The organism is Streptomyces sp. NPDC058646 (assembly GCF_042716875.1).
GTDB lineage: Bacteria > Actinomycetota > Actinomycetes > Streptomycetales > Streptomycetaceae > Streptomyces.
Window position 1 is genome coordinate 226,131 of sequence record NZ_JBHXRK010000003.1, and the last position, 56,030, is coordinate 282,160.

The 56,030-nt window shown below is 73.2% G+C and carries 48 protein-coding genes (2 of these 48 cut by a window edge); 21 read left to right on the forward strand and 27 right to left on the reverse strand.

The window, feature by feature from the left end:
• The 5 genes from ACFWUZ_RS06100 to ACFWUZ_RS06120 all read right to left on the reverse strand — a co-directional run.
• Positions 1 to 663, reverse strand: partial view of an ATP-binding protein gene (locus tag ACFWUZ_RS06100; protein ID WP_384367793.1) — the 5' portion only. 624 nt of this gene lie to the left of the window's left edge; 663 of the gene's 1,287 nt are visible here — the first part of the coding sequence; its start codon is at positions 661 to 663; the stop codon falls past the left edge of the window.
• Positions 663 to 1,364: a hypothetical protein gene (locus ACFWUZ_RS06105; protein WP_384367796.1), complete on the reverse strand. Its 702-nt coding sequence runs from the start codon at positions 1,362 to 1,364 to the stop codon at positions 663 to 665. Before ACFWUZ_RS06105 ends, ACFWUZ_RS06100 begins: the two co-directional genes overlap by 1 nt.
• 227 nt (positions 1,365 to 1,591) lie before the next feature.
• On the reverse strand, positions 1,592 to 1,795 hold the full coding sequence (locus ACFWUZ_RS06110) for a hypothetical protein (protein WP_384367799.1): 204 nt from the start codon (positions 1,793 to 1,795) through the stop codon (positions 1,592 to 1,594).
• 126 nt (positions 1,796 to 1,921) lie between these two features.
• Positions 1,922 to 3,817: an MFS transporter gene (locus ACFWUZ_RS06115; RefSeq protein WP_384367802.1), complete on the reverse strand. Its 1,896-nt coding sequence runs from the start codon at positions 3,815 to 3,817 to the stop codon at positions 1,922 to 1,924.
• A 108-nt stretch (positions 3,818 to 3,925) separates the two neighbouring features.
• Positions 3,926 to 6,514: a hypothetical protein gene (locus ACFWUZ_RS06120; RefSeq protein WP_384367805.1), complete on the reverse strand. Its 2,589-nt coding sequence runs from the start codon at positions 6,512 to 6,514 to the stop codon at positions 3,926 to 3,928.
• 307 nt (positions 6,515 to 6,821) lie between these two features.
• On the opposite strand from ACFWUZ_RS06120, the gene ACFWUZ_RS06125 reads away from it, so the two are divergent.
• From ACFWUZ_RS06125 to ACFWUZ_RS06135, 3 genes are all read left to right on the forward strand, one after another.
• Positions 6,822 to 7,556, forward strand: a complete 735-nt coding sequence (locus ACFWUZ_RS06125) for a GPP34 family phosphoprotein (RefSeq protein WP_384367808.1) — start codon at positions 6,822 to 6,824, stop codon at positions 7,554 to 7,556.
• Between the two features lie 302 nt (positions 7,557 to 7,858).
• Entirely contained in the window at positions 7,859 to 8,743 is an 885-nt protein-coding gene (locus tag ACFWUZ_RS06130) for a helix-turn-helix domain-containing protein (protein WP_384367811.1), read from the forward strand.
• Between the two features lie 202 nt (positions 8,744 to 8,945).
• A complete protein-coding gene (locus ACFWUZ_RS06135) occupies positions 8,946 to 9,155 on the forward strand; it encodes a DUF397 domain-containing protein (RefSeq protein ID WP_384367814.1) in 210 nt (69 codons plus the stop codon).
• 168 nt (positions 9,156 to 9,323) lie between these two features.
• Here ACFWUZ_RS06135 and ACFWUZ_RS06140 read toward each other — a convergent pair whose 3' ends face one another.
• Positions 9,324 to 10,292: a hypothetical protein gene (locus ACFWUZ_RS06140; protein WP_384367816.1), complete on the reverse strand. Its 969-nt coding sequence runs from the start codon at positions 10,290 to 10,292 to the stop codon at positions 9,324 to 9,326.
• Positions 10,293 to 10,390: 98 nt separating this feature from the next.
• Here ACFWUZ_RS06140 and ACFWUZ_RS06145 point away from each other — a divergent pair, with 98 nt between their 5' ends.
• The 6 genes from ACFWUZ_RS06145 to ACFWUZ_RS06170 all read left to right on the forward strand — a co-directional run bounded on the left by ACFWUZ_RS06145 (position 10,391) and on the right by ACFWUZ_RS06170 (position 19,778).
• On the forward strand, positions 10,391 to 11,620 hold the full coding sequence (locus ACFWUZ_RS06145; RefSeq protein ID WP_384367819.1) for a PLP-dependent aminotransferase family protein: 1,230 nt from the start codon (positions 10,391 to 10,393) through the stop codon (positions 11,618 to 11,620).
• A gap of 1,477 nt (positions 11,621 to 13,097) precedes the next feature.
• Complete coding sequence (locus tag ACFWUZ_RS06150; RefSeq protein ID WP_384367822.1) at positions 13,098 to 13,880, forward strand: SDR family oxidoreductase; 783 nt, start codon at positions 13,098 to 13,100, stop codon at positions 13,878 to 13,880.
• Positions 13,881 to 13,920: 40 nt separating this feature from the next.
• Positions 13,921 to 16,497, forward strand: coding sequence for a bifunctional FO biosynthesis protein CofGH (locus ACFWUZ_RS06155; RefSeq protein WP_384367825.1), 2,577 nt, complete (start codon positions 13,921 to 13,923; stop codon positions 16,495 to 16,497).
• 504 nt (positions 16,498 to 17,001) lie between these two features.
• Entirely contained in the window at positions 17,002 to 18,114 is a 1,113-nt protein-coding gene (locus ACFWUZ_RS06160) for an ADP-ribosylglycohydrolase family protein (RefSeq protein ID WP_384368085.1), read from the forward strand.
• Between the two features lie 104 nt (positions 18,115 to 18,218).
• The gene (locus tag ACFWUZ_RS06165; protein ID WP_384367828.1) at positions 18,219 to 19,079 is read left to right on the forward strand and encodes a TIGR03619 family F420-dependent LLM class oxidoreductase; all 861 of its coding nucleotides are present in this window, start codon (positions 18,219 to 18,221) and stop codon (positions 19,077 to 19,079) included.
• 66 nt (positions 19,080 to 19,145) lie between these two features.
• Positions 19,146 to 19,778, forward strand: coding sequence for a hypothetical protein (locus ACFWUZ_RS06170; RefSeq protein WP_384367831.1), 633 nt, complete (start codon positions 19,146 to 19,148; stop codon positions 19,776 to 19,778).
• 105 nt (positions 19,779 to 19,883) lie between these two features.
• On the opposite strand, the gene ACFWUZ_RS06175 is transcribed toward ACFWUZ_RS06170, so the two are convergent.
• Together ACFWUZ_RS06175 and ACFWUZ_RS06180 are read right to left on the reverse strand one after the other, a co-directional pair.
• On the reverse strand, positions 19,884 to 20,162 hold the full coding sequence (locus ACFWUZ_RS06175) for a hypothetical protein (protein ID WP_384367834.1): 279 nt from the start codon (positions 20,160 to 20,162) through the stop codon (positions 19,884 to 19,886).
• 132 nt (positions 20,163 to 20,294) lie between these two features.
• Positions 20,295 to 21,854 (reverse strand): APC family permease, encoded by a 1,560-nt coding sequence (locus ACFWUZ_RS06180; protein WP_384367837.1) that lies wholly within the window; start codon positions 21,852 to 21,854, stop codon positions 20,295 to 20,297.
• Positions 21,855 to 22,188: 334 nt separating this feature from the next.
• Here ACFWUZ_RS06180 and ACFWUZ_RS06185 point away from each other — a divergent pair, with 334 nt between their 5' ends.
• Entirely contained in the window at positions 22,189 to 22,899 is a 711-nt protein-coding gene (locus tag ACFWUZ_RS06185; protein WP_384367840.1) for a hypothetical protein, read from the forward strand.
• A gap of 130 nt (positions 22,900 to 23,029) precedes the next feature.
• Positions 23,030 to 24,118: a DNA alkylation repair protein gene (locus ACFWUZ_RS06190; protein ID WP_384367843.1), complete on the forward strand. Its 1,089-nt coding sequence runs from the start codon at positions 23,030 to 23,032 to the stop codon at positions 24,116 to 24,118.
• A 177-nt stretch (positions 24,119 to 24,295) separates the two neighbouring features.
• On the opposite strand, the gene ACFWUZ_RS06195 is transcribed toward ACFWUZ_RS06190, so the two are convergent.
• The 6 genes from ACFWUZ_RS06195 to ACFWUZ_RS06220 all read right to left on the reverse strand — a co-directional run bounded on the left by ACFWUZ_RS06195 (position 24,296) and on the right by ACFWUZ_RS06220 (position 31,897).
• Positions 24,296 to 25,756, reverse strand: a complete 1,461-nt coding sequence (locus ACFWUZ_RS06195; protein WP_384367846.1) for an aldehyde dehydrogenase family protein — start codon at positions 25,754 to 25,756, stop codon at positions 24,296 to 24,298.
• Positions 25,753 to 27,660, reverse strand: coding sequence for an amidohydrolase family protein (locus ACFWUZ_RS06200; protein WP_384368088.1), 1,908 nt, complete (start codon positions 27,658 to 27,660; stop codon positions 25,753 to 25,755). The genes ACFWUZ_RS06195 and ACFWUZ_RS06200 overlap by 4 nt, the downstream gene beginning before the upstream one ends.
• Positions 27,657 to 28,778 (reverse strand): LLM class flavin-dependent oxidoreductase, encoded by a 1,122-nt coding sequence (locus tag ACFWUZ_RS06205; RefSeq protein WP_384367849.1) that lies wholly within the window; start codon positions 28,776 to 28,778, stop codon positions 27,657 to 27,659. Before ACFWUZ_RS06205 ends, ACFWUZ_RS06200 begins: the two co-directional genes overlap by 4 nt.
• Positions 28,779 to 28,897: 119 nt before the next feature.
• A complete protein-coding gene (locus tag ACFWUZ_RS06210; protein ID WP_384367852.1) occupies positions 28,898 to 29,683 on the reverse strand; it encodes an SDR family NAD(P)-dependent oxidoreductase in 786 nt (261 codons plus the stop codon).
• A gap of 9 nt (positions 29,684 to 29,692) precedes the next feature.
• The gene (locus ACFWUZ_RS06215; protein ID WP_384367855.1) at positions 29,693 to 30,640 is read right to left on the reverse strand and encodes a TIGR03619 family F420-dependent LLM class oxidoreductase; all 948 of its coding nucleotides are present in this window, start codon (positions 30,638 to 30,640) and stop codon (positions 29,693 to 29,695) included.
• A gap of 432 nt (positions 30,641 to 31,072) precedes the next feature.
• Positions 31,073 to 31,897 carry a hypothetical protein gene (locus ACFWUZ_RS06220; RefSeq protein WP_384367858.1) on the reverse strand — a complete coding sequence of 275 codons (825 nt, stop codon included), beginning with the start codon at positions 31,895 to 31,897 and terminating at the stop codon, positions 31,073 to 31,075.
• A gap of 443 nt (positions 31,898 to 32,340) precedes the next feature.
• Here ACFWUZ_RS06220 and ACFWUZ_RS06225 point away from each other — a divergent pair, with 443 nt between their 5' ends.
• Positions 32,341 to 32,784 (forward strand): NUDIX hydrolase, encoded by a 444-nt coding sequence (locus ACFWUZ_RS06225; protein WP_384367861.1) that lies wholly within the window; start codon positions 32,341 to 32,343, stop codon positions 32,782 to 32,784.
• Here the strand turns inward: ACFWUZ_RS06225 and ACFWUZ_RS06230 are convergent.
• The 4 genes from ACFWUZ_RS06230 to ACFWUZ_RS06245 all read right to left on the reverse strand — a co-directional run bounded on the left by ACFWUZ_RS06230 (position 32,781) and on the right by ACFWUZ_RS06245 (position 35,889).
• Entirely contained in the window at positions 32,781 to 33,713 is a 933-nt protein-coding gene (locus ACFWUZ_RS06230; protein WP_384367864.1) for a trypsin-like serine peptidase, read from the reverse strand. The two genes, ACFWUZ_RS06225 and ACFWUZ_RS06230, sit on opposite strands and share 4 nt — an antisense overlap.
• A 111-nt stretch (positions 33,714 to 33,824) precedes the next feature.
• Positions 33,825 to 34,241: a PIN domain nuclease gene (locus ACFWUZ_RS06235; protein WP_384367867.1), complete on the reverse strand. Its 417-nt coding sequence runs from the start codon at positions 34,239 to 34,241 to the stop codon at positions 33,825 to 33,827.
• Positions 34,238 to 34,498 (reverse strand): type II toxin-antitoxin system VapB family antitoxin, encoded by a 261-nt coding sequence (locus ACFWUZ_RS06240; RefSeq protein ID WP_384367870.1) that lies wholly within the window; start codon positions 34,496 to 34,498, stop codon positions 34,238 to 34,240. The genes ACFWUZ_RS06235 and ACFWUZ_RS06240 overlap by 4 nt, the downstream gene beginning before the upstream one ends.
• 161 nt (positions 34,499 to 34,659) lie before the next feature.
• Positions 34,660 to 35,889, reverse strand: coding sequence for an amidohydrolase family protein (locus tag ACFWUZ_RS06245; protein WP_384367873.1), 1,230 nt, complete (start codon positions 35,887 to 35,889; stop codon positions 34,660 to 34,662).
• Positions 35,890 to 36,021: 132 nt separating this feature from the next.
• Here ACFWUZ_RS06245 and ACFWUZ_RS06250 point away from each other — a divergent pair, with 132 nt between their 5' ends.
• The 3 genes from ACFWUZ_RS06250 to ACFWUZ_RS06260 all read left to right on the forward strand — a co-directional run bounded on the left by ACFWUZ_RS06250 (position 36,022) and on the right by ACFWUZ_RS06260 (position 40,404).
• Positions 36,022 to 39,102, forward strand: coding sequence for a BTAD domain-containing putative transcriptional regulator (locus tag ACFWUZ_RS06250; protein ID WP_384367876.1), 3,081 nt, complete (start codon positions 36,022 to 36,024; stop codon positions 39,100 to 39,102).
• A 171-nt stretch (positions 39,103 to 39,273) separates the two neighbouring features.
• Entirely contained in the window at positions 39,274 to 39,465 is a 192-nt protein-coding gene (locus tag ACFWUZ_RS06255; protein ID WP_384367879.1) for a hypothetical protein, read from the forward strand.
• Between the two features lie 180 nt (positions 39,466 to 39,645).
• Positions 39,646 to 40,404, forward strand: coding sequence for a class I SAM-dependent methyltransferase (locus ACFWUZ_RS06260; protein ID WP_384367882.1), 759 nt, complete (start codon positions 39,646 to 39,648; stop codon positions 40,402 to 40,404).
• Between the two features lie 15 nt (positions 40,405 to 40,419).
• Here ACFWUZ_RS06260 and ACFWUZ_RS06265 read toward each other — a convergent pair whose 3' ends face one another.
• On the reverse strand, positions 40,420 to 42,168 hold the full coding sequence (locus tag ACFWUZ_RS06265; protein WP_384367885.1) for a FadD3 family acyl-CoA ligase: 1,749 nt from the start codon (positions 42,166 to 42,168) through the stop codon (positions 40,420 to 40,422).
• A 92-nt stretch (positions 42,169 to 42,260) separates the two neighbouring features.
• Between ACFWUZ_RS06265 and ACFWUZ_RS06270 the strand changes: the two genes are divergently transcribed.
• From ACFWUZ_RS06270 to ACFWUZ_RS06280, 3 genes are read left to right on the forward strand one after another with little or no spacing between them, the layout of a single operon-like run.
• Entirely contained in the window at positions 42,261 to 43,412 is a 1,152-nt protein-coding gene (locus ACFWUZ_RS06270; protein ID WP_384367888.1) for a lipid-transfer protein, read from the forward strand.
• A gap of 14 nt (positions 43,413 to 43,426) precedes the next feature.
• Positions 43,427 to 43,873, forward strand: coding sequence for a Zn-ribbon domain-containing OB-fold protein (locus ACFWUZ_RS06275; RefSeq protein WP_384367891.1), 447 nt, complete (start codon positions 43,427 to 43,429; stop codon positions 43,871 to 43,873).
• Entirely contained in the window at positions 43,870 to 44,646 is a 777-nt protein-coding gene (locus tag ACFWUZ_RS06280; RefSeq protein WP_384367894.1) for an enoyl-CoA hydratase/isomerase family protein, read from the forward strand. The genes ACFWUZ_RS06275 and ACFWUZ_RS06280 overlap by 4 nt, the downstream gene beginning before the upstream one ends.
• A 189-nt stretch (positions 44,647 to 44,835) precedes the next feature.
• Here the strand turns inward: ACFWUZ_RS06280 and ACFWUZ_RS06285 are convergent, their stop codons facing one another.
• From ACFWUZ_RS06285 to ACFWUZ_RS06300, 4 genes are all read right to left on the reverse strand, one after another.
• Positions 44,836 to 45,324 carry a hypothetical protein gene (locus ACFWUZ_RS06285; protein ID WP_384367897.1) on the reverse strand — a complete coding sequence of 163 codons (489 nt, stop codon included), beginning with the start codon at positions 45,322 to 45,324 and terminating at the stop codon, positions 44,836 to 44,838.
• A gap of 391 nt (positions 45,325 to 45,715) precedes the next feature.
• A complete protein-coding gene (locus tag ACFWUZ_RS06290) occupies positions 45,716 to 46,210 on the reverse strand; it encodes a peptidylprolyl isomerase (protein WP_384367900.1) in 495 nt (164 codons plus the stop codon).
• Positions 46,211 to 46,266: 56 nt separating this feature from the next.
• Positions 46,267 to 48,681: a PQQ-binding-like beta-propeller repeat protein gene (locus tag ACFWUZ_RS06295; protein WP_384367903.1), complete on the reverse strand. Its 2,415-nt coding sequence runs from the start codon at positions 48,679 to 48,681 to the stop codon at positions 46,267 to 46,269.
• 158 nt (positions 48,682 to 48,839) lie between these two features.
• Positions 48,840 to 49,634: a VOC family protein gene (locus tag ACFWUZ_RS06300; RefSeq protein WP_384367906.1), complete on the reverse strand. Its 795-nt coding sequence runs from the start codon at positions 49,632 to 49,634 to the stop codon at positions 48,840 to 48,842.
• Between the two features lie 296 nt (positions 49,635 to 49,930).
• Between ACFWUZ_RS06300 and ACFWUZ_RS06305 the strand changes: the two genes are divergently transcribed.
• The gene (locus ACFWUZ_RS06305; RefSeq protein WP_384367909.1) at positions 49,931 to 50,578 is read left to right on the forward strand and encodes a TetR family transcriptional regulator; all 648 of its coding nucleotides are present in this window, start codon (positions 49,931 to 49,933) and stop codon (positions 50,576 to 50,578) included.
• Between the two features lie 110 nt (positions 50,579 to 50,688).
• Here the strand turns inward: ACFWUZ_RS06305 and ACFWUZ_RS06310 are convergent, their stop codons facing one another.
• Both ACFWUZ_RS06310 and ACFWUZ_RS06315 read right to left on the reverse strand, forming a co-directional pair.
• On the reverse strand, positions 50,689 to 51,174 hold the full coding sequence (locus ACFWUZ_RS06310; RefSeq protein ID WP_384367911.1) for a nitroreductase family deazaflavin-dependent oxidoreductase: 486 nt from the start codon (positions 51,172 to 51,174) through the stop codon (positions 50,689 to 50,691).
• The gene (locus ACFWUZ_RS06315; protein ID WP_384367914.1) at positions 51,174 to 52,367 is read right to left on the reverse strand and encodes an acyl-CoA dehydrogenase family protein; all 1,194 of its coding nucleotides are present in this window, start codon (positions 52,365 to 52,367) and stop codon (positions 51,174 to 51,176) included. Before ACFWUZ_RS06315 ends, ACFWUZ_RS06310 begins: the two co-directional genes overlap by 1 nt.
• Positions 52,368 to 52,544: 177 nt before the next feature.
• Between ACFWUZ_RS06315 and ACFWUZ_RS06320 the strand changes: the two genes are divergently transcribed.
• Positions 52,545 to 53,780, forward strand: coding sequence for an acetyl-CoA acetyltransferase (locus ACFWUZ_RS06320; protein WP_384367917.1), 1,236 nt, complete (start codon positions 52,545 to 52,547; stop codon positions 53,778 to 53,780).
• A 15-nt stretch (positions 53,781 to 53,795) separates the two neighbouring features.
• On the opposite strand, the gene ACFWUZ_RS06325 is transcribed toward ACFWUZ_RS06320, so the two are convergent.
• Positions 53,796 to 54,377 (reverse strand): hypothetical protein, encoded by a 582-nt coding sequence (locus tag ACFWUZ_RS06325; protein ID WP_384367920.1) that lies wholly within the window; start codon positions 54,375 to 54,377, stop codon positions 53,796 to 53,798.
• 24 nt (positions 54,378 to 54,401) lie between these two features.
• Between ACFWUZ_RS06325 and ACFWUZ_RS06330 the strand changes: the two genes are divergently transcribed.
• Positions 54,402 to 55,103, forward strand: a complete 702-nt coding sequence (locus ACFWUZ_RS06330) for a pyridoxal 5'-phosphate synthase (RefSeq protein ID WP_384367924.1) — start codon at positions 54,402 to 54,404, stop codon at positions 55,101 to 55,103.
• Positions 55,104 to 55,244: 141 nt separating this feature from the next.
• On the opposite strand, the gene ACFWUZ_RS06335 is transcribed toward ACFWUZ_RS06330, so the two are convergent.
• On the reverse strand, positions 55,245 to 56,030 hold the end of the coding sequence (locus tag ACFWUZ_RS06335) for a hypothetical protein (RefSeq protein WP_384367927.1). It continues 936 nt past the right edge of the window; the window shows 786 of its 1,722 coding nt (coding positions 937–1,722); its start codon lies off the right edge, out of view; it ends in the stop codon at positions 55,245 to 55,247.

The following is a 56,030-nucleotide window of genomic DNA, read 5'->3' on the forward strand; positions in this document are numbered from 1 at the left end:
TTCGTGGGCGACGTCCGCCGTGAACCGCTGTTCCGATTCGAGCTTGCACTGGAGCGTCGAGGCCATCGTGTCCAGGGCCTCGGAGACCGCCGCCACCTCGTCCTTGCTCCGCGAGGCGTCGTTCACCCGCGCGTCCAGGTCTCCCCCGCTGATCCGGCGGGCCACCTGAGCGGTCAGGTGCAGCCTGCGGGTGATGCGGGTGACGCCGAAGGCTCCGATGAGGAGGGTGCCGCCGATGGCCAGCACCGAGGAGCCCAGGATGGCGCGGTCCAGGTCGGCGATGATCCGCTCGCTGGCGGTGAAGTCGACCGAGGCGGCTATCGCGGTGTCGGCGTCGGCGGGACCCGCCGCCCACATCGCGGAACGGCCCCGGTGCTCGCCGACGGCCGTGGCGCGTCTGCCGCTCACCGCCAGCGCGCGCAGCTCCGGCGGCAGGCCGACGGGGTCGATGCCCTCGCCGCGCGGCAGGCGCGCGCCGGTCTCGTACGCCTTGACGGCCCGGTCCAGCTTGGCCAGCGCCTTCTCCCGCGCGGTGCCGACGGTCTGCTGGGTCATGGCGCTGTGCACGAGGCCGCCGAGGAGCGCGGCGAGCCCGCAGCACATGAGGGTGATGAAGACGGCCGTCTTCCAGGTCAGCGTCGCCGTCCAGGCGGGCAGGAGCATCAGCGCGGCTCCGAGGGGCGGCGGACGGTCTCCATCAGCCGGGGCACCATGGCCTGCTGCTCGGGGAACCACGTCCACACGTCGCGGCTCTCGGTCCCCGGGAAACTGGTGGTGGACTGGATGATCAGATCCCGTTCCGTCAGCTGCACGTCGATGACGCGAGCGGTCGTTTCCATGATCCTGAGCAGCTTGCCGTCGTCGGCGGTGTAGACGCGGAGGTTCAGGCGGTGCCCGGGCAGCTCCACACCGACGATCAGCTCATCCCGGCCGTTGCCGGTCAGGTCACGGTAGTGCGCGGGCCTCAGCGAGCATCCCGCGGCCTCGGGGTCCTCGCACCCGCGCAACGCCGCACCCAGCTCGCCCCCGTCGCCGGGCCGCGCGGCGCCCGACCGCAGGTCGGCCCTGAGCACGTCCACCGGCCGGACGTCCCGCAGCGCGCCCCCGCGCACGTCGATGCCCGCGACCCCGGCGGGCCCGTCGGGCCGCCGCTCCTCGTCCGGCTCGGGCGGGGCCGGGGGCCGCTCGGGCCACAGCCGGTGCGGGCCCTGGGCGCGGGCCGCGGGGCGGCCCTGGTCCGCTGCCTGGAGGCTGCCGACGGCGTCACAGCCGGCCAGCGGGAGGGCCGCGGCGGGGATCAGCAGCAGGAGCAGGAGGGCGGGCAGGAGGGCGGGCAGGCGCCCGGCTGCCTTCTTGGACTTCACGCGGTCATTCCACCAGGTCGGCGCAGAAGATCACATTATTCGTGGGGTGGGTTACCAGGACCGTGCGTGGGCGTGGGCCGTCCGTCGACGGTGTGAGGGTCGTCCGGCCGCTCCCCCGCGAAGACGTCGGGACCCGGCCCGCGGGCACCCCCGCCGCGGGCGGACGAAAGCCCTCCCGGCGTGAGCCGGAAGGGCCGGTACCACCGCGGACCCGCCTCCCGGCAGGGTCAGCTGAGGCCTCTGCTGCGCTCGCCGATCCGGTCGCCCTGCGGAGTGCCGGCCCGCTTGAGCGCGGCCTTGGTGTGCGCCCCGCCCTTGACCTTGGTCCGTACGGGACCCTCGAAGCCGTGACCCTGCGTGCGCGGCGGCTGGATCGGCTCCTGCGCCTTCGCGATGACCGCCCGGACGTCCTGCTTCTGCTCTTTGCTCATCCCGTCGTCAACTCCCTCGGGAAGCACCCAATCGGACTACTGGGATCGTATGCATATATAGGGAACAACGCACCCGGACCGGAGCGTAAAGAATTCCCGATCAAGGCCGGGGATCAAGGCCGGGGATCACGGGCGGGGAGGAACCGGCCGCACCGGGGGACCGAGCACCTGGTGGACCAGCTCCTCCGGGCAGGGCGTCCCCCGCGGCAGCTGGTACTTCGCCGCCACCCGGTACTCACCCGGCGCCGGTGCCAGCAGTTCCGTCCACACGTCGCCCGCCGCGTCCGGAACGGCCTTGAACAAGCACCCGGAGGTGTTCTCGTACTCCTTCGGCAGCGTGCCCGCCGTCCCGCCGTCGCTGCGCGCCTTCGACGCGAGGGTCTCCTGCGGCGGGGGGACGGGCTTGCCCGCCCCGTCCACCAGCCCCAGCCACGGCGAGTGCGGGATCCGCACCAGCACCCGGCCGGCCTCCTTCACGTCGATGACCATCCGGTCCGCCCCGGCCCGCACCACGGTCGCGGGCCCGGCCACCAGGTTCGTCGGCTCGTGGACCTTGAACAGCTGCCAGTTCGCGTCGCCCCACACCTGCTGGAGGTACGGCAGCCCCTCCCGCACCAGCTTCGCCTCGTCCTTGCCCCCCGAATCGGGTGTGTCGGCGGGCAGCACCACGTAGTGCACGGCCCAGCGCTCCAGCCAGGTCCGGTAGCTGTCGGCGGTGAGGGTGTCGTCGTAGAAGAGCGGGTTCCGCTCCAGGTCCGCCTGCCGGTTCCAGCCCCGCGCGAGGTTCACGTACGAGGGGAAGGCCGAGGACTCCCGGTGGCTGCTGGCCGGCACCACCTCGACCCGGCCGCGCTCGGCCCCCGCCTTCTGCAGCTGGTCCACGAGCGGCGCCAGCTCCCGGCTCCAGGCGGCCATCGGGGTCGTGCGCACGATGTCCGTGACGCTGTTGGTGGTGATCCAGACGTTCAGCCCCACGAAGGCCAGGAGCACCGCGTACCAGCGGCGCGAGCGGGGCACCTCGTACGGGAGGGCCGCCAGCAGCACGGCCCCGCCGAAGAGCATGACCAGCCGGGTGACGTTCGAACCCACCTGGGAGTCGATCGCCCAGGTCAGGAAGGTACCGAAGGCGTAGACGGCCGCAGCGATCCGGACCGTCTTCCACCGCTTCGGCACGAGGAAGAGGATCAGCAGCGCGAACACGAACGGCAGCCACGCCGAGCCCAGCTTCATCGGCTGGGTCCCGGAGAACGGGAACAGCCAGGCCGACAGTCCGACCACGGCCGCCGGCGCCAGGCCCAGCGCGTACGCACCCGGCCGCCGCCCGCTCAGGAACAGCGCGGCCGCGATCACCCCCAGGAACAGCCCCGCGACCGGGCTGGAGGCCGTCGCGAGCGCGGCCAGCGGCGCCGCCGCGGCGGCCTTGGCCCACCGCCGCGCGGCCCACTTGCGCGGCCAGCAGAAGACGGCGGCCACCGCGCCGAGCGCGAACATCACGCCGAGGCCGAAGGTCACCCGGCCCGACAGGGCGTTGCACAGCAGCCCGAACACCCCGGCCAGGGCGGGCCACAGCGGCTCGCGCACGGCCCCCCGGCAGCGCGTCAGGACCAGTGCGAGCAGCCCGGCCGAGACCGTACCCGCGATCATCATCGTGGTCCGGACACCGAGCACGTGCATCAGGTACGGCGAGACCACGCTGTACGAAACCGGGTGCATCCCGCCGTACCACGCGAGGTTGTACGCCGAGTCGGGATGGCGCCCGACGAACTCGGCCCAGGCGTCCTGCGCGGCGAGGTCGCCGCCGCTGTTGGCGAAGCTGAAGAACCAGAGGACGTGCAGCACGGCGGCCAGGGCGGTGGCCACGGCCACCGGATGCCGCAGGGCCCACCACAGGGCACGAGCCCGTATGCCGGGGGCGGCCCCGGGGGCACCACCGGGCACCTCGCCGGGACCGTCGGGCGTCGCCGACGGGCTCCGCGTCCCGACCGGGACCTGCCTGCGGCCCTGCTGCTCAGCGGTGGTCACTGCCGCACTCCCCAACACCTGATTCCGCCCACGCGTCCCCTTTGCCAAGACGCGCGCCGGCGCCCCGGGGTTGTGCCCGGGGCGCCGGTCCCACGATCCCATCGGAGGTCAGCCGACGCGCGTCAGCTTGCTCCCGACACCCGGCGCCGCCAGATCGCTCTGCAGCGCCACCGGCACCTTCACCTGACTGGCCCCCTCACCGACGGTCAGCAGGCCGATCTCGGTGCCCGCCTTCGCGGTCTGCGGGATCTTGCTGCCGCCGTCGGTCAGCTTCACGTCCACGGTCAGGCCGGCCCAGCCGACCGCCTGTACGTCGGCCGTCGCGACGACCGGGGTCCGGCCGCCGAGCCCGTCGTCCACGTAGCCCACGACGGCGCCCTTCTTCACGACGGGCGCGCCTTCCAGGGACTTCTGGGTGGCGATCATCAGCTGCTTGCTCGCGGCGATCACGCTGTCGATGATCGGCGGCTTGTGCTGGCCGAGGACGGCGCCGACGATCAGCTGGTTGGTGTTGCCGATCTTCTTCTGGGCGGCGAAGAGGAGGTTTCCGCCGGCCTTCGTCGTCGTACCGGTCTTGATGCCGAGCGAGTCGTTGTACGGGACCAGGCGGTTCCAGTTGTCCCACTTCTTGCCCGACGGGTCGATCCAGCTCGGCTTCCTGGTGATGTCGAGCAGCGTCTCGATCTCGACGAGCTTCAGGCCCAGCTTGACCTGGTCCTCGGCGGTGCTGACCGTGGTCGCGTCCAGACCCGAGGGGTCCGTGTACGTGGTGTTGGTCATGCCGAGTTCCTTGGCGGTGTCGTTCATCTTCTTGACGAACGCCTCCTGCGAACCGGCGTCCCAGCGCGCGAGCAGCCGCGCGATGTTGTTGGCCGACGGGATCATGAGCGCGGCGATCGCGTCGTACTCCGAGATCTTGTCGCCCTCCTTGACCGTGTCGAGGGTGGACTCGTTGTTGACCGAGTCGTTCTTCTTGCCCTCGGTCTCGGCCGTCTTGTCGACCTCGATCATCTCGCCCTGCTCACCCTTCTTGACGGGGTGGTCGCGCAGGATGATGTACGCCGTCATCGACTTGGTGACGCTGGCGATCGGTACGGGCTTCTGCTCGCCGGACTGGCCCAGCGTGCCGAGGCCGGCGGCGGCCATGTAGGCCTGCCCCTCGCCCGGCCAGGGCAGCTCGGGCTTCGAGCCGCCGAAGGTGTACGAGGCCTTCTGGCTCATCACGAGCTTCGGCTCGGGCAGCGGGCGCACCAGCTGGACGACGGCGAGCACGACCGCGAGGAGCACGACGAGCGGGAAGTAGATCTTGAACCGCCGTACCGCGGTACGCATCGGGCTCGGCGGCGGGGGCGGGTTGTTCGTGAGGTCCGCCAGCATGTCCAGCGGCGGCTTGGGCGGCAGCGGCTGCTGGGTGGTCCGCTCGGCGGACTCGAACTCGGGCCGGGGGGCCGCCGGCGGGGGCGGGGCGGGCGTGCGCTCGGGCGCGGCTGCGGGCGCAGGCGCCGGGGCGGGGGGCGCAGGCGCCGGGGCGGTTGCGGACTTGGGCGCGGGCGCCGGTGCCGGCGCCGGTGCCTGGGCCTGGGCCGGGGTGGCGGGCTTCCGGTCGGCGGGGTGCACGCCGGGCCCGGCAGGAGCCGTCTTCGGCTTCTGCCCCGGGTCGGGCCGCACGGGAACGTCGTCCGTGCGCAGCGGCACGAAGGTGCTGGCCTTGGGCGGCGCATCCTCCGGCTTCACGGCACGGAACACCGCGGTGCGCTCGCTGTCGGCCGGCTCATCCGAAGCGGAACCGGTGGGGGCGGGCGCGGAACCCGGCTTCACGGCACGGAAGACCGCGGTGCGCTCACTGTCGTCGGGGGTCACCGCGGGCGCCGAAGCGGAATCCTTGTCGGACTCCCCGGCCGCCTTCTCGGCGACGGCATCCGCCTTCACCGCACGGAAGACCGCCGTCCGCTCGCTGTCGGCGGGATCTGCCGGAGCGGGAGCCGGAGGAGTGGCGGGGGAAGCGGCGGGAACAGTGCGCCCACCCTCGGCGGGCTTCGCGCCGTCCCCCGAAGCGGAACCGTCGGCGGGCTGCACGGCGGCGGGCTTCACCGCACGGAAGACGGCCGTGCGCTCGCTGTCGGCGGGCTTCACCCCGGCTGCGGGAGCGGAACCTTCGGCAGGCTGCGCGGCAGCGGGCTTCACCGCACGGAAGACGGCCGTGCGCTCGCTGTCGGCGGGCTTCTCCCCGGCTGCGCGAGCGGAACCGGCAGCGGCGGGCCGGCGGTTCGGCTCGTCGACGGGCTCCGCGGCGGGCTCGGGCACGGCGGGACGCCCGGCGTCGGCGGGGCCGACCGGGGTCCCGGGGCGCCGGGTCCTGTCCGGCTCCTCGTCGGAAGCGGCGTCGGAGGCGGCGTCGGAGGCGGCGTCGGAGGCGTGTGCGGTTGCGTCAGCGGAACCGGACTCCGGCTCGGTCGTCGCGACCCAGGCCGCCACCGCGTCCCGCAGCGGATCCCGCTGCCCGGACCCGGCCTCGGCGTCGGAGTCGGACCGGGCTTCGGAGTCGGCGTCGGCCTCGGCCTCGGAGTCGGACCGGTCTTCGGCTTCGGCCTCGGAGTCGGACCGGTCTTCGGCTTCGGCTTCGGAGTCGGCCTCCGCGACCGGCTCGGCCGCATCGGCCTCCGCCCGGTCCTCGGGGCCGGACGCCGATCCGGTCAACGACCCGTCCTCCGGATCCCTCGGCCGGAACACCGACACCCTCGGATCACGCTCGGCGGAGGACTCCGCCGCCCCCGGCGCTCCTGCATCTACCGACTTCTCGGGGGACTCGCCCGCCACCAGTTCCTCCTAGATCGCCGCCACGTCCGGCTGTCCGAATGTCTAACAGTGTCCCGTCTAGGGGGCATCGCCCCCGTGCTAGACGAGAACGACATAGCTGCGGGTTCCCCCACAAAGCGGTCACGCGCTCTCGACAGATGAATGTGAGAGGCGTCACCCTGTCACTCATCCACGCGGGGAGGCATGGATGGGCAGGAGCCGCAGAACAATTCCGGAGGAGCTTCTGCTGCTCGCCTTGGACCCGGCCACGGGTACCACGGCGCAGCCGCAGTCGCTCGACCTCGGCCTGGCCGGGGCACAGCTAGTGGAGCTGGCTCTGGCAGGACGGATAGCCCCTGATGGGGATCGTATCGCCGTGGTGATGCCACGGCCGACAGGAGATCCGACTCTGGACTCCGCACTGGAACTGCTGCGCAGGCGCGGCAGCCCGGTACGGGCGGTCCACTGGATCGGTGGACCCCGGCTGGGGCTCCGCCAGATTTACCTCGCCCACCTGGAGCGCTGCGGCATGGTCCATGCCGTCGCGGGACAGATGTGCGGGGTGCTGCCGACGACTCGCTACCAGGCGACCGACACGGCGATCAGCCGGGAGATCCGTGCCCGGCTGGACAGTGCGATCCGCACCGGTGTACCGCCGGACCCGCGGACCGCGGCGCTTGCCGCACTGGCCCACGCGGTCGGACTCGGCAAGCACCTGTACCCCGGCAACGAGGGGCGGTCGTCCAGGTCCCGGCTGCGGGATCTGATCCGGCACGACCCGATGGGCGGACTCGTGGCGCACGCCGTGATGGACGTCCAGAACGGCGTGGCCGCACAGCCACGGCGTGACCGCGCACCGGCACCGCCCGCCCGGGCCACGGCGAGCGGGGTCCCGCTCCAGCCGCGCCGGACGGGTGCGATGGCCCGCGTGGCCGCGCACTGATCCACCCGCAGGACCGCACGGCCGCAGCACGGCACCACCGCATCACCGCGTCACCGTACGACCGCACCATCAGGCTCGGATCCACAGCTCCATCGCAACGCCATCGCCGTGACCGGCGTCCTCGACGACCCGGTTCGGGAGCCGCCAGCGCGCGGGGTGGTGCGGCCGGTCCGCCGGCCGCGCCGCCCCGCGCGTCTGTTTTCCCGGCCGTTCCCCAGCGGCGCCGCGCTCTTCGGTGGCAGTCTGCTCAGCATCAGACACGCAGAGAGACAGAAACAGAAGAAGGCGGAGGTGCCGTTCACGTGGCGTCCAATGTCAATCCCACCGTCCGACGCCGCCGACTGGGCATGGAATTGCGCAAACTGCGCGAAGACAAGGGCATGACGGCCGAGCAGGTCGCCGAACGCCTGCTCGTCTCCCAGTCGAAGATCAGCCGCCTGGAGAACGGCCGCCGCTCGATCAGCCAGCGCGACGTCCGCGACCTGTGCGACGTGTACGAGGTCGAGGACAGACGGCTCGTCGACTCCCTCATGCAGATGGCGAAGGACTCCCGCCAGCAGGGCTGGTGGCACGCCTTCGGCGACATCCCGTACAGCGTCTACATCGGCCTGGAGACGGACGCGGCCAGCCTGCGCACGTACGAGCCCCTGGTGATCCCCGGGCTGCTCCAGACCACGGAGTACGCCCAGTCCCTCGTCCGCGGCGCGTGGCCCGAGACCGCTCCCGCCGACGTCGAGAAGCGCGTCCAGGTCCGGATGCACCGCCAGAAGCGGCTTTCCGCGGCGGACAACAACAACCCGGAACTGGGGCCGCTGCGCCTGTGGGCGGTCATCGACGAAGCCGCGCTGCGCCGGGAGGTGGGCGACGCCCAGCTGATGATCCGCCAGCTCCAGTACTTGATAGAGCAGTCGGAGCAGCCGCACGTCACGGTGCAGGTCATGCCGTTCTCACTGGGTGCGCACCCCGGGGTCAACGGCCAGTACGCGATCCTGGAATTCCCTGACGCCTCCGACTCGACCGTCGTCTACATCGAGGGCGTGACGAGCGATCTGTACCTGGAAAAGGCCAACGACGTACAGAGGTACAGCGTGATGTACGAGCACCTGCGCGCACAGGCGCTCAATGTCGACCAGACCCGGCGGTTCATTTCCGACATCATCGAGTGCTATGCGGGCAAAGAGAGCTGAATCCGGAGAGGTCGGGCCGGCCGGTGGAAGGGGGCGGCACGGTACACCGTCAGTCCCCGGCCACAGAAGGCCTGAATGGAATATGCCACTCGGTCGGGTGAATGGCCTCTCTTCCCCTCAGGAGCTGCGGGTAGCGTCGATCACGTCGGCCGGAGCAATGGTCGGCACGACACCGGAACTACTCGCTGAACCGGAGAGAAACATGGCTATTCGCCAGGGCGCAACGATCAATTGGGTCAAGTCCTCCTACTCCGCCAACGGCGCTTGCGTCGAGGTCAAGTCCCCCGTCATGGAAACCGTCGCGGTGCGCGACTCGAAGGCGCAGGACGGTCCGTCCCTCACCTTCGCGCCCGGCTCCTGGACCTCGTTCGTCGCCGACGTCACCGAGGGCCGGCTGGGACGCCTCGCCTGAGCGTCACCCCGTGCATCCCGACCGTCCCGAACGCAGCATCGACTGGAGCCCTCTCGACCGGCCCGCCGTCTTGGCCGAGGGGGCTCGGCCATGCCCGCCGGCCCGCGGTCACGGCCACCGCCGGTGCTGCCGCCCCTGCTACCGCTACCTCTACCGCTACCGCCCCTGCTACCGCAGTTGGTCGACGTAGCGATCGGTCCCCGGCACCGTCGGGATGAACGGCGCCACCAGCTCCACCCGTCCCAGCCCCGCCCCGGCCACCTCCAGGTCCAGCCCCTGGAAGCGGTCCCAGCAGCCCCGCGGGTCCTCCTCAAGGAACCACAGGAGCGTGAGGCGGGTGTCGACCCCCTCCACCTGCTTGACGTACGTCATCCGGTCGCCGGGCAGCGGTGTCGGCCGGAAGACCGTCACCATCGCGGCGGGCGAACCGTGCAGCCGCGCCGGCAGGGCGCGCGAACGCAGCCATGCGAGCAGGTCGGCCCGCTGCTCGGGCCCGTCGGCGTCGATGACCTGCACGACGAGCCCGGCGTACGGATGGTCCAGCGCGTGGAAGTCCCGCGGACCGGCGGCGCCGTCGCGGTAGACCGTGGCCGCGTGGTCCTGGAAGGCCGTGAAGACGTGGGTGCGGTCGCGGTAGACGCGGTCGTCGCGGTTGAGCCGCTTGTTGATGCCGACGGTCCACTTCATGTGCTCGTCGTAGCGGCCCTCGGTCACCCAGTACGTCGACATGTAGCAGCCGGCGGTGACCGGCTGGGCGACGGCCGACTTCTCCGGGTAGCGCAGTTCCTGGAGTTCGCGGGTGGCCACCCAGCGGCGGCCGGCGTACATCCAGGGCATGGCCATGGCGCCGGCGTAGTAGTGGTCGTCCTCGTACCAGCGGTTGTACGCGTACTCGTGGCCCGGGTGCGGTTCGACCATGGTGATCAGTGCATGGCCGGGGCGGACGCCGTAGGGGCCGACGGCCGCGAGTCCCGCGTAGTCGTCGACGCGGGTGTCCTGCCGGAGATGCGCGCGCCGGCGGTCCTGCGCCTGGCCGTGGCGCTCGTCGCGCTGCTCGCCGTGCCCCTCGCCGTGCTCCTCGCCGTGCTGCTGGCTGCGTTCCGGGCCGTGCTCCTGTTCCCGCTCTGATGTCGTCATGGGAACGGTCTAGCTGATGCCACATCAGATCGGGAGGGGCGGGGAACCTGATTCACCATCCGATACATACATGGTGTCTGCACCTTTCTCCGGCTACGATGCGCCCACCCGTCTCCGGAGGAGCCCACGTGCCCGCTGTCGCCCTTACCCCGCCGCCCGCGTTCGCCGCCCGCTCCACCTCGGTGGAGGGCTCTCCCCTCCGCGAGATCCTCGCCCTCACCGCACGTCCCGGGATCATCTCCTTCGCCGGCGGACTGCCCGCGCCGGAGCTCTTCGACACCGAGGGTCTGCGGGCCGCGTACGACGCCGCCTTCACGGACTCCGCCCGGCGGGCGCTCCAGTACTCGACCACCGAAGGCGCACCCGAGCTGCGCGAGATCGTCGCGGCCCGGGCGGCGGCGCGCGGCCTGCCGACCGGCGCGGACGACGTACTCGTCACCTCGGGCTCCCAGCAGGCCCTCACCCTCATCACCACCGCCCTGGTCGAACCCGGCGACGTGGTCCTGGTCGAGAACCCCACCTACCTCGCCGCCCTGCAGTGCTTCGGGCTGGCGGGCGCCCGGGTCGTGGCCGTGCCCTGCGACGAGGACGGCATCCTCCCGGACGCCCTGGCCGAGATCGTCGAGCGGGAACGCCCCAAGCTCCTGTACACGGTCCCCACCTTCCAGAACCCGACCGGGCGGACCCTGCCGGCGGCCCGCCGCGCGGCGGTGGCGGACATCGCGGCGCGCCTCGGACTGTGGCTGGTGGAGGACGACCCGTACGGAGACCTCCGCTACGAGGGCGACCACATCCCCTGGCTCGCCGCCCACCCGGGAGCGGAGGACCGTACGGCCCTGCTCGGGAGCTTCTCCAAGATCATGGCACCGGGGCTCCGGCTGGGCTGGCTGCGCGCCCCGGCTGCGCTGCGGCGCGCGGCCGTGGTCGCGAAGCAGGCGGCGGACCTGCACACCTCGACGGTGGACCAGCTGGCCGCCGCCCACTACCTGGGCGCAGCGGACCTGGACGCCCACGTCGACACGGTCCGCGCCGCCTACCGGGCCCGCCGGGACGCCCTGCTGGGCGGCCTCGGCGACGCCCTGCCCGCCGGGTCCTCGTGGAACCGTCCCGAGGGCGGCATGTTCGTCTGGGCCCGCCTCCCGGAGGGACACGACGCGGGGGCCCTGCTCGACAGCGCGATAGCCCACCAGGTGGCATTCGTCCCGGGAGCGCCGTTCTTCACCACCCTTCCGGACCCCCGCACCCTGCGCCTGTCCTTCACCACCCACACCCCCGAGGAGATCGAGGAGGGCCTGCGCCGCCTGGGTGCGACGATCCGCGCGGCGTGATGCGGGGTCGGTTACGGCACGCGAGCCGCCAGGGGTCCCACGCGGTGGGGGTGGAGGTAGGGGGCCGAGGTGGGGGGCCGAGGTGGGGGCGGGGGCGCGGTCTCGGGCGTGGGGCGGGGGCTTCGGGGGCTGTGCCTGTGGGGGCTGATCAGGGATGGTTCGGGGGTTTCCCGTCAGTCCCATCGTCTTGCCGTGTCGGGCCGGCCCCTCAAGGGCGCTCACTGCGTTCGCGTCGCTTCGCGATGGCCTGCGGCCACCCTTGACCGTCCGTCCCGCCACGGAAAGACGGGACTGTCGGGAAGCCCCCGAAGGAACGGTCACCGGGGACCGATCCCTGCACGGGCCCCTCAGTGAAGCGCGGCCGGGACCGCAGGGGCACGAGCGCGCCCGGCCCCACCCTTCATCCGAGGCGCGCCGGAGCGCGGGGACGGCCACCCACCAGCAAGCAGCGGTCAGGCGGGGGCCTGGAGCGGGGCGCGTCAGATCGCACACACCCCTCCCGTCCCAGCGCCTGCCACCGTCCGGAGCTGGACATGCGCCGCCCACGGCCGGTCACTCGTCTCCGTCCCCCGTCCCACGTCTCCCGTCTCCCGGGAGGCGTCAGCGGTAGTCCGTCCCTGTTTGGTCGGGAGTTCAGGCGGAGATGACGGCCTCTCGGAGCGAGAGGCCGAGTAATTCGGCATCCGACTCCGACCAAGGGATTTTCATCCCTCTGGACGGAGGGGCGTCGGACTCCCGGGGACCACCAAGCCCCGGAGGGCTGTGAGGGGCCCCTCCGGCACCCGACAGCCGGTGGACACCCCCCAATCCCCCGACGCGGTCGGCGAACGCCCCCATCCCGACGACGTGGACGACGTGGTCGATGGATGTCCCCGTCCCCGGTGCGGACGGGGGGCGCCCCTCCGGCACCCGCCCCCATCGGTCGCTCGCGGGGGGCTTGCGCACCCCTCGATACCGCACGGGCGTCGCCGCTCGTCCCAGGCGGCCACCGGACAGGTGGTGGTGGCCTGCGTCCAACTCCCGGCGGGTGGCAGGCGCCGAGCCATGAGGAGTGGGCAGTGGTCCGATGCGCCCCCGCTCCTGCCGGGGGTCCGGTCGGGGTCTCGCTCCGGCGGGGCGGCTGCGGGCCGGGCCGCGCTTCACTGAGGGGCCCGTGCAGGGATCGGTCCCCGGTGACCGTTCCTTCGGGGGCTTCCCGACAGTCCCGTCTTTCCGTGGCGGGACGGACGGTCAAGGGTGGCCGCAGGCCATCGCGAAGCGACGCGAACGCAGTGAGCGCCCTTGAGGGGCCGGCCCGACACGGCAAGACGATGGGACTGACGGGAAACCCCCGAACCATCCCTGATCAGCCCCCACAGGCACAGGCCCCCGAAGCCACCGCCCCACGCCCGAGACCGCGCCCCCGCCCCTTCACATCCCCCGCCGGCCGCCGTAACCTGACGCACCGTCAGGTCGATGCGTCGTGCGGAGGGTCGTCATGCTGCTGCGAGGGAAGACCGTGGTCGTCTCCGGGGTGGGGGCCGGGCTCGGCCATCAGGTGGCCGCCACCGTGGTGCGGGACGGGGGCAATGCCGTCCTCGGGGCGCGGACCGAGGCCAATCTGGCCAAGTCCGCCGCCGAGATCGACCCCGACGGCGCCCACACCGCGTACCTGCCCACCGACATCACCGACGAGGCACAGTGTGCGGCCCTCGCCGCACTCGCGCGGGAGCGGTTCGGCGGTGTGGACGCCGTCGTGCACGTCGCCGCCTGGGACTCCTACTTCGGCGGGATCGAGGACGCCGACTTCGGCACCTGGCAGCAGATCATCGACGTGAACCTGCTGGGCACGCTCCGGATGACCCGGGCCTGCCTCCCCGCGCTCAAGGAGCGCGGCGGCTCCGTCGTCGTCATCGGGACGCAGTCGGCGGTCGCCGCCCCGAACGAGGTGCAGCAGGCCGCCTACGCCGCCTCCAAGGGGGCCCTGACCTCCGCCATGTACTCCATGGCCCGTGAGCTCGGCCCGCACCGGATCCGGGTCAACTCCGTGCTCCCCGGCTGGATGTGGGGGCCGCCGGTACAAGCCTTCGTCACCTTCACCGCCCATTCCGAGGGCGTGCCCGAGGCAGAGGTCCACGCCCGGCTCACCGCGCGCATGGCACTGCCCGACCTGGCCACGGACGGGGACGTGGCCGACGCCGCGGCCTTCCTCGCCTCCGACCGGGCGCGGGCGATAACCGGCCAGTCATTGCTGGTCAATGCCGGTGAAGTGATGCGGTGACCCGGTCCGGGCCGGCACCGACGGATCGTATGCTCACCGTATGACCACTCCGAGTGACGCTCCGACCGAAAACGCGATGCGCCGCGCGCTCCGTCGGGCCCGCGACGGTGTCGCGCTCGACGCGACCGAGGCGGCCGTACTCCTCCAGGCGCGCGGTGAGGACCTCCTGGACCTCGCCGCCTCCGCCGCCCGGGTCCGCGACGCGGGCCTGGCCGCGGCCGGCCGCCCGGGCGTGATCACGTACTCGAAGAGCGTGTTCATCCCCCTCACGCGGCTGTGCCGCGACAAGTGTCACTACTGCACCTTCGCCACCGTCCCCGGCAAGCTGCGCCGCGCGGGCCACGGGATGTACATGTCCCCGGACGAGGTGCTCGACATCGCCCGCCGCGGCGCCGCGCTGGGCTGCAAGGAAGCGCTGATCACCCTCGGCGACAAGCCCGAGGACCGCTGGCCCGAGGCGCGCGAGTGGCTGGAGGCGCACGGCTACGACGACACGATCTCCTACGTCCGGGCCATCTCGATCCGGATCCTGGAGGAGACCGGTCTCCTCCCGCACCTCAACCCGGGGGTGATGTCCTGGTCCGACTTCCAGCGGCTCAAGCCCGTCGCCCCGTCCATGGGCATGATGCTGGAGACCACGGCCACCCGCCTGTGGTCCGAGCCCGGCGGCCCGCACCACGGCTCCCCCGACAAGGAGCCGGCCGTCCGGCTGCGCGTCCTGGAGGACGCCGGGCGCTCCTCGGTCCCCTTCACCTCCGGTCTGCTCATCGGCATCGGCGAGACGTACGAGGAGCGCGCGGAGTCCCTGTTCGCGCTGCGCCGGATCTCCCGTGCCTACCACGGCATCCAGGAGCTGATCATCCAGAACTTCCGCGCCAAGCCGGACACGGCGATGCGCGGCATGCCGGACGCCGAACTCGACGACCTCGTCGCGACGATCGCCGTCGCCCGGCACATCATGGGCCCCTCGGGCTGCCTCCAGGCGCCGCCGAACCTGGTCGACGGGGAGTACGCCCGCCTGATCGGGGCCGGGATCGACGACTGGGGCGGCGTCTCGCCGCTGACCCCCGACCACGTCAACCCCGAGCGGCCCTGGCCCCAGATCGACCTGCTGGCCGAGCAGTCGGCGGACGCCGGTTTCGAGCTGCGCGAACGGCTCTGCGTGTACCCGGAGTTCGTGCAGCGGGGCGAGCCGTGGCTGGATCCCCGGCTGCTGCCGCACGTACGGTCGCTGGCCGACCCCGGCACGGGACTCGCGGCGCCGGACGCGACGGTGGAGGGTCATCCGTGGCAGGAGCCGGAGGAGGCCTTCACCTCGTCGGGCCGCACCGATCTGCACACCGCGATCGACACCGAGGGCCGCACCGGGGACCGCCGCGAGGACTTCGACCACGTCTACGGCGACTGGGAGTCCCTGCGCGAGGCCGCGGCGCCCGGCATGGTGCCCGAGCGCATCGACACGGACGTGCGCGCGGCCCTCGCGCAGGCCGCCGACGACCCGACGCGGCTCACCGACGAGCAGGCCCTGGCTCTGCTGCACGCGGACGGCCCGGCGCTGGACGCGCTGTGCCGGGTCGCGGACGACCTGCGGAAGTCGGTGGTGGGCGACGAGGTGACGTACGTCGTCACCCGGAACATCAACTTCACCAACGTCTGTTACACCGGCTGCCGGTTCTGCGCCTTCGCGCAGCGCCGTACGGACGCCGACGCGTACACGCTGTCCCTGGACCAGGTCGCGGACCGGGCCGCCCAGGCGTGGGACGTCGGCGCGGTCGAGGTGTGCATGCAGGGCGGCATCCACCCGGACCTGCCCGGGACGGCGTACTTCGACATCGCGCGAGCGGTGAAGCAGCGGGTTCCCGGGATGCACGTGCACGCCTTCTCCCCGATGGAGGTCGTCAACGGGGCGACCCGGACGGGCATGTCCGTACGGGACTGGCTGACGGCTGCCAAGGAGGCGGGGCTGGACTCCATTCCGGGCACGGCGGCGGAGATCCTGGACGACGAGGTCCGCTGGGTCCTCACCAAGGGCAAGCTGCCCACGGCGGACTGGATCGACGTGATCACCACCGCGCACGAGCTGGGGATCCGCTCCTCGTCCACGATGATGTACGGGCACGTGGACCAGCCCCGGCACTGGCTCGGCCACTTCCGCACGCTGGCCGGGATCCAGCAGCGTACGGGCGGGTTCACGGAGTTCGTGACGCTGCCGTTCATCCACACCAACGCGCCCGTGTACCTGGCGGGGATCGCCCGGCCCGGTCCGACGGTCCGCGACAACCGGGCGGTGACGGCGATGGCCCGGATCCTGCTGCACCCGCACATCACCAACATCCAGACGAGCTGGGTGAAGCTGGGTACCGAGGGTGCGGCCGAGATGCTGCGGTCGGGGGCGAACGATCTCGGCGGGACCCTGATGGAGGAGACCATCTCGCGGATGGCGGGGTCGGGTTACGGCTCGTACAAGTCCGTCCAGGACCTGATCGCCGTCGCGGAGGCGGCCGGGCGGCCCGCGAAGGCCCGTACGACGCTGTACGGGGAGGTCCCGCAGGAGCGGCAGGATGCGGCGCGCGCCTCGGACGGGCACCTGCCGGAGCTGCTGCCCGTACTGGACTGACCCGGCACGGCGGCCGGGTTCCCCGCGCTGTCGGCCGCCGGGGACTTCGCGTGAACGGGGTGTGGCCGGAATCCACCGCACTGAAGGCGGCCGGCACGACGTGCCGCAGGTCACGAGTGCGGCCGGAAGTGTTCCCATTCCGGCCGTTCTCCGCTCACTTACGCGCCGCTTGACGCACTTCCTCCGAATCCGACCGAACCTGTCCACTACAGTGCGCGCCAAGCACTGCTGCGAGCTGGGCAGATGTGAGCGGGGCAGCGAGCAGGCACGGTCGGGGGGACGACGATGGTGACAAAGGCGGAGGCACAGGCGGACGCGGGGAGAACCGCGCCGGGTGCGGCGGCGGACCTCACGGCCGCGCATGCGGAGGCACCGGCCGGCGCGTCCGCAGCCACGGGCGCGACCGCGACCGCATCCGCGACGGGAGCCGGCCACCGCGCCGCCCCGGCGCACACGGCCCACGGCAGCGGCGCGTCCCCGGCCGGCCCGGCCCCGGCCTCGACGGTGACCACCGGCCTGTGGGGCCGTGTCGAGCAGCAGGACTTCCGCAGCCGGGTCCGCGGCGCACTTCTCGGCTCCGCCATCGGCGACGCCCTCGGCGCGCCCGTCGCCGGGCTCTCCCTCGACGGCATCCGCGAGACCCACGGCCTGGGCGGCCTGACCGAGCCGGCCCCCGCCTACGGACGGCGCGGTACGGTCACCGCCTCCACCCAGCTCACCCTGTTCACCGTCGACGGGCTCATACGGGCCCACGTACGCCGGGACACCGGCGCCTGGCACCCGCCGAGCGACGTCCACCGCGCCTACCTGCGCTGGGCGGCCACCCAGAACGACTGGGGCCCCGACGAACGCCGCAAGGACAACGGCTGGCTGGCGCAGGAGGAGTGGCTCTACGCCCGCCGCGGCCCGGACCGGGCCTGCATGACCGGCTTCGCCGACGACATCCTCGGCACCCTGGAGAAGCCCAAGAACCCCACGGCCCGCGACGCCGCGGCCGCCGTCCGCTCGGCCCCCTTCGGGCTGCTGGTCGGCTGGGAGCCGGCCCTGGTCCTCCAGCTCGCCGTCGAATGCGCCGCGCAGAGCCACGGCCACCCCACCGCCTACCTCTCGGCGGGAGCCCTCGCCGTCATCGTGCACGGGCTGACCCGCGGTGAATCCCTGGACCCCGCCGTCCAGCGCGCCCTCGGCCTGCTGGGCTCCCGGCCGGGCCACCAGCCCGTCACCGACGCCCTCCAGCGGGCGCTGCAAGCCGTCACCCAGGGCGCGCCCAGCCCCAGGGCCGTCGAGTCCCTCTCCCCGGGCGACGGCCGCGACGCCGAGGACGCCCTGGCCGTCGCCGTCTACTGCGCCCTGGTCGCCGAGGACATCCCGCACGGCCTGCGCCTCGCCGTGAACCACGGCGGGGACTCCACCGCCACGGGCGCCCTGTGCGGGGCCCTGCTCGGCGCCCTCCACGGTGAGACCGCCCTGCCCGCCGCCTGGCTGGCCGACCTGGAGGGCCGCGCCACGATGCTGGAGCTGGCCGACGACTTCGCCCTGGAGATGACCCAGGGCCCGTCCCTCCACGGCCCGGCGGTCTCGGCCCCCGGCTGGCTGGCCCGCTACCCGCGCGGCTGAGGGGCGGCCTGCGCCACTGCCGGCGCCCCGGCTGACGCACCCTCAACAAATGCGGCCGCAGACCGTACCGTGGCGGGTCCCACGTCTCGGAGGTGTCAGGACCCATGCGGATCGCCGCGACCATCTTCCTCACCGACCGCACCGTCTCCCCCGTCCGTCTCGCCCGGAGCCTCGAAGAGCGGGGCTTCTCCGGCCTGTACCTCCCGGAGCACACCCACATCCCGGTCTCCCGCGACACCGCCGCCCCCATGGGCGGCGACCTCCCGGAGATGTACGGGCGCACCCTCGACCCCTTCGTGGCCCTCGGCCAGGCCGCCGCCGTGACCGAGCGGCTGACCATCGGCACCGGGATCACCCTGGTCGCCCAGCACGACCCGATCGGCCTCGCCAAGCAGGCCGCCACCCTCGACCACCTCTCCGGCGGCCGCCTCACCCTCGGCATCGGCTACGGATGGAACGTGGAGGAGGCCGCCGACCACGGCGTCGAGTGGCGCACCCGCCGCGAACTGGTCCGCGACCGGATGGCGTTGATGCGCGCCCTGTGGGCCCCCCAGCCCACCGCGTACGTCGGCCAGTACTCCTCCGTCCAGGCGAGCGCCGCCTACCCGAAGCCGGTCCAGGCCCCGCGCGAACTCGGCCCCGGCGCACCCCTGTACGGGCCCCGCACCCTGGTCGGCGGCGCGGCCGGACCGAAGCTCTTCGCCGCCGTCGCCGACCACGCCGACGGCTGGCTGCCCATCGGGGGCGGCGGGCTCAGCGAGTCCCTGCCGGTGCTGCGCCAGGTCTGGGAGACCGCCGGACGCGACCCGAAGTCCCTCCAGGTGGTCCCGTACGCCGTCCGGCCCACCCCCGGCAAGATCAGCCACTACGCCGACCTCGGCATCGAGGAAGTGGTCCTCCAACTCCCTTCGGCCGCCGAGCCGGAGGTCCTGCGCACCCTGGACGACTTCGCGCAGTACCTCTGACCTGCGGCGCGCCGCGCCTGCGTAGGGTGGGCGGTGCAAGCGCGGGCGGCAGGAGGGGGATCGGGCATGGGGCCGGACAAGGGCGGGGAGCGGACAGCCGGACGGGCGGGGAACTCGCTGTGCTGGGCCGTGGCGGTCACGGGGGCGGCGACGGCGGGCGGGTTCCTCGCCCAGTACCCCTACGGCCTGTCCTTCGTCGGCGTACTGCTCGTGCTTGCCGCGGCCGGTATCGGCTCGGCCGTCGCGGGCGCCTTCTGGAACCGGGCCGGAGCCGCGACCGTCATCGGCTTCGGGTCCATGGCACTGGGCCTGTTCGCCGGCCCGAGCCTGTCCGAGGTGTACACGAAGCAGCTCGGCGAGCGGGTCCCCGCCGTGGTCGTGGAGACCGGGGAGCGGACCGATTCCGACGGGGACGGCCTGGCCTGGTGCCGGGTGGCCGATGCCTCGGGCCGGGTCCGGGAGCTGAGCCAGCAGCAGAACTGCTTCGGTGACTTCGAGGAAGGCCGGAGCGTCGTCCTCTTCGAGGACCCGATCGGCCTGCTGGAACCGCGGATGGAGGCCACGGGCCACCGCACCGTCGCCCTCCTGGGCCCGGCCGTCAGCGGCGGGCTCCTCGTGCTGATCGGCGGCACGGTGTTCTCCGCCGGCCTGCGGCGCCGCTCCGACGCGGAGGTCGCCGAGAGGCGCCGCCACCGGTAGGGCCCGGCCCGGCGGCGGGCAGCCTCCGAGTGACGGCGGGACCGGCCGCGCCCGGTCCCGGAAACCGGCCTACCCGTCCGCCGGGAGCCGGGCCCGGGAGGGGGTTCAGCTGACCGTCGGGGTCTTGGGGAGGCCCGCGGCGAGGGCGGAGCCCGCTCCGGCGAGGGAGCTGTCGGCGGTCCCGGCGGCGGCGGTGGTCACCTCGACCGCCGTCTTCGTGTCCTGGACCGCCTGGCCCGGGTTGTCGACGATCTCGGTGACGCGCTGGGTGATCGGGGGGCCCTGGATGGCGGGCTCGTCGGCGTGCGCGGCGACGGGGGTGAGTGCGAGGGCGGCGCCGCCGGTGAGGACCAGGGCGGAGAGGGTGCGCTTCATGGCATTCATGCCCCGCCCAACGATCCCCCCGCACCCGGGTCACTACGGCGTCAGCAGGACGCCCCGCGGGAACGCGGGCGGCCCCGGATCGGGGGATCGATCCGGGGCCGCGGGCGTGACACAGCGGGTGGGGCGTACGGGTCAGTCCTCGACCACCAGGGCCGGGGTGGACTTCGTCAGGACCTCGCCGCGGAAGAAGGCCGGGCTGCGGCGTTCGGTGACGAGCATGACGACCAGGCCGAGGGCCAGCAGGCCGACGCCGATGACGAAGACGCTGCCGACTCCGAGGACGGTGGAGCCGGATCCGTAGGACGGGTTCCACATGTCGATGAGGGTCTTGAAGAAGACCGTGGCCAGCAGCAGCCCGCCCAGGAGCGGGAAGACTCCCTTGAAGAAGAGGTCGCGGGCGGAGCGGCGCAGCTCGGCACGGAAGTACCAGGCGCAGGCGAAGGCCGTCAGCGAGTAGTAGAAGCAGATCATCAGGCCGAGCGCGAAGATCGTGTCGGTCAGGACGTTCTCACTGACGAGGGTCATCACCGTGTAGAAGACGCCGGTGGCGACGCCCGCCATGACGGTGGCGCGGCCGGGGGTCTTGAACTTCGGGTGGACCTTGGCGTACGAGGGCGGCAGGGCCTCGTAGGTCGACATGGCGAGGACGGTGCGGGCCACCGGGATGAAGGTGGTCTGCAGGGACGCGGCGGCGGAGGCCAGTACGGCGACGAAGAGCAGGATGCCGAGCAGCGGGCCCATGACCGGGCCGGCGAGGGCCGCGAAGACGTTGTCGGAGGTCTCCTCGTTGGCGAGGCCGAGGCCGGTGCCGCCCGAGCCGACGGCCATCTGGGCGGCGATTCCGGTGGCCAGGTAGGAGCCGACCAGGACGACCATCGCGATGAGCGAGGCGCGGCCGGGGGTCTTGGCGGAGCCGGTGGTCTCCTCGTTGGTGGCCAGGCACGCGTCCCAGCCCCAGTACATGAAGATCGAGAGGGAGAGACCGGCGGTGAAGGCCGCCATGGACTCGACCGCGAAGGGGTTCATCCAGGACCAGGAGAAGTCCAGGCCGGTGTCGAAGGTGCCGGCGGACGCCTTCTGGAAGGCCATCGCGACGAAGAGGGCGAGGACGACGAGCTGGAGGCCGACCAGGGCGTACTGGACGCCCTTGGTGGCGGTCATGCCTCGGTAGCTGATGGCGGTCGCGAGGGCGACGAGGGTGAGGCAGGTGGCGATGTGGACGAGCTTGTTGTCGTCCAGGGCGGAGATCGAGGGGTTGTTCGTGATCTCGCCGGCCAGCAGCCAGAAGTAGGAGGTGGCGACGCCCGCCAGGTTGGACAGCACGATGATCGTGGCGATCACCAGGCCCCAGCCGCACATCCAGCCGATCCGCGGGCCGAAGGCCTTGACGGTCCAGGTGAAGGAGGTGCCGCAGTCCGGTACGGCCTTGTTGAGCTCGCGGTAGGCGAAGGCGACCAGGAGCATCGGGAGGAAGCCGGCGAGGAAGATCGCGGGCATCTGCATGCCGACCTCGCCGGCCGTGGAGCCGAGCGTCGAGGTCAGGCAGTAGACGGGGGCGACGGTGGAGATACCGATGACGGCGCTTCCCACCAGCCCGACGGACCCCTTGCCGAGTCCCTTGCCGCGAACATCGCCCTCGGCGACGCCGCTTACCGTGTCTCCGACCTGAGGCCGGACGTCCAGCTGTGTCATGGGTCAGGACGTTAGACGCTGCGCATTCCACATCTGGAGGGTTCAGGTCCGGAACCGGAGGCCCGGGAAGGCCTTTGAATGGCGAGATCGATATCGTTCACGATCACGTAATACAAGGTTCACGCGGCGATGCATCCACGGTTCGGCAGGCTCCAGCCGAAGGCTTTCGCCATACGGAAACCGCAGCCATGTCCGTTTTGAGCGTTTTCAAAGTTTCCCTCGTGACTTTGCGGCGACCACCGGTAACCGCCCCTCGGACAGGTTTGCCGCGGACATGATCACCGGCCTAGAGTCACGGCCGTTCAAGGTCATTTACGGGGGAGACACCGCGCACATGCGTACCAGAACACTGACCGCCGCGGCCACGGCCGTCGCCGCCCTGCTCACCCTCACCGCCTGCGGAGGCGGTGAGAACCCGGCCCTCGGCGGCATCGGCGCCGGCGGGGACACCAGTGCCGGTGCCGGCTCGGGCGGCGGCGCCGCCGGCACGGGCGACGGCGGCCCGCACGAGGGCACCCTGGAGAACCCCACGAAGAACGGCGGGGTCAACGGGAACGCCCCCAAGAACGGGACCGCGTTCCAGCAGCTCCCCAAGGCCGGCACCATCGCGGCCGCCGCGCGCTTCGTCAACGGCCACACCAGGTGCACCGAGATCAGCACGACGGAGAGCGGCTACAAGTACTGGGAGGAGGACGCCAAGTACGACGAGAAGACCTGGTCGGTCGTCGAGCGCGGCAGCTGCGACAGCGGCGACACCCGCATCTTCATGATCAAGGACCCCAAGGCCTTCCAGGCCGCCTTCAAGGCCGAGTCCGACAGGCGGTACAAGGAGACCGACGGGGGCGGCAACCCCAGCAGCGGGGTCGTCATGGGCCAGGACTTCACCGTCGGCTCCGTCCGCTCGACCGCGCGGGCCGCCCTGCTGAAACCGCAGGCCGGACTGCTGATGCTGAACTGCCACCCGGAATTCAAGGCGCCGAGCGGCTTCCGGAAGGAACCGGCCCTGGTGAAGGGCTGCGTCCTCACCGACTACTACAAGGACTGAGCCACGGCCCCGGCGCAGCGGCACCCGCCGGGGTCGGCCCCCGGGGTCGGGCCGCCGGGGTCCGCCCGCCGGAAGACGGGCACCGGAAGACGCCCGCCGGAAACGGGCGCTCGTCCGCGAGACTGGTCCCATGCCCACGGCCGATGAGCTCCTCAGTGCGGAAACCGTCACCACCCTGGCCCGACTGCTCGCCCGGGCGGGCGGCCGGGCGACCGCGCCCGCCCTGCGCGCCCGCGCCGTCGCGCTCGACGGGCTGACGTACAGCGGCCGCGTCGGCGCCGTCCGCGACGCCGTGCTCGCCGACCTTCCCGCGGACTGGCCGGGCTTCGAGGCCGTCGTGCGCACCGCCCTGGCCGACCCTGACTTCGCGGGATGGATGACCTTCCCCGTCAACGAGGCCGTCGCCGTCCGCGGGCTGGAGGTGTTCGAACCCGGGCTGGCCCTCCTGCACGACCTCACCCCCCGGCTGACCGCCGAATCCGCCGTACGGCCCTTCCTGCGCGCCGACCCGGCCCGCGCGCTGGCCGTCGTACGGGACTGGACGGCCGATCCGGACCCGCACGTACGCCGCCTCGCCAGCGAGGGCACGCGGCCCCGGCTGCCGTGGGCCCCGCAGCTGCCCGCCTTCGTCGCCGATCCGCGCCCCGCCCTGCCGGTGCTGGACGCGCTCTACCGCGACGGGTCCGAGTACGTCCGCCGCTCCGTCTCCAACCACCTCAACGACATCAGCCGCGACCACCCCGCGCTCGCCGTCGGGACGGCGGCCCGCTGGCTGGCCGATGCCACGGACACGACGGACCGCGTCGTGCGGCACGGACTGCGCACGCTGGTCAAGGCCGGGCGGCCGGAGGCGCTGACCCTGCTCGGACACGCCCCGGACGTGCCCGTCACCGTGCGCGGGCCGGTGGTCGTCACCCCGCGGGTCACCGTCGGGGAGTACCTCGTCTTCGACTACGCGGTCACCAACACCGGCGTGCTCCCGGCCGAGCTGGTCATCGACTACGTCGTGCACCACACGAAGGCGAACGGCAGCCGCAGCCCCAAGGTCTTCAAGCTCGTGACCCGCCCGCTGGCCGCCGGCGAAACCCTTGCCGGCACCAAGCGCCACTCCTTCAAGCCGATCACCACCCGCCGCTACCACTCCGGCGAGCACCTGGTGCAGCTCCAGGTCAACGGACGGGTCCGCGGTGAAGCCGTTTTTTCGCTGGACGCCCCCTGACCCACGGGAAGCCCTCCCCTCCGCATGACCTGCGGCATCGAGCGCCCCGAAGACGTACGCCGGGGTCAGCGAGGGCGACCGGGCGTTCGCCGCAGCGCTCGGACCGAGCCGCAAGACAGGTGACGGGGCCCGGGGGCGGCCGGCTCCGGTCGGGCCGTCCCCGGTGAGCGCCCCGCCTCAGCCCGTCCAGACGATCGACTGGATCTCGCTGTAGGCGTGCAGGGCGTACGAGCCCACGTCGCGGCCCACCCCCGAGCGCTTGAAGCCGCCGAACGGGGCCTCCATGTTCCGGCCGATGGTGTTCACGCCCACCCCGCCCGCCCGCAGCCGCCGCGCCACGCGGAACGCGCGCGCCGAGTCCCCGGACCAGACGTAGCTGATCAGGCCGAAGTCGCTGTCGTTGGCCAGTGCGACGGCCTCCTCCTCGTCCCCGTCGAAGGGGACGACCACCACGACCGGGCCGAAGATCTCCTCGCGCACCACCCGCATGTCGTTCGTGCAGTCCACCAGCAGGGTCGGGGCGACGTAGAAGCCCTTGCCGTCGGCCCGCACCGCCGGGCGGTCGCCGCCCACCGCGATCCGGGCGCCCTCCTTCCGGCCCAGCTCGATGTAGGACTCCACCCGGTCGCGGTGCGCCGCCGAGATCACCGGGCCGACCACCGTGCCGGCCGCCGCGGGCTCGCCGACCTTCATGAAGGCCAGGTAGCCGGTCAGCTTCTGGATCAGCTGCCCGTACACCGACCGGTGCGCGATCACGCGGGTCGGCGCGGTGCAGATCTGTCCGGAGTAGAAGGAGAAGGTGGTGCCGATGCCCATCACGGCCGCGTCCAGGTCGGCGTCCTCCAGGACGATCGCCGCGCCCTTGCCGCCCAGTTCCATCAGCTGCCGCTTCATCGTCCGGCCGCACACCTCGGCGATGCGCTGCCCCACCGCCGTGGAACCGGTGAAGGACACCATGTCCACGTCCGGGGAGTCCACGGCCGCCTCGCCGACCTCCACCGACCGCCCGTTCACGACGTTCACCACGCCCGGGGGCACCCCCGCCTCCGCGAGGGCCTCGGCCATCTTGAACACCGACAGCGGGTCCTGCGGGGCGGGTTTGACCAGCACCGTGTTGCCCATGGCGAGTGCCGGGGCCACCTTGCCGGCCGGGTTCGCCCACGGGTTGTTGTACGAGGTGATGCAGGTGACCACGCCGACCGGCTGGCGCACCTCCAGCGCGCCCAGGACGCTCGCCTTCCCCATCGGGCCGGCCTCGGTGACCTGCGGCGGGAGGCCCTTCTCGACGGGTTCGAGGGCTCCGCGCGCGTACCGGCGGAACCGGGCCGCGCCCACCCCGACCTGCATGCCCCGGGCGATGCCGGTCGGGGCGCCGGTCTCGGCCCGGGCGAGGGCGGTCCAGGGCTCGTGCTCGCGCTGGATGATGTCGGCGGCCCGGTCCAGGATCGCGGCCCGCTCCTGCGGCCGCGTACGGGACCACGCGCCGAAGGCCTCGGCCGCGGCGCGCGCCGCCTGGGCGACCTGCGCCGGTGAGGCCTCGGGCGCGAGCCCGACCACCGACTCGTCCGCCGGGTCGACCACCTCGTAGTGGCCGCCCTCCGGCTCCACCCACTCGCCGCCGATCCAGAGCTTGCTCACCGCGTGCTCACCGTCCTCGTGTCCCGGCCCGACCGCAGCACGGTCCCCGGCATCGCGCCCGTCACCTCGTCGTCGCGGACGGTCTCCACGCCGTTGACCCGTACGGAGACGATCCCGACGGCGCGCGCGTCCAGCCTCGGGCTGTTCCCGGGCAGGTCGTGGACCAGCGTCGCGGGGCCCGCCTCGATGCGCTCCGGGTCGAAGAGGACCAGGTCCGCGTGGTAGCCCTCGGCGATCCGGCCGCGTTCGCGGAGGCCGAACAGCTGGGCCGGGTCGTCGGTGAGCATCCGTACCGCCTGCTCCAGCGGCACCAGCTTGCGGCCGCGCAGGCAGTCCCCGAGGAAGCGGGTCGTGTACGGGGCCCCGCACATCCGGTCCAGGTGCGCGCCCGCGTCGGAGCCGCCGAGCATGACGTCCTCGTGCTGCCAGGTCTCCTGGCGCAGGGCCCAGCTCGCCGGGTCGTTGTCGGTGGGCATCGGCCACAGCACCGTGCGCAGGTCGTCGTTGGCGCAGATCTCCACCAGGCAGTGAAAGGGGTCCTGGCCGCGTTCGGCCGCGATGTCGCGCACGACGCGGCCGGAGAGGCCCTCGTTCTCCTTGCTGTACGTGTCACCGATGACGTAGCGCCCGAAGTCGGCGAGGCGGCGGAAGACGCCGGCCTCCTTGCTGTCGGCGCGGCGCAGCATCTCGGCCCGTACGTCCGCGTCGCGGAGCTCGGCGATCCGCTCGGGTACGGGCAGGGCGAGGACCTCGCCCCAGCCGGGGATGAGGTTGAGCGCGCAGAACGTGCCGAGGGACATGTTCATGGGGGTGAGGATCGGCATCGTGAGGGCGACGATCCGGCCTCCCGCCTCGCGGGCCCGTTCGCTGGGGATCAGCTGGCGGGGCACCCGCTCGGGTACGGAGGCGTCGATGGTGAGGACGTTCCAGTTGAGCGGGCGGCCCGCGGCCGCGCTCATGTCGACGAAGAGGTCGATCTCCTCGTCGGAGAACTGATCGAGGCAGCCCGCGACGATGGCTTCGAGCTGGGTGCCCTCGTGTTCGGCGACGGCCCGGGACAGGGCGAGGAGTTCGGCGGGCTTCGCGTGGCGGGAGGCGACGGGGTCGCCGGAGCCGTCGGAGTGGGTGGAGGACTGGGTGGTGGACAGGCCCCAGGCGCCGGCGTCCATGGCGTCGTGGAGAAGGTCGAGCATCTCCTGGAGCTGCTCGGGGGTGGGCTGGCCGCCGACGGCCGCCTCGCCCATGACGTGGCGGCGCAGCGCGCAGTGACCGACCATGAAGCCGGCGTTCACGGCGATCCGCCCCTCCAGGGCGTCGAGGTACTCGCCGAAGGTGGACCAGGTCCAGTCGACGCCCTCCTCCAGCGCCGTGAGGGCCATGCCCTCGACCTTGCTCATCATGCGGCGCGTGTAGTCGGCGTCCTCCGGCCGGGCCGGGTTGAGCGGGGCCAGGGTGAAACCGCAGTTGCCGCCGGCGACGGTGGTCACGCCGTGGTTCATGGAGGGGGTGGCGTACGGGTCCCAGAAGAGCTGGGCGTCGTAGTGCGTGTGCGGGTCGACGAAGCCGGGGGTGAGGACGAGGCCGGTGGCGTCCTCGCCGGTACGGGCGGGTTCGGTGACGGTGCCGGGGGCTCCGACGGCGACGATCCGGCCGTCGCGGATGCCGACGTCGGCGACGCGGGCGGGGGCGCCGGTGCCGTCCACGACGGTCGCGCCCTTGATCAGGTGGTCGAGCATGACGTCCCTTCTCCGTTGGGTCGCGGTACGGGTAGCGGTACGGGTCGCCGCACGCGCCGTCGTCCCGCGAGCGCGGACCCGCGCGCCCCGGCCGGGGGCCGCCCCGGCCGGGGCCTGTGCGGGGCGGCGGTCCGGGAAGACGCCGCCCCCGTCATGCCGCCGGGTCAGGCGGCCTCGCGGAAGCGGGTGGTGCGGTGCACCGGGTCGGTGTCGATGTGCGGGATCACGTGCTCGCCGATGAGCTTGATGGTGGTCATCGTGTCCTCGTACGACACCCCGGTCGGCAGGCCGAAGGACAGCTGGTCCGCCCCGGCCTGCTCCCAGCGCTTGCACTGGGCGCGGACCTCGGAGGGGTCGCCGCAGATCAGCAGCTCCTCCGCGATCAGCAGCTCGATGATCTCCGCGTTGTACTCGGGCAGGGTCTCGGGCCACTGCGGGATCGCCTCGGGCCGCGGGAAGGTGTCGTGGTAGCGGAAGACCAGCGACTGGAAGCGGTTCATGTTGGCGTTGACGGCTATCTCGACGGCCTTGTCGTGGGTCTCGGCGCAGATCGCGGTCGAGGTGACCATGACGTTGTCGTTGACGAAGGCGCCGATGGCCTCGGCTTCCTGGATGGCCGTCTTGTACTGCTCCAGCACCCATTCCATGTCGGAGACCTTCTGGACGCTGAAGCCGAGGACGCCGAGGCCCTTCCTGGCGGCCATCGCGTACGAGGAGGGGGAGCCGGCGGCGTACCACATGGCCGGGTGGGCCTTGCCGTACGGCTTGGGGAAGACCTTGCGCGGGGGCAGCGACCAGTGCTTGCCCTGGAACCCCTCGTACTCCTCCTGGAGGAACATCTTGGGGAACTCGGCGATGGTCTCTTCCCAGATCTCCTTGGTGTGGTTCATGTCCGTGATGCCGGGCATGAAGCCGAGGATCTCGTGGCTGCCCGCACCGCGTCCGGTGCCGAACTCGAAACGGCCCTTGGAGAGGTGGTCGAGCATGGTGACCTTCTCGGCCACCTTGACCGGGTGGTTCACCGGGGCCAGCGGGTTGAAGATCCCGGAGCCGAGGTGGATGCGCTCGGTGGCGGCGGCGAGGTAGCCGAGGAACACCTCGTTCGCCGACAGGTGCGAGTACTCCTCCAGGAAGTGGTGCTCGGAGGCCCAGGCGTACTTGAAGCCGGACGTGTCGGCCTGGATGACGTACTCGGTCTCCTCGACCAGCGCCTTGTGCTCTGCCTCGGGGTCGACCCTGGACCGCGCCTCAGGCACGTATCCCTGCACGAAGAGCCCGAATTCCAAGGGGGTTCACCGTCCTTCGTTTTCTGACGTTGCGTCAGATTTGATGTCTCGACTGTTCCACCGCGGAGGCGGGAGCGTCAATACCTGACACTCCATCAGATGACCTCGGGGGTGCCGGCTCAGAGGATGCTGACGCCGGCCATCCAGCCGCCGTCGATGACGAACGGCTGGCCGGTGATGTACGAGGAGTCCTCGCTGGTCAGGAAGAGGGCCAGCCTGGCCACCTCCTCCGGCCGCCCCACCCGCCCCATCGGCACGACCCGCTTGTACAGCTCCGCCATCACGTCCCGCGCCTCGTCGCTCATCCCGGCCGGATCCAGCAGGCCCGGATTGGCCATCGGGGTGTCCACGGCCCCCGGGCACATCGCGTTGACCCGGATCCCCTTCGCGGCCAGCTCCAGCGCGGCCACCCGGGTCAGGCCGACGACGGCCGCCTTGGTCGCGGCGTACGAGCCGACGTACGCCATGCCCGTCAGGCCGGTGTACGAGGAGGTGTTGACGATCGTGCCGCCGCCGGACGCCTCGATCTCCGGGGCCACGGACTTGATGCCGAGGAAGGCGCCGACCTGGTTGACCTGGACCACCTGCTGGAACTCCTCCAGCGGGGTCGCGGTCAGCTCGTTGAAGCGCAGGATGCCCGCGTTGTTGACCAGGCCGTCGACCCGGCCGAAGGCCTCCTTCGCGGCGGCGACCGCACCCGCCCAGTCCTCCTCGCGGCCCACGTCCATCCGCACGTACCGGGCCCGGTCCCCGCCGATCTCCTTCGCCACGGCCGCGCCCTGCTCGTCCAGCACGTCCCCGAGGAGCACCCTGGCCCCCTCGGCGGCGAAGAGGCGCGCCTCCTGCTCGCCCTGACCGCGCGCCGCACCCGTGATGATGACGACCCGCCCGTCCAGCTTGCCCATGCCGTACTCCTAGTCGTTGAGGTGCGGGGCGACCTCGGCGCCGAACGCGGCGATCTGGTCCACGAGTTCGGCCCGGTCGCGGCTGCGGAAGCGGACCTGGATCTGGTCGACCCCGAGCGCCTTGTACTCCCGCAGGGACTCGGCGAGCGCCTGCGCCTTGCCGGTGAGCGCCCGGCGGCCGGTGTCCCAGCCGGGCTCGCCGACGTACAGCACCTCGGTGATCGCCCCGAACTCGACGGGGTCCCCGATCCCCGCCGCCGCGCGCAGCTCCTTGATGCGGGCGATCTGCGCCGGGAGCCGCTCGCGCGGGTCCCCCTGCGGAAGCCAGCCGTCCCCGCGCAGGGCCGCACGGCGCACGGCGGGGCCCGAGGAGCCGCCGACCCAGACGGGGATCCGCTCCTGGGCGGGGCGGGGCAGCTGCCCGAGGTCCTTGAAGGAGAACAGCTCGCCCTCGAACTCCGGGTACTCCTCGGCCCCCAGGGCGACCCGCAGCGCGTCCAGGGTCTCGTCCAGCACGGCCCCGCGGCGTGCGAAGTCCGCCCCCAGGACCTCGAACTCCTCCTGGACGTGCCCGGCACCGACACCGAGGATCAGGCGGCCGCCGGAGAGGTGGTCGAGGGTGGCGTACTGCTTGGCGCTGATCAGGGGGTGACGCAGGCCGAGGACCGCGACGTGGCTGAGCAGCCGCACCCGTCCGGTGATGCCGGCCAGGAACGACAGGGTGGCCACCGGGTCGTACCAGACCGTGCTCATGGGGCCGGCGAGCCGCCGCGGGATCGCCACGTGGTCGCAGGTGGCGAGGTATCCGAAGCCCGCCCGATCGGCGGCCCGTGCCACCTCGGCGAGATCGGCGGCCGTCGCCGACGCCTCCCAGGGCTCGGCGTAGATGGTGCTCTGCGACTGGACCGGGAGCTGCATCCCGTAGGCCAGCCGCCCTTCGGTGAACACGCGCGCCATGCCGGGCCCGCCTCGCCTTCGTCTGCCGATTCGTCATACCGGTGCCGGGCCATCGTCGTAGCTGACGGACCGTCAGGCAAGGGGTCGGCGCCACCGGGCGGAACCATGTGCCGAGCGCGCCGGACGCGCCGGCCGCGGCGGACGGGCCGTACGGGACGGCGGTGCCGGACGCGGGCAGGGGAATCCTTCGGGGCTCCCGTCCCGTCCACCGTGCGCTCGCCGGGGCCGGCCGGTTCCCCGTACGCCCCCCTCGTGCGGGCACGCCGGGGCCGAACGGACGGCGCGTGCGCCGCCACCACGTCCCCCGGGCGGGGGGAGGCGAGCGGGTGCGGGTCCTTCCTGGATCTCAGGCCGTGGCCATGTCCGGAAGCACCGGCCCGGGCTCCTGGCTGCTCGGGAGGAAGCCGGGGGGACGCGGGCGATCCGTCGGGATCAGAATCCTTGCGGGCCCATCACGATGACCGGCTTCGCCGCCGGGTCGAGGGTCTCCAGGACCTTCTGCATCGCCTGCTTCGGGATCCCGACGCAGCCCTGCGAAGGCCCGTCGTGGTCCACGTGGAGCCAGATGTTGCCGCCCTTGGCCTCGCCCTCCGGCTTGGCCGGATCCAGCGGGGAGCGGCCCGGCCGGCGGTTGAAGTCGATGGCGACCACGTAGTCGAAGGACCCGGCCAGGGACTCGCCGTTCACCCCCCGGCCCGTCGCGACGAAGGAGCCGTCCTTGTCGTACGGGAGCCTCGTGCCGGGCGGCGCGGACAGCAGGCCGCCCGCGTCGGTCAGGGCGAAGACGCCCTGCGGCGAGGTCAGGTCGCCGTATGTCCGCTCCGTGGACCAGCCCTTGGCCCCGTTGCGGGCAGGCCAGCTCTCCGCCCGTACCCAGTCGGCCCCGGCCGCGGGACGGGTGTAGAGGGTCGCGGTGGACTCCGAGGAGTCCTTCGCCTTGCCGGTGACCAGGATGAGCTGGCGGGACTCCACCGGGATCCTGGCCCTGGTCTGCTCGCTGATGCCCGTCAGCCCCTGCATGACGTCCCGCGGGGCGTCCCGCGCGGCACGGTCCCTGGCCGGCGGACGGGCGTCCGAACGGGCCTGCAACGCGGCGCCCGAGGCCCCGTCCGGGTCCTGGGCGGCGTACAGCCACCCCGCCCCGAGGGTCATCAGGCCGAGGGTGGCGGCGAGGGCCGCGCGACGGGACGGACGCGGCGTGCGCGTCGTACGGGGCCTGCGCGGCCACGGGGAGCGGGCTCGGGCGTGCTTGCTCATTGGACCGACCGTACAGCAGCCGATCTTCCCTGTGGCTGAGCGCTGCCCTGCCGCCGGGTGTCCGCCGCAGGAAAACGGAGCCGCACCGTCAGCCCGGCCCCCTCCCCCGGGGTGTGCCGGCGTTCCGCGCGCCGCCGGAAGGGCTCCAGGAGCCGCAGGCCATCGACCGGACGGATCACCGGACCGGTGTTCGACACCGTCAGCACCCCGTCGGCGGAGGTGGCCTCCCCTGGGTGGTCCCCCTCTGGGCGGTCACCGGCGGCTTCGGGCCACCCTGGTCATCGGCACCCCGGCGGGCCCCTACCCGGCGGGGCGCGCGGCCCGTCCCTCCCCCACGCCGGCACCGGGGCGGCGGGGCAGCGGGCGGAACCGGGCGGGTGCGGCTGCATCGGATCGGGTGCAGCCCCGTCCCCCGGGAGCGATCACCGGCGTACGCTGAGTTGATGATGCGAACTCCACGTCACGCAGCCCGCGTTGTCATCCTGTCCCCCACCGGATCGGTGTTCCTCTTCCGCGAGAACAACGTGGAGGTCGGCATCCACTGGCTGCCGCCCGGCGGAGGCATCGACCCCGGCGAGAGCCCCGAGGACTGCGTACGGCGCGAGCTGCGCGAGGAGACGGGGTGGACCGACCTGGAACCGGGGCGGCTCCTGTGCACCTGGGAGCACGACTTCACGCACCAGGGGATACCGGTCCGCCAGCACGAGCACATCTACGTCACCACCGGCCCCCTGCGCGAACCGGTGCTCGAATCCCCCGGCATCCACTGGCAGTGGCTCTCGCCGCAGCGCCTGGCCACCCTCGGCGAACCCCTGTGGCCCCCGCGCCTCCCGGACCTCCTGGCGAACGCCCCGCGGGATCCGGTCCACCTGGGGCTGCTGGCCTAACGGGTGACGGTGGGGGCGGGGGTGGTGGGCGGGGGCGCCGGGGTCGTCGGTGCGGGAGTGCTCGGTGCCGGGGCGGCGCCGGCTGTCGCACCGGCCGTGGCCCTGGCGTACAGCGAGGCCGCGTAGTCGCCGAGGACGGTACTGGTCGAGACGTCGTCCGTGTCGCCGCCCGTCAGGATCCCGACGATCTTCCCGTCACGGGCGATCCACGCGCTCCCGCTGGTGCCGCCGGGGAAGTCGGCGCAGTCGAAGCGCTGCGCGGTCGCGCTCTCGCGGACGGCCACCGCCGTGCAGGTGCGGGGAACCTTGCGGTCGGCGGGGTAACCGGTCACCGTGACCTCCTCGCCCGCACGGCCGCTCGTGTCCAGCGCGGCCGCGCCGGTCACGTCCTCCACGGTGCGGCCCTGTGCGTCCGGCGCGAGGCGGGCGAAGGCGAGGTCGTAGGCGTCGTCGGTGTCCTCGGCCCAGCGCGCGTCCTCGAAGACCTCCTCGAGCTTCCATGTGCCGTACGGGGCGACACCGTTGGCGTATGCGGGTGCGAAGACGGCTTCCCCCGCGGCCTGTACGCCGTCGAGGAGGCAGTGGCCTGCGGTGACGATGAGGTTCCGGCCCGGACTCTGCACCACGGTCGCGGTGCAGAAGTGGTCACCTTCCAGGCCGCCCGTGAAGAGGGCCCCGGTGAAGGCCGCGGGTCCGCCCGGCTGCGGGACGACGGCCGGCGGCAGGGTGGTCGCGGGAGGGGACGAGAGCTGCGGCTTCACCGCATGCGATCGCGAGGGGTCCGCCGGCGAACCCGTCGGAGCCGCCTTCGCCCGCGCGGCCGGAACCCCCTCGACCGGCGGCACGAGCACCGCCACCGCCGCAGAAGCCCCCAAGGCCGCCGCGGCACACAGCACCGCCGTGACCACGTTCCGCCTGTCCACCGGCATGATGATCCCTCCCCTTCGCCCCGGCGCAGCATGCCCCGCAGCCACCCGGGCGTGCAAGACGGGCCCGGGCCGGTCCGGAGCCCGGAGGGACGAACGGCCGGACGGGCGGGCTCAGTCCGCCGCGCCGCGCGGCACGACCCAGCGCATCGGCTGTCCCGTCAGCTCGGCGATCATGTCGTAGTCGCCGTCGTAGTGCAGGACGGTGGCACCGTGCCGCTCGGCGGTCGCCGCGATGACCAGGTCCACGACGGACACCGCCTTCCACGTCCCCGCCTCGATGAGCTGCTTCTGCACTTCCAGAGCCCGGTCCCAGACCTCGTCGGGGGTCGGCAGCCACGCGAAGGCGCCCATGCCCGCGCGGACGCGTTCGGCGTCCGCCTGGGAACGGGCGCTGCACATCACCTCGTACTCCACGGCTCCGCACACCGCGAGCACGCCTGCCGTGTGCAGGGGGTGGATGACGGCGTGAACGGCCGGCTCGGGGTACCGGGCGAGGGCCGATTTGTCGATCAGGAATCGCTTGGTCATGCCGCCCTGTCCTGAACGTGCTCCGTCCCCTCCACCACAGCGTCCGCCCCGGCGCCGCTCCCGGCCGCAGGCTCCAGCGGGCCGGTCAGGTCGGGCAGTCCGCCTTCGGCGAGCCAGGACAGGAAGTCCTCCCTCTTGCGCCGGTTGACCACGTCCTGCAGGGCCGCGTTCACGGTGGCCACCTTCGTCTTCGTACCGAAGATCTCGGCGGCCTCCGCCAGCAGGGCGTCGTCCACATCAATGACTGTTCTGGCCATGACGAAGCTCCTCGGCGGCGAGGCGACCTGCCCCTGTCCACTTAAACGATATCGAGATCGTCCATGAGAGATATCGTTTCTGCATCCAGGAGAGGCCGCCGATTCGGCCCATGACACCTTTCCATGCCGCACGCCTACGCCGCCGGACTATGCCTCCGCCTTCACCCCCGCCCCGCCCCCGGCCAGAGCCCGTCCGGGGTCAGGCCCAGCAGGTCGATGGCGTTGCCGCGGACGATGCGGTCCACCACGTCCGGGGCGAGGTGGGCCATCTGGGCCTCGCCGACCTCGCGGGACTTGGGCCAGGTCGAGTCCGAGTGGGGGTAGTCCGTCTCGTAGAGGACGTTCGCGACCCCGATCGCGTCGAGGTTCTTCAGCCCGAAGGGGTCGTCGAAGAAGCAGCCGAAGACGTGCTCGGCGAAGAGTTCCGACGGCGGGCGGTGGACCTTGTCCGCGACGCCGCCCCAGGCGCGGTTCTCCTCCCAGACCACGTTCGCGCGCTCCAGGATGTACGGGATCCAGCCGATCTGGCCCTCCGCGTACATGATCTTCAGATGGGGGAAGCGTTCGAACTTGCCGCTCATCAGCCAGTCGACCATCGAGAAGCAGCAGTTGGCGAAGGTGATGGTGGAACCGACGGCCGGCGGGGCGTCCGCCGAGGTCGACGGCATGCGGGAGGACGAGCCGATGTGCATGGCGATGACCGTGCCGGTCTCGTCGCACGCCTGGAGGAAGGGGTCCCAGTCGTCCGTGTGGATGGAGGGGAGCCCGAGGTGCGGGGGTATCTCGGAGAAGGCGACGGCACGCACGCCGCGGGCGGCGTTGCGGCGCACCTCGGCGGCGGCCAGCCGGGCGTCCCACAGGGGGACGAGGGTGAGGGGGATCAGGCGGCCGCGGGCCTCGGGGCCGCACCACTCCTCGACCATCCAGTCGTTGTACGCCCGGACGCCGAGCAGGCCGAGTTCGCGGTCCTTGGCCTCGGTGAAGGTCTGCCCGCAGAAGCGCGGGAAGGTCGGGAAGCAGAGCGCCGACTGGACGTGGTTGACGTCCATGTCCGCGAGCCGGTCGGGAACCGAGAAGGACCCCGGGCGCATCTGCTCGTAGGTGATGACTTCCAGTTTGATCTCGTCGCGGTCGTACCCGACAGCCGTGTCGAGGCGGGTGAGCGGCCGGTGCAGGTCCTCGTACACCCACCAGTCGCCGATCGGGCCGTCGTCGCCCCTGGCTCCCATGACGGGAGCGAACTTGCCGCCGAGGAAGGTCATTTCCTTCAGGGGGGCGCGGACGATGCGGGGGCCGGTGTCCCGGTACCTGGACGGGAGCCGGTCCCGCCAGACATGGGGGGGCTCCACCGTGTGGTCGTCCACCGAGATGATCTTCGGGAAGGTCTCCATGCTCCCCAAGGTAGCGCTGATCTGACGAACCGTCAGCTAGTTGGGTGCCGATCGGTCCGTTACGGGCTGACGTGTACGCGCGAGACAGGGCAGACTGACCCTTACACCGACGGAAGGCAGGGGGGACGACAGATGGACGGCGTACCGGCCATCCCGCACCCGCGGAAACACCCCGAAGCAACCCGGACCACCCCCACCGCCGCCGGACCGGTACCCAAGGCCCCCTCGGCCCCGTCGGCCCGCGCCGGTACGGTCACGGCCGCCGCCCCCCTCACCCCACCCGCCCCCGCCGCCGGGTCGCCCGCCACCGGGTCCCGCTTCGCCGTCCTCGGGCCCATCCGTGCCTGGCGCGGCGCGGAGGCCCTGCCCTCCGGGACCCCCCAGCAGCGCGCCCTGCTCGCCGCGCTCCTGCTGCGCGACGGACGCACCGCCACCGCGCCCGAGCTGATCGACGCCATCTGGGGCGAGGACCCGCCGCAGCAGGCCCTCGCCACCATCCGTACGTACGCCTCCCGCCTGCGCAAGGTCCTCGACCCCGGGCTGCTGGTGACCGAGTCCGGCGGCTACGCCATACGGCTGCGCTCCGCGGCCACCCTCGACCTCGGCGTCGCCCGCGGCCTCGCCGCCGACGCCGAGGCCGCCCGTACGGCCGGTGACCGCACCCTGGCCCGTACGCTCCTGGCCCGCGCCCTGGACCTGTGGGACGGCGAACCCCTCGCCGGGGTCCCCGGACCGCACGCCGAGACCGAACGCGTCCGGCTCGCCGAATGGCGCCTCCAGCTGCTGGAGACCCGGCTCGACCTCGACCTGGAGGTCGGCCACCACGCCGAGGCCGTCTCCGAGCTGACCGCCCTCACCGCCGCCCACCCCCTGCGCGAGCGCCTGCGCGAGCTGCTGATGCTCGCCCTCTACCGCAGCGGCCGGCAGGCAGAGGCCCTCGCCGTGTACGCCGACACCCGCCGGCTCCTCGCCGACGAGCTCGGCGTCGACCCGTCCCCCTCGCTCGCCGCCCTCCAGCAGCGCATCCTGAACGCCGACGCCGACCTCGCCCGCGCCGAGGACCCCGCGCCCACGGCTGCTTCCGTCCACGTGAGGCCCGCCCAATTGCCCGCCACCGTGCCCGACTTCACGGGCCGCGCCGGTTTCGTCGAGGAGCTCGGCACGATCCTGTCGGCGGGCGCCGCCGGCCAGGTCATGGCCGTCTCCGCACTCGCCGGGATCGGGGGCGTCGGCAAGACCACGCTCGCCGTGCACGTGGCGCACGCCGCCCGCCCGCACTTCCCCGACGGGCAGCTCTACGTCGACCTGCAGGGCACCGGGGCCCGCCCCGCCGAGCCCGAGGCCGTCCTGGGTTCCTTCCTGCGCGCCCTGGGCACCCCCGACAGCGCCATCCCCGACTCCGCCGCCGACCGCGCCGCGCTCTACCGCTCCACCCTCGACGGCCGCCGCGTCCTGGTCCTGCTCGACAACGCCCGCGACGCCGCCCAGGTGCGCCCGCTGCTGCCGGGCACCGCGGGCTGCGCCGCCCTCGTCACCAGCCGGGTCCGCATGGCGGGCCTCGCCGGGGCCCATCTCGTCGACCTCGACGTGATGAGCCCCGAGGAGGCCCTCCAGCTGTTCACCCGCATCGTGGGCGCCGAGCGGGTCGGCGCCGAACGCCAGGCCGCCCTCGACGTCGTCGGCGCCTGCGGCTTCCTGCCGCTCGCCATCCGCATCGCCGCCTCGCGCCTCGCCGCCCGGCGCACCTGGACCGTGTCCGTCCTCGCCGCGAAGCTGGCCGACGGGCGCCGCCGCCTCGACGAGCTCCAGGCCGGCGACCTCGCCGTCAAGGCCACCTTCGAGCTGGGCTACGGCCAGCTGGAGCCCGCCCAGCAGCGCGCCTTCCGCCTGCTGGGCCTGGCCGACGGCCCCGACATCTCGCTGGCCGCCGCGGCCGCCGTCCTCGACCTGCCCGAGCACGACACCGAGGACCTCCTGGAGGCCCTGGTCGACTGCTCCCTGCTGGAATCCGCCGCGCCCGGCCGCTACCGCTTCCACGACCTCGTACGGCTCTACGCGCGTGCCTGCGCCGAACGCGACGAGCAGCCCCCCGGCAACCGCGACGCCGCCCTCGACCGGCTGCTGGACTTCTACCTGGCCACCGCCTCCGGCGTCTACGCCCTGGAGCGCCCCGGCGACCGCCTCCCCGCGCACCTGTCCGCCACCCGCCATCCCGGTCTGGTCTTCAAGGAACCGCGTACCGCCCTGGACTGGCTGTTCGCCGAGGCGGACCCGCTGCTGGCCTGCGTACGGCAGGCCGCGGCGCGGGGCGGCGAGCCGCACGTCCTGCGCCGGGCCGTGGACCTGCTGTGGGCGGCGAAGGACCTCGCCGAGTCGGGGGCCGACGCCAAGCAGTACGAGTCGGCCGCCGTGGCCCTGCGCGACGCCGCCCGTGCGGCCCGGGACCCGCGCGCCGAGGGCCGGGCCCGTACCACCCTGACCATGGTCTACCTGGTTTCCGGGCTGAACGCCGAGGCCGATGACGAGGCGCGGCAGGCCATGGCGCTCGCCCGCGAGGCCGACGACCCGCTGCCCAGCTGCTGGGCGCCCAACGACCGCGGGATCATCGCGCTCCACCAAGGCCGGTACGCGGACGGCGAGCGGTTCCTGCTGGAGGCCATCGAGAACTTCCGGGCCGACGACAACAACATCGGCGAGGCCAGCGCGCTGTGCAACCTCTCCCGCATCCACGTGATGCTGGGCCGCCTGAGCAGCGCCATCGACCTGGCCGAGCAGGGCATCGCCATATACGACCGGATGGGCCTGACCCTGCGCCTGGCCAACGGCCGTTACGCGCTGGGCATCGCCCTCACCCAGGCGGGCCGGCTCGGCGAGGCGCTGGCCCAGCTCACCGAGGCGCTCTCCCTGTTCCACGAGAACCGGCAGCCCCTGTGGGAGGGCGTGACCCACTTCCGGCTCGCCGAGGCCCACCTGGCCGCGCGCCGGCCCACCCTGGCCGCCTCGCACGCCGAGCAGGCCATCGCACTGCGCGGGATCGGCGGGGAGTGGCGCCGGGCCACGGTGCTGACGGTGCTGGGCAAGGCGCTGCGGCGGCTGGGGCAGACGGACCGGGCGCGGGCGTGCTGGCGGGACGCGGAGGCGGTCTTCGTCCAGCTGGACTCCGCCGAACTGGACGAGGTGCGGGCCCTGTTGGCCTCGGAGCTGGCTGCCTGACCTGGGCGGCGCCCGTTGAACGCGGCGTTCATCGTTCGTTTATCGCCGCCCGGCACGATAGGGACATCGACCCGGTGCGTCGGGGGGCAACCGGGTCGGTTGGAGGACTACCCGTTCGGCGGTCATCGGGGGAATCGCCGAACGGGCCCGACCCATCCACCTGGAGGCCCGATGACGACGAACGAGAACATCCTGCCGAACGACGGTGACATCAAGCCGCTCGACAACCACGCGTCGGGCCTCGACATAGAGACGTTGGACAACCACGCTTCGGGCGCCGAGGTCAAGCCGCTGGAGGAGAACCCCGCCCCGGGCGAGGAGATCCAGACGCTGGACAACCACGCGTCCGTTCCGCGTCCGTAGCGACGCACGCACGCAGCTCCACGCCGTACGGGGGAACCACGGGGGGACACGGGGGAATCCGGCGGGGGGTACGGGGGAACACGGGGGAACGGCGGTCGCGGTGGCCCGGAGGGGGAGCCACCGCGGCCGCCGCGTTCGTGCGTCCGGCGGCGGGCGGGCCGCGGCGCATAGGGTGGGAGGGTGTTCACCTCCCAGGGACCGGGCGTCCGCGAGCTGGCCGTGCAGGCCCTCTCCTCGGTCGAGCGTGGTTACGACCTGCTCGCGCCGAAGTTCGACCACACGCCCTTCCGCACGCCGGACCGGATGCTCGACGCCGTCGAGGAGACCCTCGCCCAGCGGGAGGGCTCCTTCGGTTCCGGGCTGGACGTGTGCTGCGGCACCGGCGCCGGGCTGGGGATGCTGCTGCGGCTGTGCCGGGGGCGGGTGACCGGGGTGGACCTCAGTGCGGGGATGCTGGCCGAGGCCGCGCGGGCGCACCCGGACCCGCGCGTGGACCTCGTACGGGCGGACGCGCGGGTGATGCCGCCCGGGCTCGGGGACGCGTACGACCTGGCAGTGAGCTTCGGGGCCTTCGGGCACTTCCTCCCGTCCGAGCGGCCCGCCCTGTTCGCGGGCGTGCACTCCGCGCTGCGTCCGGGCGGGGTCTTCGCCTTCCCGATCGGCGCGCCGGTCCCGCCGGGTTCGCCGGTGTGGTGGGTGGTGGCGGGATTCGACGCGGCCATGCGGGTGCGCAACGCGGTGTGGCGACCGCCCTTCGTCATGTACTACCGGACCTTCCCGCCGAGCGGCGTCCGCCGCGACCTCCTGGCGGCCGGTTTCACGGTGGAGACCGTCCCGCTGGACCATTTCGGGCGCCTCCCCTCGGGCGCCCCCCGCTGGCGGCTGGTGCTGGCACGGCGGCAGGCGCCGGCGGCGCCGGACGCGGCGGGCCCGGCCTGACCGGCGCCCCACCCCTCAGCTGCGGGTGCGGGCGCGCAGTTCCCGTTTGAGGACCTTTCCGCCGGCGTTGCGCGGGAGTTCGGTGACGAACTCCACCGTGCGGGGCACCTTGTAGTTCGCCATTTCGCGGCGGCTCCAGGCGATCAGGTCGTCGGCCGTGAGGGTGGAGCCGGGGCGGCGGACCGCGTACGCCTTGCCGACCTCGCCGAGGCGCGGGTCCGCGACGCCGATCACGGCGACGTCGGCGACGTCGGGGTGCAGGCCGAGGAGCTGCTCGATCTCGGCGGGGTAGGCGTTGAAGCCCCCGACGATGAACATGTCCTTGATCCGGTCGGTGATGCGCAGGTTGCCGTCGGCGTCGAGGACCCCGACGTCGCCCGTGCGCAGCCAGCCGTCGGGGGTGATCGCCTTCGCGGTCTCGTCCGGGTCCTCGAAGTAGCCGCCCATGACGTGGTGGCCGCGCACCCACACCTCGCCCGCCGTTCCGGGGGCCTGGGCGGTGCCGTGCCGGTCCGCGATGCGCACCTCGGTGCCCGGGACGGCGCGTCCTGAGGTGGCGGAGATGACGTCGGCCGGGTCGCCGCGGCGGCACATGGTGACGATGCCGCCGGCCTCGGAGAGCCCGTACGCGGTGAGGACGACGTCGATGTGCAGTTCGCCGCGGAGCCGCTCGACGAGCTGGAGCGGGACGACGGCGGCTCCGGTGACGACCAGGCGCAGGGCGGTGAGGTCGTGCTGGTCGCGCTGCGCGTGGTCGAGGAGGGACTGGTGGAGGGTGGGCGGTCCGGGGAGCACGGAGATCCGCTCGGCAGCGATGTTCGCGAGGACGGTGTCCACGTCGAAGACGGGCTGCGGGACCATGGTGGCCCCGCGCATCAGGCAGGCGATGATCCCGGCCTTGTAGCCGAAGGTGTGGAAGAAGGGGTTCACGATCAGGTAGCGGTCGCCCTCGCGCAGTCCGGCTAGCTCGCTCCAGACGGCGTAGCAGCGCAGGGACTGGGCGTGGGTGATGACGGCGCCCTTGGGAGTGCCGGTGGTGCCTGAGGTGAAGATGATGTCGGAGGGGGCGTCGGAGGGGATGGCCGCGGCGCGTTCACGGACCGTGCCGGGCGGCACCCGGTCCCCGCCGGCCAGGAAGTCCTTCCAGGTGCGGAAGGACTCGGGGGCGTCCTCGGCGAGGACGACGACCTGTTCCAGGTGCGGCAGTGCGGGCAGCGGGCCGGTGCCGGTGCCTTCGGCGGCGGCGCGGCGCAGGGAGGCGACGTAGGAGGTGCCGAGGAAGGTACCGGTGACGAAGAGCAGCCGGGCCCGGCTGCGCCGCAGGACGTATACGGCCTCGGCGCCCTTGAAGCGGGTGTTGAGCGGGACGAGCACGGCGCCCGCCGAGACGGCTCCGAGCGCGGAGACGATCCATTCCAGGGTGTTGGGGGCCCAGACGGCGACGCGGTCGCCCGCCTCGAGCCCGGCGGCGATGCAGGCGGCCGCGGCGCGCTCGACGCGTTCGCCGAGCTGGGCGTAGGTGATGCGGGAGCGGCCGTCGACGACGGCTTCGCGGCCGGCCCAGCGCGTCGCGGCATCGCGGACCAGCCCGGCGATGCTGCCCCAGCGCAGGTCACCGCGGGGGTCCTCGCCGGTGTCGTCGCCGGTGTCCTCGCGGGCGACGTGGGCGGCGTGGGCGGCCCCGTCGCCCTCGCCCGTTCCGTGCCCGGTGCCGTGCTCCGTCCCGTACTGCGCGCGCCCCGCCTCGTGCCGGTCCTCGCCCATCGTCCGCCCTCCCCGGTGCCCAGTAGCTGACTATCCGTCAGATTAGCTGTAGCCTTCGCGGCTGTCAGTACTGGTGCACCCCGGAGGTGGCGATGGCGGCAACGCTCAAGGACGCTACGGCGATAGTCGGCATCGGGCAGACCGCCTTTGCCAAACGGCTGCCCCAGTCCGAGAAGGAATTGGCCTGCCGCGCCATCCTGGCGGCCCTCGCCGACGCCGGCGTGGACCCCTCCGAGGTCGACGCCTTCTCCTCCTACACCATGGAGGAGACCGACGAGGTCGAGGTGGCCAAAGCCATCGGGGCGGGCGACGTCACCTTCTTCTCCAAGATCGGTTACGGGGGCGGCGGTTCCTGCGCCACCGTCGGGCACCTCGCCGCGGCCGTCGCCACCGGCCAGGCCACCGTCGGGGTCGCCTGGCGCTCGCGCAAGCGCGGCTCGGGCCCGCGCCCGTGGAAGAACACCGCCGTCCAGCTCCCCACCCCCGGCCAGTGGACCCGCCCCTTCGGACTGCTGCGCCCCGCCGACGAGATCGGCATGCTGGCCCGGCGCTACATGCACGAGTACGGGGCCACCCGCGACCACCTCTTCAACGTGGCGATGGCCTGCCGCAACCGGGCCAACGAGAACCCGGCCGCCATGATGTACGAGCGCCCGCTGACCCGCGAGATGTACATGACCTCCCGCATGATCAGCGACCCGCTCTGCCTGTTCGACAACTGCCTGGAGACCGACGGCGCCCTGGCCTGCGTGATCGTCTCCGCCGAACGCGCCCGGGACTGCCGGCAGAAGCCCGTGTACGTGCACTCCGCCGCCCAGGGCCTGCCCGCCCAGCACCACGGCATGGTCAACTACTGGAACGACGACCCGCTGTCCGGCCCCGCCTGGACGGCCGCCCGCCACCTGTGGAAGCAGGCCGACTTCGGCCCCGAGGACGTGGACGTCGCCCAGATCTACGACGCCTTCACCCCCCTCATCCCGCTCTCGCTGGAGGGCTACGGCTTCTGCGGGCGCGGCGAAGGCGCCGCCTTCACCGAGGGCGGGGCCCTGGAGATGGGCGGCCGGCTCCCCATCAACACCGGCGGCGGCGGCCTGAGCGAGGCGTACGTGCACGGCTTCAACCTGATCAACGAGGGCGTCAAGCAGCTGCGCGGCGTCTCCACCGCCCAGGTGCCGGACGCCGCGACCTGCCTGGTGACGGCGGGCGAAGGCGTCCCGACGTCCGCGATCCTGCTGCGCGCCTGAGGAGGCGACGACCGATGACCACCGCTCCCGACCAGCTGCTGCTCCCCGTCCCGGACGAGGACGGCGCCCCTTTCTGGGAGTATGCGGCCCGCGGGGAACTCCGCGTCCAGGCCTGCACCGGGTGCGGCCGGCTGCGCTTCCCGCCCCGCCCCTGCTGCCCGCACTGCCAGTCCTTCGACAGCGAGTGGCGCCCGATGAGCGGACGCGGCCGCATCTGGTCGTACGTCCGGCCCCATCCGCCGCTCCTGCCCGCGTACGCCGCGCAGGCCCCGTACAACGTGATCCTCGTGGAGCTGGCCGAGGCCCCGCACATCCGGCTGGCCGGCAACCTGGTGTCCTCGGCCGACGCCCCCCTCGACTCGGTGGACCCGGCCCGGCTGCGCATCGGCGCCCGGGTCCAGGTGGTCTTCACCGAGACGGGCGGGGTGGCCGTGCCGCGCTGGATCCTGGAGAAGGCGTGACCGTACGGGTGGAGCGGGACGGGACGACCGGGGTCGCGGTCGTCACCCTGGACCGGGAGCCCAGGCACAACGCGATCGACCTGGCCACGGCAGCGGAACTGGCCGAGGTGTGGCGGGAGTTCCGGTACGAGCGCGCGGTACGGGCGGTGGTGCTGACGGGGGCCGGGACGGCGGCCTTCTGCACCGGCATCGACCGGGCCGTGGAGGTGCCGCAGCCGGCCTCCCCCTACTCGGTCGACGATCCGCTCGTCGCGATCGGCCCCAAGTCGGGCGACCTGTGGAAGCCGGTGATCGCCGCCGTCAACGGCATGGCCTGCGGCGGCGCCTTCTACCTGCTGGGCGAAGCGGACTTCCTGATCGCCTCGGAGACGGCCACCTTCTTCGACCCGCACACGACGTACGGGATGGTCAGCGCCTACGAGGCCGTCTACATGGCGCAGCGGATGCCCTTCGGCGAGGTCGCCCGGATGTCCCTGATGGGCACGGCGGAACGGCTCTCGGCGCGGCGCGCCCATGAAATCGGCCTGGTCTCCGAGCTGGCCGGGCCCGGGGAGCTGCTCCCGGCGGCCCTGCGCGCGGCCGGGACGCTGGCCGGCTTCCCGACCGGGGCCGTGCAGGGCACCGTACGGGCGCTGTGGTCGGCCAAGCAGGCCGCCCTCCAGCAGGCCCTCGCCCAGGCCCCGGCCCTGATCACCCTGGGGAACCTGGCACCGGACCGGCAGGCCGAGCTGTTCGCCGGGCGGAAGGAGGCTCCGGCTCCCCGGCTGCGGTGAGCGCCGGGGCAGCGGGGGCGGGCTGGACCCGGCCGCGGGCGGTCCCGGCCTCGGGCGGTCCTGGCCTCGGGCGGTCCCGGCCGCGTTACACCCCGGCCACTCACGGCCGCGCCCGCGCCGGCGCCTCACGCCCCGCCGACCCCGTACGCCCCGGCCGCTCACGCCCCGGCCGGCGGCCGGGCTCCGCGGTCACGCCCTCTCGACCGTGCCGACCCTGCAGTCGGCCACCTCGGCGGCCTTCGCCGGCACGGTCATCGGGACGGTGACCGTCTTGCTCTCGCGCGCCTTGAGCTGGACCCGTACGGAGCCGGCGTCGACGGTTCCGCGCTGCGCGTCCTCGAAGACCAGCGGGACCCGCACGGTGGTCTTCGCGTCCGCGTCGGAGGTGACCTTGACGGTGGCCTCCGTCTTCCCGGCGCCGACGCAGGTGACGACCACGGCGTGCGCGGGAGGGGCGGTCCGGCTCGGCGAGGGAGTGGCGGAGCTGCTGCTGCCGCTGCCGCCGTGCGTCTTCTTCTTGCTCTTGGAGCTGGAGCATCCGCCCCCGCTGCTGCTGCTCTTGCCCTTGCTCTTGCCGCTGCCCCCGCTGCCGCTGCCGCCGCTCGACGAGAACCCCGTCAGAGCGAATACGACGGTCACCAGCACCGCGGTGAACCGGATACGACGTCCTGCCGACATGGCGCGAGCCCTTCCCCCTGGACAACGGCCGCACACGCTACCAGCCGGCCCGCGGCGGAGGCCCGGCGTGCCGTGCCTCCGCGGTGCTTCGGCCGGGGTGCGGGGACCGGCCGCCGGGCGTAGCGTCGGCATCGGGACCCCCTGCCCCCGGACCGGGCCGGTGCGCAGCGCACCCGGTCCGCCGAGGGGTCCCGCCGGAGCGGCGGCCGCCGTCCGGAGCGCCCCTTCCGTGCCTGGTACGACGGCCGTCACACACGCCGTCCCCGCGTCGCGGAGTCCTGAGCCTCCCGGCACGGACGGGCGGCGGCGTCCTCGGCTCCGCCCGGACATGACGGCGGCCCCGGCCCCCCGGTGAGGGGGCGGGGCCGTCCAGTCGTACGGGCGGGGCGGATCAGGCCTCGACGACGCCCGAAGCCGCGATCTCGATCTTGGCCTTGGTGGCGCCCGACTGGGAGCCCAGGGACTCGATCTTGTCGACGATCTCCTGGCCCTCGGTGACCTCGCCGAAGACGACGTGCTTGTTGTCGAGCCAGGAGGTGACGATCGTGGTGATGAAGAACTGCGAGCCGTTGGTGTTGCGGCCGGCGTTCGCCATCGACAGGAGGTACGGGCGGTCGTGCTTCAGGTCGAAGTTCTCGTCCTCGAACTTCTCGCCGTAGATGCTCTTGCCACCGGTCCCGTTGTGGTTGGTGAAGTCACCGCCCTGGAGCATGAACTGCGGGATGACGCGGTGGAAGCCGGAGCCCGCGTAGCCGTAGCCGTTCTGCCCGGTGGCCAGCTCGCGGAAGTTGCGGGCGGTCTTCGGGACGACCTCGTCGAAGAGGTTGAAGACGATGCGGCCCGCGGGGGCACCGTCGATGGTGATGTCGAAGAAAACGTTGCTCATGGGGTCCATCCTGTCACTCCCGGTGCGTTGCGCGACTCAGCGGGGCCCCGCCGGGGTCAGGCGCTCGTACGGGTGCCCGTCCCCTTCGCCGCGTCCAGGGCGTACACGCAGCGGTCCTTGCTGCACGCGTACACCACGCCCGCCTCCGCCACCGGGGCCCCCGTGATCTCGCCGCCCGTGGCCAGCTTCCAGCGCAGCTGCCCGCCCGCCGCGTCCAGCGTGTACAGGCAGTGGTCCGCCGAGCCGAAGTGCACCCGGCCGTCTGCGACCGCCGGCAGGCCGGTGATCTCGCCCCCCGCGGCGAACCGCCACTTGGGGGTGCCGGTGACCGCGTCGAGCGTGTACAGGGCGCTGCCCGCGCCCAGGTGGACGTTGCCGTTCGCCACGACCACCGGGTCGGCGGAGGTCCGCAGCTCCGTCGCGATGCGCCAGCGGTCCTTGCCGGTGGCGGCGTCCAGGGCGTAGACGGTGCCGAGGTGGTCGGCGAGGTAGACCCCGCCGCCCGTCACGGCGGCGCCGGGGGCGAAGGCCGGGGGCGCGACGAACACGGCGGGGGCCTCGAAGTGCCAGCGGACCCGGCCCGAGGCCCGGTCCACGGACAGGACGCGGGTGCCGGCGCAGACGTAGACGTTGCCGTCGGGTGCGGGGGTGACCCGGACGGGGACGTTCCCGCAGGAGCCCGCGTCGCCGACCGGGTAGGACCAGGACTCGCGGCCGGTGCGGGCGTCCAGGGCGCGCAGCCGCGCGTCCTGCCACACGTAGACCGTGCCGTCGTGCAGGACCGGGGCGGCCTCCGGGGTCTCGAAGTCGGTCTGTGCGCCGGTCAGCTCCCACAGCTTCTGGCCGTTCGCGGACTCCCAGCCCTGGATGCCGCCGCCGCGCGTGACGCTGATGACGGTGCCCCGTTCGGCGCGCAGCGCGTACACCCAGGCCTCGCTGGACAGCCGCCAGCGCTCGGCGCCGTCGGTGGCGTCGAGGGCGTAGAGGGAGGGGCCGTCGGAGGCGTGGATGCGGCCGTCGGAGACGGCCATGGACCAGGCGACGTCGCGGGTCTTGAACTGGCGGCGGCCGCTCGCCACGTCGAGGGCGTGCACCTCGAAGGAGGTGACGTAGAGCAGGTCCCCGGCCACGGTGGGGGTGCCCCAGACCTCGTTGGACATGCGGAAGCGCCACGGGCGCCAGCGGCCGCTGTCCGGGGCGGGCCCCGGACCGGGTACGGCGGGCCCGGCGGACGGCGCCGCGGAGGACGTGGCGGCCACCCCGCCCGGCGGCCGGACCCAGCCGGTCGCCGAGTCGGCGGCGGCGTGCCCGGCGGGGGCGGCGGCGGTGGCGCGCGGCCCGGGCCCGATCGGCACCGGGGAGCCGCCGAGGCGGACGGGTTCGCCGGAGGGCACGGGGGACATCGGGGGGTGGTGCGGGCGCTGCGGCACGGCCTGGCCGGTGCGCGGGTCCAGCCAGGGGTCGACGCCGCGCTGGCGGCGGTGCGTGGCGGGGCCGGAGATCGGCCCCCGGGGTCCGGCGGCGGAGCCGGATCCGGCGGCGGGGCCGGGCGAGGGCACCACGGGCGCGGGGGGCGTACGGTGCCCCGCCCGCCGGGCCTCGATCATCGCGACGGCCCGCCCGGGCAGCCACGCGGAGGCGGTGCCGCTCTCGTCGCCGCCCTCGAACAGGTGCGGGGCCAGCTGCGCCTGGAGGTCGGCCGGGGTGGGCCGCAAGGTGGCGTCCATCTGCATGCAGGAGTCGATGAGCGGCCGCAGCTCCTCGGGCAGCCCCTCCAGGTTGGGTCCCTCGCGCAGCAGCATGAAGACCGTCTCCACCGGGTTGGCCCCGTGGTACGGGGGGTGGCCGGTGGCGGCGAAGACGAGCGTCGAGCCGAGCGAGAAGACGTCGCTGGCGCCCCTGACGCTGCGGGAGTCCTTCGCCTGCTCGGGAGACATGTAGGCGGGGGTGCCGACGGCGACGTTCGTCATGGTCAGGCGGGTGTTGGAGACGCCGCTGGCGATGCCGAAGTCGATCACGCGCGGGCCGTCCTCGACGACGAGCACGTTGGAGGGCTTCAGGTCGCGGTGGACCAGTCCCGCGCCGTGGATGGACTGCAGGGCCTCGGCGATGCCGGCGGCGAGCCACCGTACGGCCTGGGCGGGCATGGGCCCGCACTCGTTGACGATCTCCTCCAGGGAGGGCGCCGGGACGTACGCGGTGGCCAACCAGGGCACGGCCGCCCGCGGGTCCGCGTCGACCACGGCCGCGGTGTAGAAGCCGGACACGGCGCGCGCCGCCTCCACCTCTCGGGTGAAGCGCACGCGGAAGAGCTGGTCCTCGGCCAGCTCGGTGCGCACCGTCTTGATCGCGACCCGTCGTCCGGACGCCGACCGCGCGAGATAGACCAGCCCCATGCCGCCGGCGCCGAGCCGTCCCAGCACCTCGAAGGGGCCGATCCGTCTCGGGTCGTGCTGCGTCAGCTGCTCCACCACTCGCCTCCACACCTCCCCGTACGGGCCGCTCACCGGACCCGTTCCCACCTGCACGCGGACCGGCACGGGGCCTGCCCCGTGCAGCGTCTCACCCCCGGGCGCCGCCCGGGTCGCGCACCCCGATTCTGTCAGGCCCGCGCGGGGTACGGCCCCGGCTACGCGGCCGGCTTCGCCCCGGGTTCCGCGAGGAGCCCGAAGACGGCCCCCTGATTGTCCGCGACGACCGCGATCCGGCCGTACGGCGTGTCGAAGGGATCGGCGGTGACCCGGCCGCCGAGCCGCTGCACCGTGGCGACGGCCTGGTCGCAGTCCGGGACGGCGAAGTAGGCGAGGAAGTGCGCGGGCATGATCTCCGGGAAAGCGTCGGTGATCAGGCTGCGGCCCATGACGGCGGTGTCCACCCCGGGCGACCTGCCGGGCGGGGACCAGACGCGGTATTCGACCCCGGCGTCGTCCTGATCCTGCGGGACGTAGCCGAAGACCTTGGCGTAGAAGGCGTCGACGGCGTCGCGGGCCCGCGTGTAGACCTCGGTCCAGCAGTACGCGTACGGCTCCTGCTGGACTTCGAAGCCGTCGTGGGTGCCGGGCTGCCAGAGGCCGAAGACGGCCCCGCCGGGGTCGGCCGCCAAGGCCGCGGTGCCGTAGGGGCCGACCGGCATCGGGTCCATGACCAGCTGGCCGCCGGCGGCGCGGATGCGCTGGGCGCAGGCGTAGGCGTCGGAGGTGTGGAGGTAGATCCCCCATACGGTGGGCATCCGGCCGTCGGGCTTGGGCGCGAGGGCGGCGACGTTGCGGCCGCGGCTGTAGGCCTGCGTGTAGCCGCCGTACTCGGCCCCCGCGCTGTCGCCGAAGGTCCACCCGAAGAGCTCTCCGTAGAAGCGCTTGCCCGCCTCGACGTCCGGAAGCGAGGCGTCCACCCAGCAGGGTTCGCCTTCCGCGAATGCGGCCATCAGCCCGGTTCCTTCCGTTGTGCGGGGGTATGTACCCTCCCACCTCTCCCAGCCATGATCCGCCCGAAAACTTGTCCACAGCCTGTTGATAAGACTAATCGGGGGAAATCTCGCGGAAGCGGACGGTCCGCTGGGGGCGGCGTGCGTACGGCAGGCCCGCGGCCGCGTCGGCGCGGGGCGGCCGGAATTCGCTGCACGGCCCGCCCCGGAGAGGCTCCGGCCCAGGCCAATGACCCCGTAACCCCATTTGCAGGCGGCCGAATAGCGCGCCGATCACCCCTCGGTAAGCTGACGGCATGACAGGACAAGTACGCACCGTCGACGGGCGTGTCGCCGGCCGGCGCGGCCAGGCGACGCGGCAGAAGCTGCTCGACTGCCTGAGCGAGATGCTCAGCTCCTCGCCGTACCGCGACGTCAAAGTGATCGATGTCGCCCGCAAGGCCGGTACCTCCCCCGCGACCTTCTACCAGTACTTCCCGGACGTCGAGGGTGCCGTCCTGGAGATCGCCGAGCACATGGCCACCGAGGGCGCGCAGTTGACGGCGCTCGTCGAGGGCCGCAACTGGGTCGGCAAGGCGGGCTGGGCCGCGGCGGAGGAACTGGTCGAGGGCTTCCTGGACTTCTGGCGGCGCAACGACGCGATCCTGCGCGTCGTCGACCTCGGTGCGGCCGAGGGCGACAAGCGCTTCTACAAGATCCGCATGAAGATCCTGAACTCGGTCACCAACTCCCTCACGGAGTCGATGAAGGAGCTCCAGTCCAAGGGCAAGGTCGACAAGGACCTCAGCCCCGCGGCGATGGCCGGTTCGCTGGTCGCCATGCTGGCCGCGGTCGCCTCGCACCAGAAGGGCTTCCAGACCTGGGGAGTCAAGCAGGCCGAGCTCAAGCCGAACCTGGCCCTGCTCGTCCACCTCGGCATCACGGGCAAGAAGCCGACGAAGTAGCGGCGGACCCGGAGGGGTCCGCCGCCCTGTACGCCACCGGCACACCTCCCCGCCGGCCCTGCCCGCGCACCTCGCGCCGGGTGGCGGCGTGCGTCACCGGCCGCCTGTGATCAGCGACGCTCCAGGCGGAACAGCCGGATCTCGCGCTCGATGCGCGCCTGGTACGTCGCGTACGGCGGCCAGAACCCCAGTACCGCGCTCCATGCCGCCGCGCGCTCCTCGCCTTCCAGCAGCCGGGCCCGTACGGCGATGTCCCGACCCTTCCAACTGACGTCCGCGTCCGGGTGCTTGAGCAGGTTTCCGGTCCACGCCGGGTGCCCGGGCCGGCCGAAGTTGGAGCCGATCAGCAGCCAGCTCGTCCCGCCGTCCTCCGGCATGCAGGCGAGCGGGGTGGTGCGCGGCTCGCCCGTCTTCGCGCCCTTGACGGTGAGGATGACGCCCGGCAGCATCCGGGCGCTGAGCAGCACTCTGCCGCGGGTCAGTCGGTGCACCGTCTTGTCCAGGGCGGGGATGAAGTGCGGTGCGATCTTGGCGAACAGCATGGTCGAGGAGACCTTCTGCATCAGCTTCACGCCGACGCCGGATGCCACAGCCATCAGACGGCCACCTTCTCGGGTTCCGTAGGGGAGGTGAAGAGGCCGGCGCGGTGCGCGGCGTGCGCCCGGAGCCGGTGGACCGGGCCGAACAGCAGCTCGTCGGAGGCGGCCCGCTTGAAGTAGAGGTGCGCGTCGTGCTCCCAGGTGAAGCCGATGCCGCCGTGCAGCTGGATGGCTTCGCCCGCGGTGAGCCGCAGGGCTTCCAGGGCCTGCGCGAGGGCGAGGCCGCCCTGTTCGGGGTCCCAGGCGGCGTAGTAGGCGGCCGACCGGGCCGCCTGCACCTGGACGTACAGGTCCGCGAGGCGGTGCTTGACGGCCTGGAAGGAGCCGATGGGGCGGCCGAACTGCTCGCGCTCGCGTACGTACTCCACGGTGCGGGCGAGCGCCTGACCGGCGGCGCCGACCGCTTCGGCGGCGAGCACGGCGCAGGCGGTGCGGCCGGTGGCGGCGAGGGCGCCGAGCACGTCGGCCCCGTCCTCGCCGAGCAGTTCCGCGGGGACGTCGCGCAGCTGGACCCTGCCCTGCGGGCGGGTCTCGTCGAGGACGGTCTGGCGCGAGCGGACGAGGCCGGGCGCGTCCTGCCGTACGAGGAACAGCAGCGCACGGCCGCGCGCGAAGCCACCGGTGTGCGCGGGTACCAGCAGCAGCGAGGCGCTGTGCCCGTCGAGCACCTGGGCGCTCTCCCCGTAGAGCCGCCAGCCGCCGCCCGCCGCGTCGGCGCGGGCCTGCACCCCGCCCGCACGGCCGCCGCCGGCCCAGTCCCCCGCGGGGTCCTCGCCGTTCAGCGCCAGGGCGGTGGCCAGGGCAGGGCCGGGGACGGCGAGGGCGGCGGTCAGCCCGCCCGCCGCGAGGGGCGCGAGGAGGGCGGTGCGCTGGGCCGCGGTGCCGAGGGCGGCGATCAGCGGCGCGCAGAGCACGGCGGTGGCCAGCAGCGGGGAGGGCAGCAGCGCCCGTCCGGTCTCCTCGCAGGCCAGGGCCAGGTCGGCGGGGGCGCAGCCGACGCCGCCGTACTCCTCCGCGACGGCGAGGCCCGGCAGCCCGAGCTGCCGGGCGAGCTGCTGCCACAGCTCGCGGTCGTGTCCGGCGGCGGTGCGGGCGGCCGCCTTGACCTCGTCCGGGCCGCAGCGTTTGCCCAGGATCTCGCGCAGTGTACGGCGCATCTCGTCCTGCTCCGCGGTGAAGGCGGCATCCATCGTCGGGCTCCTCCCCCTTGATCTGACGGGCCGTCATGTTAGGGCGGGAGGGGTCAGAAGCACAGGGGGCGGCCGGGTGCACCTTCGACCCGTCCGGGCCGCCCCGGATGCCGGACCCCCGGGGTCCGGCATCCGGGGGTCTGGCATCTGACACTCTGTCAGATGTACGGTCGGCCCATGCCTGGAACCACGCCCGGGCCCCTCCGCGGGCCCGCCTCCGCCTCCGACACCTCCCCCGGCACGGCCGGCACCCCCCGCCGCCGGGTCGCGGTCGTCGGCGTCGCCCTCTCCGACTGCGGCCGGGTGGACGGCCCCACCCCGTACGCCCTGCACGCACAGGCCGCCCGCAGGGCCCTGGCCGACTCCGGCCTGGACCGCTCCGTCATCGACGGCTTCGCCTCGGCGGGCCTCGGCACCCTGGCGCCGGCCGAGGTGGCCGAGTACCTGGGCCTGCGCCCCACCTGGGTGGACTCCACCTCCGTGGGCGGCTCGACCTGGGAGGTGATGGCCGCCCACGCGGCGGACGCCATCGCGGCCGGCCACGCCCGGGCCGTCCTGCTGGTCTACGGGTCCACCGCCCGCGCCGACATCAAGGCCCGGCGGCGGACCTCGAACCTCTCCTTCGGCGCGCGCGGTCCGCTGCAGTTCGAGGTCCCCTACGGCCACACGCTGATCTCCAAGTACGCGATGGCCGCCCGCCGCCACATGCACGAGTACGGCACCACCCTGGAGCAGCTCGCCTCCGTGGCCGTGCAGGCCCGCGCGAACGCGGCCGGCAACCCGGACGCGATGTTCCGCGAGCCGATCACGGTCGAGGAGGTCCTGTCCGGGGAGATGATCGCGGACCCCTTCACCAAACTGCACTGCTGCATCCGCTCCGACGGCGGCTGCGCGGTGCTCCTGGCGGCCGAGGACCTCGTAGCGGACACCGCCAAGGCCCCGGTGTGGGTCCTGGGCTCGGGCACCTCCGTCTCGCACACCACCATGTCGGAATGGGAGGACTTCACGGTGTCCCCGGCAGCGGTCTCGGGCCGGCTGGCCTTCGAACGGGCCGGACTGACCCCGGCGGACGTGGACCTCGCCGAGATCTACGACGCCTTCACCTACATGACCCTGGTGACCCTGGAGGACCTCGGCTTCTGCGCGAAGGGCGAGGGCGGCGCCTTCGTGGACGAGGGCCGGCTGCTGCGCGACGGCGAACTCCCGGTCAACACCGACGGCGGGGGCCTCTCCGCCTGCCACCCCGGCATGCGCGGCCTCTTCCTCCTGGTCGAAGCGGTCCGCCAGCTCCGCGGCGAGGCGGGCGCGGGCCAGGTCACCGGAGCGGACGGCCGGCTGCCGGAGGTGGCGCTGGCCTCCGGGACCGGAGGCTGGTTCTGCTCCTCCGGGACGGTGATCCTGGGGCGGGGCTGAGCCCGCGACCGGCCCTCACCAGTCCATGCGGTCCAACGGACGCCCTTCGGGGGAGAGTTCGATCTCGTGGGGCATGTGGTCGGCGTCCGTCAGGCTGATGACGTCCGGGGAGACCCACTCCGCGCCCCGGATGCCCTGCGGCCAGGGCGCCATGTCGTCGTACCGGACCACGGGCCAGCGGCGGGCCGTCGGGAAGCTGCCGTCGTCCACGTACACCTCCCAGACCGGGTCGGTCAGCGGGGACGTGCGCTCCACCACCAGGCGGCGGGCGGCGCCGTCCGGGGCCGGGACGTCGAACTCGGCCGAGGGGAAGGGGTCCACGGCGACCAGGTACACCGGAACGCACGACGCGCCCAGGACGACGGCCCACACCAGGCCGTGGCACGCGACCGTACGCAGGACCGGGCGGCGGGAGGAGAGCAGGACCGCCCCGGTGAGGGCGAGGGCCGCGCCGGCGCCGGTCAGCAGGGGTTCGTCGAGCTCGGCCAGGAGCGCGTAGCCGCCGGGCCGGTCGTACAGCGGGGCGACGACCGCCACCCCGGTGAGTACGGCGGCGAGGGCGAACAGCGCCCGGGCCACACCTCTGTGCACGTTCATGAGCCCGCACCCTAGCCTGGCGCCATGACGAGCCAGACCAGCGGGACCAGCGAGCCCGGCGCCACCGACCGGGACGCGTTCCGCGCCACCCTGCACTCCCTGCGCGTGTGGGAGAACCCGCCCCCCGCCTTCGACACCGGGGCCGCGCCGGCCGAACCGCTGCCGCTGTTCCGGGAGTGGTTCCTGCACGCCGCCGCGGCGGGGCAGCAGGAGCCGCACACGATGAGCCTGGCGACGGCCGACGCCGAGGGGCGTCCCGACGTACGCGTCCTGATGCTGCACGACGCCGACGAGCGCGGCTGGCACTTCGCCACCCACGCCACCAGCGCCAAGGGCCGGCAGCTGGCCGGGCAGCCGCAGGCCGCGCTCGCCTTCTACTGGCCGGCCGTGGCCCGCCAGGTACGGATCCGGGGCCGGGTCACCGCGTGCAGCCCGCAGGAGAGCCGGGCCGACCTCGCCGTGCGCTCACAGGGCGCGCTGGCCTCCGCCCTCACCGGCCGGCAGAGCGAGGTGCTCGGCTCCCGGGAGGAGCTGGAGCGGGCTTCGGCGGCGGCGTGGGAGCGGGCCGCGGCCGAACCGGACGCACCGGCCCCGACGTGGACCCGGTACGTCCTGGACGCCGCGGAGGTGGAGATCTTCCAGGGCGACCCCGCCCGCCGCCACGCCCGGCTGCGCTACCGCCGCACGGCCGGGTCCGCCTGGGTCCGCGAACTGCTGTGGCCTTAGGCCGTCCCTTCCGGGTCGTGCCGGGCCCGTGCTCTGCGGAAGGGACGGCCCAGCCGTCGCCGGATCCTCGTAGCAGCCGGCCGGGGCCGGTACGCAGCAGCGTGCGGGCCCCGGACGGGCCGGTGGGGCGTGAGTGAGGCCCTACGAGGTGGGACGGCGGCGCTTGCCCGTGCCGGCGACGAGTGCGGCGCCCATGGCCACGGCGAGGCCGGCGCCCCCGAGGGCCCAGCTGGTGGCGGAGCCGGCGCCACTGGTGGCGAGGTGGCCGCCGTCGGAGGTGCCGCCCTTCCCGCCGTTGCGGTCGGCGGCCGGCGCGGCGCCGTCGCCGGGGGTCCCCTGGTCGCCGTCGCCGCCGGTCCCGCCCCCGTTGCCGCCGCCGGTGCCCGGTGCGAGGATCCGGGTCGCGAGGGACTCGGTGCCGGAGGTGACGAACTCGCCCTTCTCCGTGTGCGCGTAGCCGTCGAACACCATGTGGAAGGCGCCGGGGACCGTGTCGCCGGTGAAGCGGATGCGCAGCTTCAGCGTGGTCCTGTCCCCGGCCTTGAGGGACACCTGGCCGAGGTCGCCGCCCAGGGTCTCGTCGGACCCGCCGATCTCGACGTCGTACCAGCCGCCGGCGCCCCAGCCCTGGACCTCGACCTGCTCCGGCGTCACCCAGGGGCCCTCGTCGAAGCCGCGGCCCATGTGGGCGGCCACCAGGAAGTCCTTGAGGTCGCCCTTGCCCGCGTTGTCGAGGTGGAGCTGGAGCTCCTGCCAGTCAGCGCCGGCCCGGAAGCCCTCGGCGGGGATCCCGTCGACGGTCACCTTCGGGCCCTCGACGCGGACGCTGCCTGAGCCGGAGGCCACGCGGGAGTGGTAGGTGACCGTGTCGGCGACGGCGCCGCCGTGGTGCGGGTTGCCCTTGCCGGAGACGTTCAGCGAGAAGGC

What these genes read in the sequence shown, in the direction of transcription:
- ACFWUZ_RS06110 (WP_384367799.1), bottom strand. Translation starts at nt 1,795, where the DNA reads ATGAGCAAAGAGCAGAAGCAGGACGTCCGGGCGGTCATCGCGAAGGCG.
- ACFWUZ_RS06125 (WP_384367808.1), top strand. Translation starts at nt 6,822, where the DNA reads ATGGGCAGGAGCCGCAGAACAATTCCGGAGGAGCTTCTGCTGCTCGCC.
- ACFWUZ_RS06135 (WP_384367814.1), top strand. Translation starts at nt 8,946, where the DNA reads ATGGCTATTCGCCAGGGCGCAACGATCAATTGGGTCAAGTCCTCCTAC.
- ACFWUZ_RS06140 (WP_384367816.1), bottom strand. Translation starts at nt 10,292, where the DNA reads ATGACGACATCAGAGCGGGAACAGGAGCACGGCCCGGAACGCAGCCAG.
- ACFWUZ_RS06145 (WP_384367819.1), top strand. Translation starts at nt 10,391, where the DNA reads ATGCGCCCACCCGTCTCCGGAGGAGCCCACGTGCCCGCTGTCGCCCTT.
- ACFWUZ_RS06150 (WP_384367822.1), top strand. Translation starts at nt 13,098, where the DNA reads ATGCTGCTGCGAGGGAAGACCGTGGTCGTCTCCGGGGTGGGGGCCGGG.
- ACFWUZ_RS06155 (WP_384367825.1), top strand. Translation starts at nt 13,921, where the DNA reads ATGACCACTCCGAGTGACGCTCCGACCGAAAACGCGATGCGCCGCGCG.
- ACFWUZ_RS06165 (WP_384367828.1), top strand. Translation starts at nt 18,219, where the DNA reads ATGCGGATCGCCGCGACCATCTTCCTCACCGACCGCACCGTCTCCCCC.
- ACFWUZ_RS06170 (WP_384367831.1), top strand. Translation starts at nt 19,146, where the DNA reads ATGGGGCCGGACAAGGGCGGGGAGCGGACAGCCGGACGGGCGGGGAAC.
- ACFWUZ_RS06175 (WP_384367834.1), bottom strand. Translation starts at nt 20,162, where the DNA reads ATGAATGCCATGAAGCGCACCCTCTCCGCCCTGGTCCTCACCGGCGGC.
- ACFWUZ_RS06180 (WP_384367837.1), bottom strand. Translation starts at nt 21,854, where the DNA reads ATGACACAGCTGGACGTCCGGCCTCAGGTCGGAGACACGGTAAGCGGC.
- ACFWUZ_RS06185 (WP_384367840.1), top strand. Translation starts at nt 22,189, where the DNA reads ATGCGTACCAGAACACTGACCGCCGCGGCCACGGCCGTCGCCGCCCTG.
- ACFWUZ_RS06190 (WP_384367843.1), top strand. Translation starts at nt 23,030, where the DNA reads ATGCCCACGGCCGATGAGCTCCTCAGTGCGGAAACCGTCACCACCCTG.
- ACFWUZ_RS06210 (WP_384367852.1), bottom strand. Translation starts at nt 29,683, where the DNA reads ATGGGCAAGCTGGACGGGCGGGTCGTCATCATCACGGGTGCGGCGCGC.
- ACFWUZ_RS06215 (WP_384367855.1), bottom strand. Translation starts at nt 30,640, where the DNA reads ATGGCGCGCGTGTTCACCGAAGGGCGGCTGGCCTACGGGATGCAGCTC.
- ACFWUZ_RS06220 (WP_384367858.1), bottom strand. Translation starts at nt 31,897, where the DNA reads ATGAGCAAGCACGCCCGAGCCCGCTCCCCGTGGCCGCGCAGGCCCCGT.
- ACFWUZ_RS06225 (WP_384367861.1), top strand. Translation starts at nt 32,341, where the DNA reads ATGATGCGAACTCCACGTCACGCAGCCCGCGTTGTCATCCTGTCCCCC.
- ACFWUZ_RS06230 (WP_384367864.1), bottom strand. Translation starts at nt 33,713, where the DNA reads ATGCCGGTGGACAGGCGGAACGTGGTCACGGCGGTGCTGTGTGCCGCG.
- ACFWUZ_RS06235 (WP_384367867.1), bottom strand. Translation starts at nt 34,241, where the DNA reads ATGACCAAGCGATTCCTGATCGACAAATCGGCCCTCGCCCGGTACCCC.
- ACFWUZ_RS06240 (WP_384367870.1), bottom strand. Translation starts at nt 34,498, where the DNA reads ATGGCCAGAACAGTCATTGATGTGGACGACGCCCTGCTGGCGGAGGCC.
- ACFWUZ_RS06245 (WP_384367873.1), bottom strand. Translation starts at nt 35,889, where the DNA reads ATGGAGACCTTCCCGAAGATCATCTCGGTGGACGACCACACGGTGGAG.
- ACFWUZ_RS06250 (WP_384367876.1), top strand. Translation starts at nt 36,022, where the DNA reads ATGGACGGCGTACCGGCCATCCCGCACCCGCGGAAACACCCCGAAGCA.
- ACFWUZ_RS06255 (WP_384367879.1), top strand. Translation starts at nt 39,274, where the DNA reads ATGACGACGAACGAGAACATCCTGCCGAACGACGGTGACATCAAGCCG.
- ACFWUZ_RS06265 (WP_384367885.1), bottom strand. Translation starts at nt 42,168, where the DNA reads ATGGGCGAGGACCGGCACGAGGCGGGGCGCGCGCAGTACGGGACGGAG.
- ACFWUZ_RS06270 (WP_384367888.1), top strand. Translation starts at nt 42,261, where the DNA reads ATGGCGGCAACGCTCAAGGACGCTACGGCGATAGTCGGCATCGGGCAG.
- ACFWUZ_RS06275 (WP_384367891.1), top strand. Translation starts at nt 43,427, where the DNA reads ATGACCACCGCTCCCGACCAGCTGCTGCTCCCCGTCCCGGACGAGGAC.
- ACFWUZ_RS06285 (WP_384367897.1), bottom strand. Translation starts at nt 45,324, where the DNA reads ATGTCGGCAGGACGTCGTATCCGGTTCACCGCGGTGCTGGTGACCGTC.
- ACFWUZ_RS06290 (WP_384367900.1), bottom strand. Translation starts at nt 46,210, where the DNA reads ATGAGCAACGTTTTCTTCGACATCACCATCGACGGTGCCCCCGCGGGC.
- ACFWUZ_RS06300 (WP_384367906.1), bottom strand. Translation starts at nt 49,634, where the DNA reads ATGGCCGCATTCGCGGAAGGCGAACCCTGCTGGGTGGACGCCTCGCTT.
- ACFWUZ_RS06305 (WP_384367909.1), top strand. Translation starts at nt 49,931, where the DNA reads ATGACAGGACAAGTACGCACCGTCGACGGGCGTGTCGCCGGCCGGCGC.
- ACFWUZ_RS06310 (WP_384367911.1), bottom strand. Translation starts at nt 51,174, where the DNA reads ATGGCTGTGGCATCCGGCGTCGGCGTGAAGCTGATGCAGAAGGTCTCC.
- ACFWUZ_RS06315 (WP_384367914.1), bottom strand. Translation starts at nt 52,367, where the DNA reads ATGGATGCCGCCTTCACCGCGGAGCAGGACGAGATGCGCCGTACACTG.
- ACFWUZ_RS06320 (WP_384367917.1), top strand. Translation starts at nt 52,545, where the DNA reads ATGCCTGGAACCACGCCCGGGCCCCTCCGCGGGCCCGCCTCCGCCTCC.
- ACFWUZ_RS06325 (WP_384367920.1), bottom strand. Translation starts at nt 54,377, where the DNA reads ATGAACGTGCACAGAGGTGTGGCCCGGGCGCTGTTCGCCCTCGCCGCC.
- ACFWUZ_RS06330 (WP_384367924.1), top strand. Translation starts at nt 54,402, where the DNA reads ATGACGAGCCAGACCAGCGGGACCAGCGAGCCCGGCGCCACCGACCGG.